This window comes from Trinickia symbiotica, assembly GCF_003028655.1.
In the GTDB taxonomy this organism is placed as follows: domain Bacteria; phylum Pseudomonadota; class Gammaproteobacteria; order Burkholderiales; family Burkholderiaceae; genus Trinickia; species Trinickia symbiotica_A.
Map to the genome: position 1 here is coordinate 1 of NZ_PYUC01000023.1, position 55,323 is coordinate 55,323.

At 65.2% G+C, this 55,323-nt stretch carries 57 protein-coding genes (1 of these 57 only partly in view); 24 read left to right on the top strand and 33 right to left on the bottom strand.

Annotated features, from left to right (window positions below; genetic code table 11):
* Positions 1-159: 159 nt before the first annotated feature.
* The 6 genes from C9I57_RS29625 to C9I57_RS29650 all read left to right on the top strand — a co-directional run bounded on the left by C9I57_RS29625 (position 160) and on the right by C9I57_RS29650 (position 10,574).
* Entirely contained in the window at positions 160-1,656 is a 1,497-nt protein-coding gene (locus C9I57_RS29625) for an efflux transporter outer membrane subunit (protein WP_181322000.1), read from the top strand.
* Positions 1,657-1,964: 308 nt separating this feature from the next.
* Positions 1,965-3,965 carry an FHA domain-containing protein gene (locus C9I57_RS29630; RefSeq protein WP_107154102.1) on the top strand — a complete coding sequence of 667 codons (2,001 nt, stop codon included), beginning with the start codon at positions 1,965-1,967 and terminating at the stop codon, positions 3,963-3,965.
* Complete coding sequence (locus tag C9I57_RS29635) at positions 3,962-5,347, top strand: HlyD family efflux transporter periplasmic adaptor subunit (RefSeq protein WP_107154103.1); 1,386 nt, start codon at positions 3,962-3,964, stop codon at positions 5,345-5,347. The genes C9I57_RS29630 and C9I57_RS29635 overlap by 4 nt, the downstream gene beginning before the upstream one ends.
* Before the next feature lie 28 nt (positions 5,348-5,375).
* Complete coding sequence (locus C9I57_RS29640; protein WP_107154104.1) at positions 5,376-6,128, top strand: peptidylprolyl isomerase; 753 nt, start codon at positions 5,376-5,378, stop codon at positions 6,126-6,128.
* A gap of 19 nt (positions 6,129-6,147) precedes the next feature.
* Positions 6,148-9,240 carry a peptidase domain-containing ABC transporter gene (locus C9I57_RS29645; RefSeq protein ID WP_107154105.1) on the top strand — a complete coding sequence of 1,031 codons (3,093 nt, stop codon included), beginning with the start codon at positions 6,148-6,150 and terminating at the stop codon, positions 9,238-9,240.
* Entirely contained in the window at positions 9,237-10,574 is a 1,338-nt protein-coding gene (locus C9I57_RS29650; RefSeq protein ID WP_107154106.1) for a sigma-54 interaction domain-containing protein, read from the top strand. Before C9I57_RS29645 ends, C9I57_RS29650 begins: the two co-directional genes overlap by 4 nt.
* A 42-nt stretch (positions 10,575-10,616) precedes the next feature.
* Here the strand turns inward: C9I57_RS29650 and C9I57_RS29655 are convergent, their stop codons facing one another.
* Positions 10,617-11,387 carry a PP2C family protein-serine/threonine phosphatase gene (locus tag C9I57_RS29655; protein ID WP_107154107.1) on the bottom strand — a complete coding sequence of 257 codons (771 nt, stop codon included), beginning with the start codon at positions 11,385-11,387 and terminating at the stop codon, positions 10,617-10,619.
* Between the two features lie 18 nt (positions 11,388-11,405).
* Positions 11,406-11,690, bottom strand: coding sequence for a hypothetical protein (locus C9I57_RS29660; RefSeq protein WP_107154108.1), 285 nt, complete (start codon positions 11,688-11,690; stop codon positions 11,406-11,408).
* 548 nt (positions 11,691-12,238) lie between these two features.
* On the opposite strand from C9I57_RS29660, the gene C9I57_RS29670 reads away from it, so the two are divergent.
* Entirely contained in the window at positions 12,239-12,493 is a 255-nt protein-coding gene (locus C9I57_RS29670; RefSeq protein WP_107154110.1) for a hypothetical protein, read from the top strand.
* A gap of 4 nt (positions 12,494-12,497) precedes the next feature.
* Here C9I57_RS29670 and C9I57_RS29675 read toward each other — a convergent pair whose 3' ends face one another.
* From C9I57_RS29675 to C9I57_RS29685, 3 genes are all read right to left on the bottom strand, one after another.
* Complete coding sequence (locus tag C9I57_RS29675; protein ID WP_107154111.1) at positions 12,498-12,722, bottom strand: hypothetical protein; 225 nt, start codon at positions 12,720-12,722, stop codon at positions 12,498-12,500.
* A 196-nt stretch (positions 12,723-12,918) separates the two neighbouring features.
* Entirely contained in the window at positions 12,919-13,185 is a 267-nt protein-coding gene (locus C9I57_RS29680) for a hypothetical protein (RefSeq protein WP_107154112.1), read from the bottom strand.
* An 86-nt stretch (positions 13,186-13,271) separates the two neighbouring features.
* Entirely contained in the window at positions 13,272-13,544 is a 273-nt protein-coding gene (locus C9I57_RS29685; protein WP_107154113.1) for a hypothetical protein, read from the bottom strand.
* Here C9I57_RS29685 and C9I57_RS33070 point away from each other — a divergent pair.
* Positions 13,531-13,965, top strand: coding sequence for a hypothetical protein (locus C9I57_RS33070; RefSeq protein WP_146166293.1), 435 nt, complete (start codon positions 13,531-13,533; stop codon positions 13,963-13,965). The two genes, C9I57_RS29685 and C9I57_RS33070, sit on opposite strands and share 14 nt — an antisense overlap.
* A gap of 34 nt (positions 13,966-13,999) precedes the next feature.
* Entirely contained in the window at positions 14,000-16,168 is a 2,169-nt protein-coding gene (locus tag C9I57_RS29690; protein ID WP_107154114.1) for a serine/threonine protein kinase, read from the top strand.
* A 119-nt stretch (positions 16,169-16,287) separates the two neighbouring features.
* On the opposite strand, the gene C9I57_RS29695 is transcribed toward C9I57_RS29690, so the two are convergent.
* The 3 genes from C9I57_RS29695 to dalD all read right to left on the bottom strand — a co-directional run bounded on the left by C9I57_RS29695 (position 16,288) and on the right by dalD (position 20,352).
* Positions 16,288-17,235, bottom strand: coding sequence for a sugar-binding transcriptional regulator (locus tag C9I57_RS29695; RefSeq protein ID WP_107154115.1), 948 nt, complete (start codon positions 17,233-17,235; stop codon positions 16,288-16,290).
* A 62-nt stretch (positions 17,236-17,297) separates the two neighbouring features.
* A complete protein-coding gene (xylB, locus tag C9I57_RS29700) occupies positions 17,298-18,779 on the bottom strand; it encodes a xylulokinase (protein ID WP_107154116.1) in 1,482 nt (493 codons plus the stop codon).
* A 169-nt stretch (positions 18,780-18,948) separates the two neighbouring features.
* Positions 18,949-20,352: a D-arabinitol 4-dehydrogenase gene (dalD, locus tag C9I57_RS29705; protein WP_107154159.1), complete on the bottom strand. Its 1,404-nt coding sequence runs from the start codon at positions 20,350-20,352 to the stop codon at positions 18,949-18,951.
* 295 nt (positions 20,353-20,647) lie between these two features.
* On the opposite strand from dalD, the gene C9I57_RS29710 reads away from it, so the two are divergent.
* Positions 20,648-21,466: an SAM-dependent methyltransferase gene (locus C9I57_RS29710; protein ID WP_181322001.1), complete on the top strand. Its 819-nt coding sequence runs from the start codon at positions 20,648-20,650 to the stop codon at positions 21,464-21,466.
* A gap of 19 nt (positions 21,467-21,485) precedes the next feature.
* On the opposite strand, the gene C9I57_RS29715 is transcribed toward C9I57_RS29710, so the two are convergent.
* From C9I57_RS29715 to kynB, 8 genes are all read right to left on the bottom strand, one after another.
* Entirely contained in the window at positions 21,486-21,902 is a 417-nt protein-coding gene (locus C9I57_RS29715; RefSeq protein ID WP_107154117.1) for a DUF1801 domain-containing protein, read from the bottom strand.
* A 104-nt stretch (positions 21,903-22,006) separates the two neighbouring features.
* Positions 22,007-22,789, bottom strand: a complete 783-nt coding sequence (locus tag C9I57_RS29720) for a metal ABC transporter permease (protein WP_107154161.1) — start codon at positions 22,787-22,789, stop codon at positions 22,007-22,009.
* A complete protein-coding gene (locus C9I57_RS29725) occupies positions 22,782-23,669 on the bottom strand; it encodes an ATP-binding cassette domain-containing protein (RefSeq protein WP_107154118.1) in 888 nt (295 codons plus the stop codon). Before C9I57_RS29725 ends, C9I57_RS29720 begins: the two co-directional genes overlap by 8 nt.
* Positions 23,670-23,688: 19 nt before the next feature.
* A complete protein-coding gene (locus C9I57_RS29730) occupies positions 23,689-24,597 on the bottom strand; it encodes a metal ABC transporter solute-binding protein (RefSeq protein ID WP_107154162.1) in 909 nt (302 codons plus the stop codon).
* Positions 24,598-24,605: 8 nt separating this feature from the next.
* Positions 24,606-25,085 carry a Fur family transcriptional regulator gene (locus C9I57_RS29735; RefSeq protein WP_107154119.1) on the bottom strand — a complete coding sequence of 160 codons (480 nt, stop codon included), beginning with the start codon at positions 25,083-25,085 and terminating at the stop codon, positions 24,606-24,608.
* Between the two features lie 87 nt (positions 25,086-25,172).
* Positions 25,173-26,051: a tryptophan 2,3-dioxygenase gene (gene kynA, locus C9I57_RS29740; protein WP_107154120.1), complete on the bottom strand. Its 879-nt coding sequence runs from the start codon at positions 26,049-26,051 to the stop codon at positions 25,173-25,175.
* A gap of 80 nt (positions 26,052-26,131) precedes the next feature.
* Positions 26,132-27,382, bottom strand: coding sequence for a kynureninase (gene kynU, locus C9I57_RS29745; protein ID WP_107154121.1), 1,251 nt, complete (start codon positions 27,380-27,382; stop codon positions 26,132-26,134).
* Between the two features lie 85 nt (positions 27,383-27,467).
* Positions 27,468-28,112, bottom strand: a complete 645-nt coding sequence (kynB, locus tag C9I57_RS29750) for an arylformamidase (RefSeq protein WP_107154122.1) — start codon at positions 28,110-28,112, stop codon at positions 27,468-27,470.
* 125 nt (positions 28,113-28,237) lie between these two features.
* On the opposite strand from kynB, the gene C9I57_RS29755 reads away from it, so the two are divergent.
* Positions 28,238-28,726, top strand: coding sequence for an Lrp/AsnC family transcriptional regulator (locus C9I57_RS29755; protein ID WP_107154123.1), 489 nt, complete (start codon positions 28,238-28,240; stop codon positions 28,724-28,726).
* Positions 28,727-28,832: 106 nt separating this feature from the next.
* Here the strand turns inward: C9I57_RS29755 and C9I57_RS29760 are convergent, their stop codons facing one another.
* Positions 28,833-29,342 carry a flavin reductase family protein gene (locus C9I57_RS29760; protein ID WP_107154124.1) on the bottom strand — a complete coding sequence of 170 codons (510 nt, stop codon included), beginning with the start codon at positions 29,340-29,342 and terminating at the stop codon, positions 28,833-28,835.
* A 333-nt stretch (positions 29,343-29,675) separates the two neighbouring features.
* Between C9I57_RS29760 and msrA the strand changes: the two genes are divergently transcribed.
* Positions 29,676-30,227 carry a peptide-methionine (S)-S-oxide reductase MsrA gene (gene msrA / locus C9I57_RS29765; protein WP_107154125.1) on the top strand — a complete coding sequence of 184 codons (552 nt, stop codon included), beginning with the start codon at positions 29,676-29,678 and terminating at the stop codon, positions 30,225-30,227.
* 3 nt (positions 30,228-30,230) lie between these two features.
* Here msrA and C9I57_RS29770 read toward each other — a convergent pair whose 3' ends face one another.
* From C9I57_RS29770 to pdxH, 3 genes are all read right to left on the bottom strand, one after another.
* Positions 30,231-31,325, bottom strand: coding sequence for a DUF72 domain-containing protein (locus C9I57_RS29770; RefSeq protein ID WP_107154126.1), 1,095 nt, complete (start codon positions 31,323-31,325; stop codon positions 30,231-30,233).
* A gap of 33 nt (positions 31,326-31,358) precedes the next feature.
* On the bottom strand, positions 31,359-32,573 hold the full coding sequence (locus C9I57_RS29775) for an SAM-dependent methyltransferase (protein WP_107154127.1): 1,215 nt from the start codon (positions 32,571-32,573) through the stop codon (positions 31,359-31,361).
* A 200-nt stretch (positions 32,574-32,773) separates the two neighbouring features.
* Entirely contained in the window at positions 32,774-33,412 is a 639-nt protein-coding gene (pdxH, locus tag C9I57_RS29780) for a pyridoxamine 5'-phosphate oxidase (protein WP_107154128.1), read from the bottom strand.
* Between the two features lie 125 nt (positions 33,413-33,537).
* Between pdxH and tcdA the strand changes: the two genes are divergently transcribed.
* Entirely contained in the window at positions 33,538-34,422 is an 885-nt protein-coding gene (gene tcdA, locus C9I57_RS29785) for a tRNA cyclic N6-threonylcarbamoyladenosine(37) synthase TcdA (protein WP_107154163.1), read from the top strand.
* 13 nt (positions 34,423-34,435) lie between these two features.
* On the opposite strand, the gene trxA is transcribed toward tcdA, so the two are convergent.
* The 4 genes from trxA to tsaE all read right to left on the bottom strand — a co-directional run bounded on the left by trxA (position 34,436) and on the right by tsaE (position 38,515).
* Positions 34,436-35,284: a thioredoxin gene (trxA, locus tag C9I57_RS29790; protein WP_107154129.1), complete on the bottom strand. Its 849-nt coding sequence runs from the start codon at positions 35,282-35,284 to the stop codon at positions 34,436-34,438.
* 76 nt (positions 35,285-35,360) lie between these two features.
* Entirely contained in the window at positions 35,361-36,242 is an 882-nt protein-coding gene (locus C9I57_RS29795) for a pirin family protein (protein WP_107154130.1), read from the bottom strand.
* Positions 36,243-36,326: 84 nt separating this feature from the next.
* Positions 36,327-37,973 carry an N-acetylmuramoyl-L-alanine amidase gene (locus C9I57_RS29800; protein ID WP_258187896.1) on the bottom strand — a complete coding sequence of 549 codons (1,647 nt, stop codon included), beginning with the start codon at positions 37,971-37,973 and terminating at the stop codon, positions 36,327-36,329.
* Positions 37,955-38,515 carry a tRNA (adenosine(37)-N6)-threonylcarbamoyltransferase complex ATPase subunit type 1 TsaE gene (tsaE, locus tag C9I57_RS29805; protein WP_107154132.1) on the bottom strand — a complete coding sequence of 187 codons (561 nt, stop codon included), beginning with the start codon at positions 38,513-38,515 and terminating at the stop codon, positions 37,955-37,957. Before tsaE ends, C9I57_RS29800 begins: the two co-directional genes overlap by 19 nt.
* Before the next feature lie 50 nt (positions 38,516-38,565).
* Between tsaE and queG the strand changes: the two genes are divergently transcribed.
* The 5 genes from queG (at position 38,566) to plsY (ending at position 42,806) form a co-directional block, all read left to right on the top strand.
* Positions 38,566-39,876 (top strand): tRNA epoxyqueuosine(34) reductase QueG, encoded by a 1,311-nt coding sequence (gene queG / locus C9I57_RS29810; protein ID WP_107154133.1) that lies wholly within the window; start codon positions 38,566-38,568, stop codon positions 39,874-39,876.
* A gap of 31 nt (positions 39,877-39,907) precedes the next feature.
* Positions 39,908-40,393, top strand: a complete 486-nt coding sequence (locus tag C9I57_RS29815; protein ID WP_107154134.1) for a methylated-DNA--[protein]-cysteine S-methyltransferase — start codon at positions 39,908-39,910, stop codon at positions 40,391-40,393.
* Complete coding sequence (gene xerD / locus C9I57_RS29820; RefSeq protein ID WP_107154135.1) at positions 40,390-41,373, top strand: site-specific tyrosine recombinase XerD; 984 nt, start codon at positions 40,390-40,392, stop codon at positions 41,371-41,373. The genes C9I57_RS29815 and xerD overlap by 4 nt, the downstream gene beginning before the upstream one ends.
* 77 nt (positions 41,374-41,450) lie before the next feature.
* A complete protein-coding gene (gene ybaK / locus C9I57_RS29825) occupies positions 41,451-41,942 on the top strand; it encodes a Cys-tRNA(Pro) deacylase (protein ID WP_107154136.1) in 492 nt (163 codons plus the stop codon).
* A gap of 198 nt (positions 41,943-42,140) precedes the next feature.
* A complete protein-coding gene (gene plsY, locus C9I57_RS29830) occupies positions 42,141-42,806 on the top strand; it encodes a glycerol-3-phosphate 1-O-acyltransferase PlsY (RefSeq protein ID WP_107154137.1) in 666 nt (221 codons plus the stop codon).
* A 68-nt stretch (positions 42,807-42,874) separates the two neighbouring features.
* Here the strand turns inward: plsY and C9I57_RS29835 are convergent, their stop codons facing one another.
* Entirely contained in the window at positions 42,875-43,360 is a 486-nt protein-coding gene (locus C9I57_RS29835) for a YajQ family cyclic di-GMP-binding protein (RefSeq protein WP_107154138.1), read from the bottom strand.
* A gap of 153 nt (positions 43,361-43,513) precedes the next feature.
* Between C9I57_RS29835 and murB the strand changes: the two genes are divergently transcribed.
* A complete protein-coding gene (gene murB, locus C9I57_RS29840; RefSeq protein WP_181322002.1) occupies positions 43,514-44,545 on the top strand; it encodes a UDP-N-acetylmuramate dehydrogenase in 1,032 nt (343 codons plus the stop codon).
* A gap of 158 nt (positions 44,546-44,703) precedes the next feature.
* Here murB and C9I57_RS29845 read toward each other — a convergent pair whose 3' ends face one another.
* Together C9I57_RS29845 and argF are read right to left on the bottom strand one after the other, a co-directional pair.
* Positions 44,704-45,930 (bottom strand): argininosuccinate synthase, encoded by a 1,227-nt coding sequence (locus tag C9I57_RS29845; RefSeq protein ID WP_107154140.1) that lies wholly within the window; start codon positions 45,928-45,930, stop codon positions 44,704-44,706.
* Positions 45,931-46,057: 127 nt separating this feature from the next.
* Complete coding sequence (gene argF, locus C9I57_RS29850; protein ID WP_107154141.1) at positions 46,058-46,987, bottom strand: ornithine carbamoyltransferase; 930 nt, start codon at positions 46,985-46,987, stop codon at positions 46,058-46,060.
* 233 nt (positions 46,988-47,220) lie between these two features.
* On the opposite strand from argF, the gene C9I57_RS29855 reads away from it, so the two are divergent.
* Positions 47,221-47,556 carry a DUF3579 domain-containing protein gene (locus C9I57_RS29855; protein ID WP_107154142.1) on the top strand — a complete coding sequence of 112 codons (336 nt, stop codon included), beginning with the start codon at positions 47,221-47,223 and terminating at the stop codon, positions 47,554-47,556.
* Positions 47,557-47,741: 185 nt separating this feature from the next.
* Here C9I57_RS29855 and rpsT read toward each other — a convergent pair whose 3' ends face one another.
* A complete protein-coding gene (gene rpsT / locus C9I57_RS29860; RefSeq protein WP_018440771.1) occupies positions 47,742-48,023 on the bottom strand; it encodes a 30S ribosomal protein S20 in 282 nt (93 codons plus the stop codon).
* Positions 48,024-48,285: 262 nt separating this feature from the next.
* Here rpsT and murJ point away from each other — a divergent pair, with 262 nt between their 5' ends.
* The gene (gene murJ, locus C9I57_RS29865) at positions 48,286-49,836 is read left to right on the top strand and encodes a murein biosynthesis integral membrane protein MurJ (RefSeq protein WP_107154143.1); all 1,551 of its coding nucleotides are present in this window, start codon (positions 48,286-48,288) and stop codon (positions 49,834-49,836) included.
* Positions 49,837-49,858: 22 nt separating this feature from the next.
* A complete protein-coding gene (locus C9I57_RS29870; RefSeq protein WP_107154144.1) occupies positions 49,859-50,701 on the top strand; it encodes a SirB1 family protein in 843 nt (280 codons plus the stop codon).
* 18 nt (positions 50,702-50,719) lie between these two features.
* Here the strand turns inward: C9I57_RS29870 and C9I57_RS29875 are convergent, their stop codons facing one another.
* The 5 genes from C9I57_RS29875 to lpxK form a co-directional block, all read right to left on the bottom strand.
* Entirely contained in the window at positions 50,720-51,478 is a 759-nt protein-coding gene (locus C9I57_RS29875) for a 3-hydroxyacyl-CoA dehydrogenase (protein ID WP_107154145.1), read from the bottom strand.
* Positions 51,479-51,524: 46 nt separating this feature from the next.
* Positions 51,525-52,187 carry an adenylate kinase gene (gene adk / locus C9I57_RS29880; RefSeq protein ID WP_107154146.1) on the bottom strand — a complete coding sequence of 221 codons (663 nt, stop codon included), beginning with the start codon at positions 52,185-52,187 and terminating at the stop codon, positions 51,525-51,527.
* A 400-nt stretch (positions 52,188-52,587) separates the two neighbouring features.
* Entirely contained in the window at positions 52,588-53,403 is an 816-nt protein-coding gene (kdsB, locus tag C9I57_RS29885; protein ID WP_107154147.1) for a 3-deoxy-manno-octulosonate cytidylyltransferase, read from the bottom strand.
* Between the two features lie 95 nt (positions 53,404-53,498).
* Positions 53,499-53,705, bottom strand: a complete 207-nt coding sequence (locus tag C9I57_RS29890) for a Trm112 family protein (protein ID WP_018440765.1) — start codon at positions 53,703-53,705, stop codon at positions 53,499-53,501.
* Positions 53,686-54,735, bottom strand: coding sequence for a tetraacyldisaccharide 4'-kinase (lpxK, locus tag C9I57_RS29895; protein WP_018440764.1), 1,050 nt, complete (start codon positions 54,733-54,735; stop codon positions 53,686-53,688). Before lpxK ends, C9I57_RS29890 begins: the two co-directional genes overlap by 20 nt.
* A 133-nt stretch (positions 54,736-54,868) precedes the next feature.
* On the opposite strand from lpxK, the gene C9I57_RS32580 reads away from it, so the two are divergent.
* Positions 54,869-55,195 carry a hypothetical protein gene (locus C9I57_RS32580; protein ID WP_146166294.1) on the top strand — a complete coding sequence of 109 codons (327 nt, stop codon included), beginning with the start codon at positions 54,869-54,871 and terminating at the stop codon, positions 55,193-55,195.
* Positions 55,125-55,323 carry the beginning of an exodeoxyribonuclease VII large subunit gene (gene xseA, locus C9I57_RS29900; RefSeq protein WP_107154148.1) on the top strand. The gene runs 1,205 nt beyond the window's last position, so the window shows 199 of its 1,404 coding nt (coding positions 1-199); the start codon lies at positions 55,125-55,127; its stop codon lies beyond the right edge, outside the window. Before C9I57_RS32580 ends, xseA begins: the two co-directional genes overlap by 71 nt.

Consider the following 55,323-nt stretch of genomic DNA (forward strand, 5'->3'; position numbering starts at 1 on the left):
CGTGTCCGGTTTCACGCGTGCCGGTAGTCAACTGTCTCACCCAACGACGGGGCAAAGATGGAAGACGGCCGGCACGACGGCGTCAGCGATCGAACTCGGTTGCACCGACCGATTCGTTAACGGGACCACCTCTAGCCGACATTCCGAAAGGAGCCCGTCGTGAACACGTCGACCTGTTCCGTTGGCACCGTCCTCAGCCGCATCGTTGCACGTTCGTTCTTTTCTCGCGTCGTGACAGCAGGAATCTGCGCGGCGGCGTTCTCGGGCTGCATGGATCTGAAGATCCCGGCCTACCAGCGCCCGGATACGCCCGCGAAGACGAACTGGGCGCACGCCGATCATCGCGTGTCGGCCGCCGATACCGTCGATCCACAGTGGTGGAAGGCATTCGACGATCCGTATCTCGACACGCTGATCGACAAGGCGATCAGCGGGAACGTCGACATCAAGGTGCTCGCCGCCCGCATCGGCATCGCGGGCGCGCAAATCGGAGAGGCGCGTGCCGGCGCGCTGCCGAGCGCCGATCTCGGCGCGGGTGTCGACATCGAAAAGAACACGCACCAGCCGGTCACGAAGTCCTATAACCTCGGCGCACAGGTGAATTGGGACATCGACATCTGGGGCAAGGTCGCGAAAGGCGTCTCAGCGCAAAAGGCGGAGTTCCATGCGACCGAGGCGGACTGGCGCGCAGGGTATCTGACGCTCGTCGCGGGTGTCTCGAGCACCTACTTTCAGATTCTTCAATTCGACGACCAGATCGACGAGGAGCAGAAGACGCTCGACAAGAATCGGCAGATTCTGACGATCTATCGCTCGATGTATGCGAACGGCGTCGTGCCGCAAACCGAAGTGCTGCGGCAGGAGGCGGAAATCAACGGGCTCGCGAACGAGCTCATCGAACTGCACCGCTCGCGCGATCTCGCCGAGAATGCGCTGGCCACGCTCGTCGGCGTGCCGGCGGGCGAGTTCAAGGTTCCAGTCGGTCACTTGCGCGAGCGGATCAAGCTGCCCGAAGTGCCGATGGGGCTGCCGGCCCAGCTGCTCGCGCGCCGGCCCGACGTCGTCGCCGCGCAATTCCGTGTGCTCGAATCGTACGACGAGATCGGCGCCGCCAAGCTCGCGCAATTGCCGAGCATCAGCCTGACGGGCCGCGGCGGCACGGCGGCGTTCGCGCTGACCGACTTGATGAAGGCGTTCACGTTCAGCTTTTTGCCGAGCATCAATCTGCCGATGTTCGATCCGAGCGTGAAGGCGCACATCAAAACGACGGAGGCGCAAAGCGAGCTCGCGCGGCAGCAGTATCGTCAGACCGTGTTCGCAGCGTTCCAGGAGGTCGAGAATGCGCTCGTCGATCTCACCGCGCACAAGAAGCAGCGCGCCGAGCTCGAAGCGCAGAACGCGCGCTTGCAGGTCGTGGCCGCGCAGGTCGAGGCGCAACTGAAAGAAGGCATCGTGTCGCAACTCGAAGTACTCGAGTCGGAGCGCTCGCTTGCCGCGGCGGAGCTCGCGCTCGTCGCCAATCATCAGCAGATCCTCGCTGACACCGTAACGCTCTACAAGGCGATCGGCGGCGGCTGGCCCGCGGTGGTCGTCGCCGACGAGAAGGGCGGCGACACGCACTCGCCCAGCGCGCATGAACTGGCCTCCAGTCACTGATCGGGACCCGATGCCATGCACACGATCGAAGAGACGGCGAGCGGGGCCGCGATGAGGCACGGCGCACACCGATTGACTGCCGCATCGCGTCGCCTACACTTTGGACACACTCGCTTCATCGCATGCACCCCTGCGAGCCCTGCCGCGCCGCGGTCTTCCGGGCTTCGCGCCGCCAACGAGGTGGCCGATAAATGCTGAGTGTCGGAACGAGCCCCCGGTCCCTTGCGTCGCGACGGTCGCTCGTGGCGGAACCTACAGCAGCAGGCGCCCTGGGCGGCGACCCGGCGTTTTCTCGCAGGTGTCGAACGATGGCTTCCGACGATGCTCCGATTGCCGAAACGAAGCGACCCGCGCGCTCGCCAAGCTCGCTTGGGGAGGAACCGTCGCATAGCGCCGAGGCGGACGCGCCGACGCGACGCTACGACGTCGTGCTCGAGCCGCTCTCGCATCGCGAGCTCGGCGAGATTCGCATCACGCGCGAGCTCTTTGCGGTAGGGCGTGCGGAACCGCCGTTCGCGTCGGCGCGAGCCGAGGTCGTCGCCGAGCTGTCGCGCCGTCACGCGAAGATCTTTTTCGAGCGCGGCGATGCTTATGTCGCCGACTTGAACAGCAAGAACGGCACGACGGTCGGCGGCGTCGAGGTCCGCGAAAGGCCGCATCAGCTTCGCGACGGCGATACGCTATCGTTCGCAGGGGCCTTCACCTATCGCGTCGCATTCGTCCCGCGCGACGCGCGTGCCGACGCCGGATCCCAGCGCTCCGTGCTTCTCACCCTGACGCCCGAGCGCGGCGATCTCGGGCTCGAACCAATCGTCGTGACCACCTTTCCGTTTCTGGTCAGCAAGAGCGACGAGACGTTCTCACGCTATCGCAGCACCTACGCGCACCAGGTCAACTACCTGTCGCGCCGCCATGCGCTTTTATTCGTCGCCGACGGGAAACTCTTCATCGAAGACCTCGGCAGCACCAACGGGACGTTCGTCGACGGCCAACGCCTCGACGAAGGCGCGCGGCCGCTCGAAGAGGGTGCGCGGCTCGCATTCGGCGGCAATCATTTCGTCTACCGCGTCAGCGTGCAGCGCGGCACGCCGGCGGACCCGACGGTGACGCAGGTCGATGCGGCGGCGCGTGAGCAAGCGGCAAACGCGTCGGCGCAGGAAACGGCGTCGGCGCCAGCGGCGGCGATCGATGCGCGCATCGGGGCCGCCGTCGCCGATGCCGATCGCACGACGTTCATCGCGGCGCCGCACTCGTTCCTCGACATCTTTTGCGTCGATCCCGCGCGCGCCGAGGACGACGAAATCAATCCCGAAGCCGTCGCGCCGGCTCCCGATTCGAAGCGCGCGGTTTCGCGTTGGCGCTGGAGCGCGAGACTTTCCACGCTTCTCGGCGAATTGAGCGCCGCATTGGGCGGTGGCGCCGATGTCGACATTCGGAAGATCGGCCGCTGGGCCGGCGCCGCGTTGGCGCTGCTCGCGGCGCTGGCGGTATTCTCGTATTGGCGCGGCGCGCCGCAACGCGACATGAAGACGCTGCTTGCGGCAGCGCGCTTCGAGACCGCGTCTCGCTTCGCGGACCAGTATCTCGCGCGGCATCCCGACGACGCGGCGTTCCAGGCCGAAGGCGGGGAGGCGCTCGTCAAATCGAAGGTGCCCGATTGGATCGGCGCCGAGAAGGCGCATGCGTTCGATCGCGCACGCTCGATCGCCGCGCAAATGAGGCAGCTTGCGCGCCACAACGCGCAGGCGGCCGCGCTCGTCGACGAAATTGAATGGGTCGGCGATCTCGAGGCCTTCTGGGCGAGCCGCGGTGGGGCTCAAGCGCCGGTCGCGATCTACCGCGACGAGCCGGTCATCGAGGGATTGGTCGCACGCTGGAACCGCGACACGAACGCGCATCAGCACGCCCTCGATCAAATTGCGTCGTACGTCCCTTCATTCGGCGAGTTTTATGCCGATGCGCTCAGTCATCTGCGCGCGCTCGAGAGCGACGATTCGGTCTACGTGGCAGCACTGGAGCGTCTTCAGACGGCCATCTCCAAAGCGCTGGACGACGGTCGTGACGATCAGCTCGACGCATTGTCGAACATGCTCGCCGATTATGGCGATCGCTATCCGCGGCTCGCGGGCCTCGATCGTGTACGTGACGATTTGCAACGCTATCGAGAGATCGAGCGCGACGTTCGCGCTGGCCGCGCGGACGAGGCAGCCGCGGCGCTGAAGGCGGCTCGCTTTGCGACACCGCCCTTCCAGGCCCGCGTACCTGCGCTTGCGAAGCGGGTCGGCGAGTCGCGAAGGAGCGCGCCATGACGTCCGGCGCCCATCAATCGCTAGGCATGAAGCCGCTCACCGAAGCGCTGACGGACCATGAGGCGGAAGGCATCGCGATCCTCAGCGAGCAACCCAAGCGGCTCATCGAGGCGGCCATTGCAATCGTGGCTGCGCTTGTATTCAGCGGCTTTCTCTGGTCTTTTTTCGGGCACGCGGACGTCATCGTGACGGCCGGCGGCACGCTTGCGCCGGAGTCCGAGGTGCGGCGCATCTATGCGCCGGTCGACGGCGAGCTGGCCGATATTTATATCGCCGAAGGTCAGCCCGTGAAGAAGGACGACGTGATCGGACGCATCAACGCGCGCGGCGCGATCGAGGCCGCGACGAACGCGCTCGATGCACGTCTGAAGCTGGAGGATGCGGAGCGCGAATGGCAACAGTTCCCGCAGAAAAAGGCGCTGATGGAGCGCAAGGCCGAAGCGCTGAAGGCGCAGATCGAAGTCGAAGAGCACCTGCATGAGAACCGCATCGCCGAAGGCACGAGCAAGCTCGTCCAGGCGCAAAGGGCGCAGCTCGACGAGGCGCGGAGCAATGTCGACAGCGCGCAGCACGCGCGCGACCTCGCTCGCGACGAGGCCGACAAGTTCGCGCGCCTCTTGGCGCTGCCCGGAGGCGGGGGCGTTTCGCAGACACAGGTCGCGGAAAAGAAGAGCGCGTACCTGCAGGCGGAAAACAACGTGCGGATCGCCGAGGCGCGCCTCGCGCAGCTCCAAGCGCAACTGTCGCATGACTTCGCGCAGGCGAAGGCGCAGCTCGAAGGCAGTGCCGAGACGCTCACGAACCTGCGCATCGAATATGACGCAACGTTGCGCGAGATCGCCAACACGGAAGACAAGCTGCGCCTTCAAGTCCAAACGGCCCGGCTCGCCGCCGACGCGGCCGCGCGCATTCGCTTCGAGAACATCGACAAGGACAACTTCCTGCTCGTGCTGGCGCCCGTTTCGGGCGTCGTCACCGATGTCACGACGACGCAGCCCGGCGACAAGATTCAGGCGAACACACCGCTCGGCGGCATTGCGCCCGCGAACGCGCGAGCTGTCGTGCGCGTCGAGATCGCCGAGGAAGACCGCGCATTCCTGCGTGAGGGGCTGCCCGTCAAGCTCAAGTTCAATGCGTTTCCTTATCAGCGCTATGGCGTGATCGACGGCACGCTCGAATACATTGCGCCGGCCGCGAAGCCGTCGGCGCATACGAAGCAACCCGTCTACGAAGGCCGTGTCACGCTCGCGCGTGACTACTACTCGGTCGGCGATGCGCGGTATCCGCTGCGCTACGGCATGACCGCGTCGGCCGAGATCGTCGTGCGCGAGCGGCGGCTGATCGACTTCGCGCTCGATCCGATGAGACGCGTGGCCGGCTGAGGATGGCGGCCGAAACGAGGAGGATGACATGGCGGCAATCGTGCGAATCGACGACGAGGTCATCGGCACCGACGACTTCATACGGGCGCTCAAGCTGACGGGCCAGTTCGAAGCGCTCGTTGAGCAGCAGGTGCGCGACCGGTTGACGGTCATCGCCGCGAAGAACCATGGCGTGGGCGTCTCGACGGAGGAGATCCAGGCTCGCGCCGATCAGTTCCGCCGCGTGCGGGGGCTCCATCGCGCGGCGAATATGAATCGGTTTCTCGATACATTTGGCATCAGCCTCGACGAGTTCGAGGCGTTCGTGACCGACACCCTCTATCAAGAGAAGATGTTGGCGGAAGTGTGCAGCGACGAGGCCGTCGAGGCTTACTTCAAGCTGAATTCGCCGAAGTTCGACAGTGTGGAAGTGAGCCACATCGTGCTCGAAAGCGAGGGGCAGGCGAAGGAAGTCATGTCGATCCTCGACGACGACCCATCGGGTTTCGCCGAGATCGCGCGCGAGCATTCGATTGCCGATACGCGCGAGCGCGGCGGCGTGATCGGCAAAGTATTGCGGGGCTCGCTGAAGACTGAGATCGAAGCGAAGGTTTTCAATGCGCATGCGGGCGAGCTGCTCGGCCCGTTCGCCGCCCCCGATGGTTCGTTCTACGAAATTTTCTCGGTGACGGCGAAGTATCCGGCCGTGCTCGATCACGACGTCGCCTCCGAGGTCCGGCGCGTGCTGCGCGAAGAGTGGCTCGCCGCGCGGGCGCAGGAACATGTCATCGAAGCGCGATAGGTCGGAACGGGGATAACTCATGGACACGCAGGCATCGGCATCGCCGCCTCTCGACGCGCAATCGCTGGCGCAATTCCTTTCGTCGGTGGAGCCGCTGTCGGTGTTTCCGCCCGATGCGCTCGACGAGCTCGCCGCGCATGCGGTGTCACGCAGCTACGCGTTCGGCGAGACGATCGCGTGCCGAGGCGAGGCCGCCGACGGTCTTTTCATCGTCCGCTCCGGAACGGTGCGGCTTTTCACCGAGGAAAGCGGCAAGGAGACCAGTCTCGGCGTGCGCAAGGAGCGCGAAGTGTTCGCAGAAATCGCGATGCTGCGCGAGTATTGGCACGAAGCTTCGGTGCGCGCATCCTCGAAGGTCGAGCTGCTCTTTATCCCACGCACCGCGATCGCACCGATCGTCGCCGCGAACGCGTCCGTTCAGTCGTTCGTGACGAGCTACGTCGCCATCAGCTCGGCGGGCGGCTTCGTTGCGCGCCTCTTCGATTTGCGCGGCAAGCTGACGCGGGCCGAGCTCGAGGAGTATGTATCGAGTGTCGGCGTCAAGCGCGTCGCGGCCGGCAAGGACGTTCTGGTGCAAGGCTCGCGCGACGACATGCGACTCTATGTCGTGCGCCAGGGCGAAGTACGCCTTGCCCATCGTGCGAACGGCACCGACTACACGCTCGCCACGCTCGGCGCGGGCGCGATATTCGGCGAGCGCGCCTGCTTGCTGAGACAGGAGCAGCAGGCTACGGTGACGGCGACGGCCGATACGAGACTCATCGTCATTCCGGAGAAGACCGTCCACTTCATGCTCGGGCGCAATGCGAAGTTACGCGAAGTGCTCGAGGAGCGGATCCGCTTCGTCGATCGCGAGCTCGAGCGGCAAAAGAAGGTTGCCGAGCGGACGAGGCGGGCGGATCGGCTCGACCTCGAATCGCGCGACGAGATCGGCGCGAAGCTCGTGAAGCGATTCGCGCTCGTCGAGCAAGCCGAGGAGATGGATTGCGGGGCCGCTTGTCTCGCGATGATCTGCCGCCATTACGGCATTCCGATGACGCTCGGCAAGCTGCGCGAGCTCGCCAACGTGACGACGCAGGGCGCGACGCTCGAGAGCCTGGCGCGCACGGCCGAATCGCTCGGCTTGACCGCGCGCGGGATGCAGTGCACCTATGAGGCGATGCTCGGATTCGAGCTCCCGTTCATCGTGCATTGGGAAGGCTATCACTACATCGTCGTCTATGGCATGAGCAAGCGCGGGGTGCGCGTGGCGGATCCGGCGCTCGGGTTCAGAAAGCTCACCGTGGAGGAGTTCGAGCGAGGGTGGAGCGGCACTTGCCTCGTCTTCTCGGCTTCGGAAACGCTCGGCCAGCGCACGGTCGGCAGCTCGCCATGGGTGCGGTTCGTCGGTTATCTGGCGCCCTACAAGCGCATTCTCGCGCACCTTTTTCTCGCGACGTTCGTCATTCAGATGCTCGGCATCGTGCCGCCGCTCATCATCCAGAACATTCTCGATAGCGTCGTCGTTCATCAGAACGTGAGCCTGCTGAATCTGCTCATCGTCGGTCTCGTCATATCGAACCTCTTCACGCAGCTCATGACGACGATTCGCGCCTACCTGTCGAACTTCATGGTGCGAAGCCTCGATTTTTCGATGATGTCGCACTTTTTCAGGCACACGATGTCGCTGCCGCTCGGATTCTTCGCCAAGCGCAAGACGGGGGACGTGTTCGCGCGCTTCCAGGAAAACCAGACGATCCGGGCGTTTCTGACGGAATCGACTGTCACGACAGTGCTGAACCTGCTGATGATCGTCATCTATTTCACGGTCATGTTTCTCTACAACGTGAAGCTGACGTTGCTGCTGATTGGCTTCGTGATACCGATCATGGCGCTGACCGCCTTCGCGACGCCGAGAACGAAGCGCTTCGCGCGCGAGGTGTTTTCGGCTTCAACGGAAGCGCGGTCGCTGCTGATGGAGACCTTGAGCGGTGTGGAGACCGTGAAGGGGATGGGAATCGAGCGTCCCGTCAGGCTCAAATGGGAGCGCAAGTACGCGAAAGCGCTCGATGTGCAATATCGCGCGCAGGCATTCCATGTCCTCATCGCCCTCGGCAGCCAACTGCTCAATGCCGCGACGACGATCGTCATTTTATGGGTCGGTGCCCGGCTCGTGCTCGCCCAGGAGCTCAGCATCGGGCAATTGATCGCGTTCAACGCATTCATGGGGAGTGTGCTCGCGCCGCTGATGGGGCTCGTCGGACTCTGGAGTCTCATGAACGATGCGGCTGTCGCGATGGAGCGCCTCGGGGACGTACTCGACATCGAGCCGGAGCAAAAGCCGGCCGAGCTTGCGACGCGCGTCGTCTTGCCCGATCTGCGCGGCGAGATCAAGCTCGATGGCGTCTACTTCCGCTACGGGGGCAACGAGACCCCGTACGTGCTCGAGAACGTGACGTTCGACGTGAAGCCCGGCGAAATGATCGCGATCGTCGGCCGGAGCGGCTCCGGCAAGACGACGCTCGCCAAGCTGCTCGTCGGCTTTTACGCGCCGACGGAGGGCAGGATCGCCGTGGACGGCTACGACATGAGCGTCGTCGATCAGGGCAGCTACCGCGCGCAGATCGGCTATGTCATGCAGACGAATCTCGTCTTCTCGGGCTCGATCGCCGAGAACATCGCCTGCGGCGATCCGAGCCCCGATCGTCGCCGCATCGAGGAAGTCGCGAAGATGGCCGACGCCCATGCCTTCATCGCCAAGATGCCTCTCGGCTACGAGCAGGTCGTCGGCGAGCGCGGCGTCGGACTCTCGGGCGGCCAGATTCAGCGGCTTTGTATTGCGCGCGCGCTCTATCACGATCCGCGTCTCATCGTCTTCGACGAGGCGACGTCCTCGCTCGACACGCAGTCGGAGAGCAACATCCTTGCGAACATGCACGAGATTCTCAAAGGACGCACGGCCATCATCATCGCGCACCGGTTGAGCACGATCATGCGCGCCGACAAGATACTCGTGCTCTACGACGGCGCCATCGTAGAGGAAGGGTCGCACGATGCGCTGATCGAGCGAAAAGGCATGTATTACCAACTGGTTCAGAAGCAGCTGAGCCATGCCGCCGTCGAACCGTCATGAAACTCTTCGATCCGCTCGGTACCGGAAGCTCGACCGTCTCCTACGCGGGACTCATCGAGAAGATCGAGATATTGCGCTCGACGCTGCGCTGGGCGCCGAAGCTCGAGCGCGCCGACATCGAAAAGCTGCTCGGTCAGGCCAATACGTTGCGCGACGAAGTGATGCAGCTTTCGCGCAAGGAGCGTTTCGTCGCGGCGGCGGAGGTCGAGCCTCACATGCCGGCCGACGCGGCCGCTGCGGCTCTTCCGACGGCGCGTATGCGCAGACAGGCGCTCATCGATCGCAGCTTTGTTTTCGAAGGGACATTCGGCGACAATCCGAAGCTGCTCGCCGCGCTCGAGATCGCCGAAAAAGCCGCGCCGACGGATTTACCCGTGCTGATCGACGGCGAGAGCGGCACCGGCAAGGAACTGATGGCGAAGGTTATTCATGCGAACGGCTCGCGTGCCGACAAGCCGTTCGTATCGGTCAATTGCGGCGCGATCCCCGAGAATTTGCTCGAGTCTGAGCTGTTTGGCCACAAGCGCGGTGCGTTCACGGGAGCGTCGTCGGATCGCAAGGGCAAATTCGAAAGCGCGCACCTGGGCACGATCTTTCTCGACGAGATCGGCGAACTGCCGCTCATCGGCCAAGTGAAGCTCTTGCGCGTGCTCGAAGCGCACGAGATCCAGCGCGTGGGCTCCGACGAGCGCATCGCCGTCGACACGCGCATCGTCGCGGCGACGAATCGCAATCTACGACGAATGAGCGAAGAGGGGCAGTTTCGCGAGGACCTCTTTTACCGGTTGAGCGTCATTCATTTGACGCTTCCGGCCCTGCGCGAGCGTCGCGACGAAATCCCGCTGCTCTTTGCGTATTTCGGCGACGAAGCGGCCGAGGCGCTCAAGCGCAGGCCGATCAAGATGACACCGAAGCTGCGGGAGTTCCTGCTCAACTACGCGTACCCGGGGAACATCCGCGAGTTGCGCAATTTTATCTATCGAGTGTCGTGTCTCGCCGGCGACGTGGCCGACATCGAGCATTTGCCCGAGGACATTCGGCCGCAGCCGGCAACGGCAACGGCCGGCCGCCTCGGCGCCGAGCTCGCCAACGGCGTCGACGGTGCCGCGGCGATGCCGATTTCGCTGGCCGAGGCGAAGCGCGCGGCGAGCGACGAGGCCGAGCGCACGTTTCTCGAGCGGGGGCTGCAGGAGACGGGCGGCACCGTGGCCGAGCTCGCGCGTCGCTGCGAGATGAACCGCTCGCACCTGCAGATGCTGCTGAAAAAGCACGGTATCCGCTCGAAGGACTTCCGGCATCGCGATGAGGCCGGGCGAGGGAAGGACGGCAAATAGCCGGGCCCTCCTGCTTGCGCAGGCAAGCTCGCATGCTCGCGCTTATCGCGCAATGGACGGATTGACGAGCGTCTTGTCCGTCGTGACCGGGTCTTCGGCGCGAACGACGATAGCCGAGACATTGTCGCGCGCCCCCGCGCGCAACGCCAGCTCGATCAGCGAGTGCGTCGCTTGTCCGCAATCGCCGCACGCAAGCACGTCGGCGATTTCGGCGTCGCTCGCTTCGTTCGTCAACCCGTCGCTGCACAGCAGAAACAGATCGCCGTCCCGAACGTCGACGACGGTTTCGTCGAGCTCGAGCTCGTCGGCCGCGCCGACCGCGCGCGTGATCAGGTGCTGGGCCGGATGATGGAGTGCTTCTTCGGCGCTGAGATAGCCCTGGCTCCTCAGCTCTTCGACCGCGCTATGGTCGCGCGTGAGCTGAGCCAGTCGCGCATCCCGGTAGAGATAGACGCGGCTGTCGCCGGCCCACAGCACGGCGCAGCGCCGCCCGCACGCGAGACAGACGGCGACCGTCGTGCCGATCGTGCGAACATGGCGCGACGCCGCTTCATGGCGAAGCCGGCGGTTAGCCACGTCGAGCGCATCGCGCGCCGCGTCGAGATAGTCTTCGAGAGTATCGGGCGCGGACAACCCCGCGAGCGCTTCCACGACCATCCGGCTTGCGACGTCGCCGGCGGCGTGCCCGCCCATGCCGTCGGCGACGGCCCATAGCCCGCGCTCAGGCCTGTCGAGACAGGCGTCCTCGTTGATCGCGCGCACGAGTCCGACGTCGGTTCGCGCGGCGGACGTCCAGATGAGTTCGGTATCCATGGCTCGTGCCACGCTCTTCTAACCGAGGCCGTTCTTCCCGTTTTGTCCGGCGACAACAGTGAGATTCGAGTTACCACCCGTATTGTTCACGTTGAGAAGCTGGAACTGGTTGACGACCTGATCGGCATAGAACGTGTTGTTCGTCTGATAGAGATTGACGACGGGCCCCACGCTCGGAACGGGCGGCGCGAACGGCTGGATCCACCCGAATATCCACGGTGCGCCGGCGCCGCGGATGAGCGACATCGATCGACGCGAGAGATCGCGCGTCAGCGGAAGGTCGGTGATCGTAATCGCGGCCATGATAGGACTCCTCAGTATTCGATCTCGTCGATCGCGATGCATGACCGATCGGCGATCGGCCCAGGCCGCCGTTTCAACGCAAGCGCTATGCCATCGCCCGCTCCGCGTGCGTACGCGCCGGGTCGCTGAGGCACCGCTTCCCAGCGATGCCTTTTCCCGCGGGGCTTCACGCAGCCGGCGTGTCCCGCCTCTCGATCGGCGCCCTCGGGCAAACGGCTCGCGCTGATCGCCACAATCGTCGTTGCGGGGCCGACATTCGAAGCCCGAAGTCGGCGAGAAGCCGACAGTGCGCGTTCGCGTCCTCGTTGGCGTGCGCGTGCGCAAAGTGACGCTTCAAAACCAACACAACCGCCGCCGATCAGTCGGGCATGGGCCGACGTTTCGGACTCCATAACAATCTTCGTTAGTCGCGAAGCCTTTCCTGGCGGGGATGCACGCCATTGGCACAGCCCATGCAGAAGGTTTGGCAACGGCAAACCATTTCTCACCGAAGCGGTTTTGCCCCAGACCAACCCCTTCTGGCAAGCCGAGTCGTCGAGGAGTCCGAAATGAATACGCAGCATGCAACGCTTCGCGAGCTCGTCGACAAATGGCTCGCGCCGAGCCTGGCCTCGCCGGGGCGTGTGACGCATTTCTCCCGCACGCCCGATCGCCTGCACAGGTACGTTCGTATCGAGGCCGCGCATGCCACCGGCACGCTCGCGATCTTCTTCTTTCGTCATGACGACGGCTCGTGGTGTGTGTTCCCGCCCGCCGTCACACGGCCGGCGATGTCGACGCGGCTCGAACGCCTTGCGGCTTGACCCGTCAACGCAGTAGCGAGGTACTCGCGGTAAAGAGAAGCGTAGTCCGGACAGCGGAGGCCGGCATCGCCGTCACAGTCGAGCCGTGGCTTTCGAGCCCGGTCAGCGTTTGCTGCCGCGTGAATCGCCCAGCCTGTCCTCGAATCATCGCGCCGCCCGTGATGGCGGCCATCGCCTGCCGGTCCAGCTCGACGCTTTCGGGGAGATCGTTGATGACGAGTGTGGCCATGATTGCGCTCCGCATGGGCGAAGGCGCTGACGACCGTTGACGACGAGCTTGTGAAACGAAGCCCGCGCGACGCGTTTCGTAGCGCTTCGTTACGTCGTCTCAGTATAGGCGGTGCCGCGAGCGAATCGCAGGGGGCATCGAAAATCGAGTCGGGCAAGTGAGGCCGCGAAGCCTGACTTGCCCGATCGCGTGGAGTTCAGAGTCCGAACCCGGTGCTCGCGAACTGCGAAGGGCTGACGTCGAGCTTCAGCGGACCGAAGCCGGCGCCGATGAAGCCGATGTTGTTGAGCGCATTGACGACGACGGCCTGGTTCTGATTGATGTGCTGGTCGACGCCGACGGCCACGTTGATGTTGGGGCTGCCCGGCACGAGCGGCGAGCCGGTGCCGCCGCTCACGCGCGACATGGCCTTGCGGTCGAGCGCGGCGCCGGGCGCCAGCTCATGAATGACGATGGACGACATGGCAATTCTCCTGGGGATGGTTTCGAACGGATGCGGCCGACGAGACCCGCAGGCAAGAGAGCCTCGGCGGCGGGCGGCAAACGCGCTTAGAAATTGATCGTGTTCTTGGCGGTCTGCGACGGGTTGACCGTCGAATGGATGCCCGACACGAACGCGGCGTCGTTGCCCGTGTTGTTGACGATGTTGTTCGATTGGCCGATCAGCTGTTGCGCGCTGAAGTTCGTCGTATCCGTGACATGAACGGGCGAGTAGTACGGCAGCGGCAGGTAGTAGCCGAGCGTGCCGCCGCGCACGGCGGACATGGCACGGCCGTCGAGTTCTTTGGCGACACCGAGGTCTTCGATCATGAGCGATTTCATGGCAGTTCTCCTGAAGGCAAGTAAAGAAAAGGCTGGGTTTGGAATCGAGCTGCAATCTGTTGCGGGCTCGCCCCTACTACTGCAGGAGGTGTGCCAACGAGCGGCGCTCGAGGTGCGCGGTGCGCGCAAACGCCCGCGCGGCAAGGCGTTCCACACGTTCGCGGTGAATCGTATGGCGACGCGCGGAAACCGGGCCCCGTCCGCATCGTCGCCGGTGTGCCAACAGGTTCGGGTGACACTGTTGGGCGAGCTGCAACAGCGAGACCATGGACCCCGTCACGACGTGGGCGGCCCTGGAACCGAACGACGATCGGTGCGCGAGGGTGAGCTTGCGCACGGATTGCGCAAGGTACGAGCGCAGACTAGTATCGATCGAGGGCGTTCTTTCGTGCGGTATGGCCTTTTCGGTACCGCACCGTGACCCCATCCGATTCGAAGCCTGAAGAGGCGTACGAATGACGAGCCTTGCGGAGCTGATCCAAATCTTTCAGAGCGGGGCGCTTTCGCACGACGCATTCTTCGCGCAGATCGACCGCGCGCTCGCGACCGATCCGACCAATTGCACACGGCTGCGCGAAGTGCTCGACGAGACGCAGACAAAGGATCCGCTGCCCGACGACGTCTATGCCGAAGTCGTCAAGCACATCGAACGATTCGCGGCCACCGAAGTCCAGTTCGGTGACGAGACGCGCGTGCAAGTCGCGCCGCCGCCCGTCGCGCGCGCCGCCGTTCCGGCCAGCGCGGGCGAGACGAACGGCTCGAGCGACACGCTTGGCGCGCGAGGCGAGGGGCTCGCCGCCTCGGGCGAGCGCGTGAAGGGTATCGGCGATACGTTGAACGGACGCTTCGTACTCGAAGAGTGTCTCGGCGTGGGCGGCATGGGGACGGTCTACAAAGCGCTCGATCTACGCAAGCTCGAAGCGGCCGACCGCAAGCCCTACATCGCCATCAAAGTGCTGAACGTCCAGTTCCGTGGGCAGCCGACGTCGCTGATCGCGTTGCAGCGCGAGGCGCGCAAGGCGCAAACGCTCGCGCACCGGAACATCGTGACCGTCCATGACTTCGATCGCGACGGTCCGGTCGTCTACATCACGATGGAGTATCTGTCGGGCAGTCCGCTCAGCCGAATGCTGCGCGAGCCGGGTTTCGCGGGTGTGCCGTACGACAAGGCGCTGCCGATCATCGCGGGCATGGGGAACGCGCTCGCCTATGCGCACGAGCGCGGCTTCGTTCACTGCGACTTCAAGCCGGCCAACGTATTCCTGACCGACAGCGGTGAGGTGAAGGTCATCGATTTCGGGATCGCGCGCGCGTTGCGTCGTCCCGATGACGAGAGCGAGGCCACGATCTTCGACCCGGCGACGCTTGGCGGGATCACGCCGGCCTACGCGAGCCCGGAGATGTTCGAGCATCGCGAGCCCGATCCACGCGACGATGTCTATGCCCTCGGTTGCGTCACCTACGAGCTGCTGACGGGACGCCATCCGTTCAATCGCGTGTCGGCGTTGCAGGCCCGCGGCGAAAAGAGACAGCCCGAGCGACCGAAAGACTTGACGAGCCGCCAATGGCGAACACTGAAGGCGGCGCTGTCGTTCGACAGGCAGACGCGCACGGCGAGCGTCGAGCACTTTCTCGATGGGATGGGCGCTAACGCGCCGGCTCGCCGAATGCCCGCGGCGCAGGCGGTGAACACGGCGCACGCGGGTAGCGGCGCGGTGCTCGCCAGGAAGCGCTCGCGCACCGCACTCGCGGCCGGAGCCGGAACATGTGTCGTCGTGATCGCTGTGGGCACTGCCGTCTGGTATGGCTATCGTGGCGGGCAGACTGGCGCGGACACTGCCCGTGATCGGCAGCCGGTTTCCGATGTTGCCGCAGCCGGCGCATCCTCGTCGGCATCGACCTCCTCCACAGGCATCGTTGTACCGCGCGCGGCGCCGTCGCCCGCGGACCTGCCGCGTGTCCTCGCCTCGTTGCCGTGTTCCGCGTTGAGCGCGTCGGTGCAGGGAAGCTCGGTCTCCGTTCGCGGCTATGTCGGTGAGCACGACGGTCTCGCGCATCTGCGCAATGCGCTGGCGGGCATGACGGGAGCAGGCGTCGCCGATGCGAACCTCGACGTGCGTTCCGTCGGCGAGAACGAATGCGATGTCGTGAAGGCGTTCGCCCCATTCTGGGTATCGACGCATCAGGCAGCGAGCATCGCATGGGGCACATCAATACGAACGAAGGCAAGGAACGGGCAGTTGACCGAGGGCAGCCCCCTCGTCCTCGACTTGACGACGCCTGGCTACGACACCTACGTCAGCGTCGATTATTACGTGCTGGACGGCAGCGTGGTTCATCTCGTGCCGAGCCGCCGCGAAAAGGACAACCAGGCGCCGCCGAATTACTCGGCGACGATCGGGGGCATGGGCGAGTGGGTGATTGCAAAACCGCTCGGCAGCGAGATGATCGTGCTCGTCGCGACACCGGCGCCGCTGTTCGACACGTTACGCCCCGAGACCGAGCCGCGCGCCGCTTATCTGGCGGCCGTCGACGCGCGCTTGAAGGCGATCGCCGCGAAGTACGGAGAAGGACGGATCGCCGTGGACTTCGCGCCGATCACGACGCGGCCCGCGGCGCACTGACCGCATTGCCAGCATTGCCTGAAGTGACAGCGTCGATCGCATTGACCGCATCGACCGCATCGACAAAACGAAGCCGCGCCAAGACGCTTTCACCAAACGCATGCGCGCGTTGCGCCCGCTCAATTGCCTAACGCGGCGCGCGCACAAGCCTCGTCGGTTACGAGCCCCGAGAGCCAGCCGCCCTTTAGCGCCGCAAGGACCGCGCGGTGCTTCCTCGCGCCGCCGGCAAAGCCGATCGTCGGCCGCTTCGGCGGAGCGTCGAGCTGCAGGCTCGTGACGCGCCGTCCCGTCGGGGATTCGACGCGCTTGCCTTCGTCGTCGATTGGCAGTCCTAACATTTCGGCTACGGCGCCGCGGCTCATCAGCTCGTCGACTTCCGCCGCGGTGATGAATCCGTCGACGTGAAGCGGACACTTCGGACCGATATCGCCGATGCCGATGAACGCCACGTCGGCCTGCCCGGACAGCGTCTCGACGATCCGGTACAGCCGGTGATTGCACCACTGCGCCCGCTCGGCTTCGTTATCGGCGATGAGCGGCGCCGGCAGCAGGAAGTGCTTGCCGCCCGTCTTTTCGGAAATATGCAGCGCCACGTCGTAACGATTCGACGAGCCGTCCTGTGCGATCGCACCGACCATCGAAACGAGCCGGTGCTGCGGCCGGTCGATCAGACCGAGCTGATCGACGGCCGCTTTCAGCGTGCGCCCGCTGCTGACCGCGACGACGATCGGATTTTCTTCGCTCAAGTACCGCTCCATCACCTGGGCGCCGGCGACAGCGAGCTTGCGGTCGATCGCTTCGGGCAAGTCGTCGTCGACCGGCACGACCTCGCACATCGACAGCCCGAAGCGCGTGCACAGACGGTCGGCGAGCGTGAGGCAATCGGCCAGTCGATGCTCGATCCGCACGCGGATCAGATTCTTCTCGACGGCGAAGGCCACGAGCCGTTGCGCGACGGGGCGCGAGACCTGCAGCTTCTCGGCGATTTCGTTTTGCGTGTTGCCGGCGACGTAATAGAGCCATGCTGCACGCGTTGCCAAGTCGAGTTTTTCGTTGGATCTGGACACGGATGCGATGCCTGCGTCGTAAGGTAAGGAGTCCGAAACGGTTGCCGATGGCCGGAGCGAATTCAGGCGAGCCGCTTGCGCGACGGGTCGAAAAGCGGCCGCACGTGCCGATAGAGCTCGCGGTAGGCGAGGAGCCGGGCGCGCAACTCGTCATGACGCCGCGGGTTCGGCGCGAACTCGGCCACGATGGGCGGTTTTGCGAGCACGACCCCGGGATCGCCGCCGGCCGCGAGCCAGCCGAGACGAGCGGCACCGAGCGCCGCGCCCGTTTCGCCGCCGCCGTGCTGACGCGTCGGCGTCGCGAGGGCATCGGCGAGCAGTTGCGCCCAGTACGCGCTGCGCGCGCCGCCGCCGAGCAGCGATAGCGCATTCGGCGTCGTGCCGGCCGTCGCAAGCGCGTCGAGGCCGTCCGCAAGCGCCAGCGTCACGCCTTCGAGCACGGCATAGCCGAGGAGCGCGCGGTTCGTCGCGTGCGTCATGCCGAAGAAAACCCCTTCGGCGTACGGATCGTTATGCGGCGTCCGCTCTCCGGAGAGGTACGGCAGAAAGAGCGGGGCGTCGGCGAGCGACGCGGGCTCGAGCGCCGCCGCCTCCGCGACGAGCGTCGGCTCGTCGGTGCCGGTCAACGTGCAGACCCAGCGCAGACAGCTCGCCGCCGATAGCACGACGCTCATCTGATGCCACCGGTCGGGAATCGCATGGCAGAACGCGTGCACGGCCGAAGCGGGATTCGGCAGGAAGCGATCGCCGACGACGCAAAGCACGCCCGAGGTGCCGAGCGAGACGAATCCGTCGCCAGGCTCGGTCGCGCCGATGCCGATCGCGCTCGTCGCATTGTCGCCGCCGCCGGCCGCCACGACGATCTCGCCGGACAACCCCCATTCGCGCGCGAGCTCGGGCCGCAAAACTCCCGAAGGCGCACTGCCTTCGGCAAGGCTCGGCATCTGCGAGCGGCGCATGCCGCAGGCATCGAGCAGCTCGTCGGACCAGTCGCGCCGCGCGACGTCGAGCCATAGCGTCCCGGCGGCGTCCGACGGATCCGAGACTTTGCCGCCCGTCATCCGCAGTCGCAGATAGTCCTTCGGCAACAGCACGCAGGCCGTGCGTCGAAATAGGTCGGGCTCATGACGCGCCACCCAAAGCAGCTTCGGCGCTGTGAAGCCCGGCATCGCCAGATTGCCGGCGATCTCGTGAAGACGCGATGCGCGCCGGGTCAGCTCGTCGCACTCGTCGGCGCTGCGCATGTCGTTCCAGAGAATCGCCGGGCGCAGGACGCGATCGGCGGCGTCGAGGAGGACCGCGCCATGCATCTGCCCCGAGAGGCCGATCGCGCGTACTTGCGCGAACGCTTCGCCGTGCGCCTCCCGCAGCTTCGCGAGCGCGACGCACGTTCCCTCCCACCAGTCGGCCGGATTCTGTTCCGCCCAGCGCGGATGCGGACGCGAAACGGTGAACGGCGAGCCGGCCGTGCCGAGCACTCGGCCGTCGGGCGCGAGCAACAAGACTTTCACTTCGGATGTGCCGAGGTCGATGCCGAGGTACATGGGAGGGAGTCCTTGAAGGTTTCGGTTCGCGTCAGCGCGGAAGCGCTACTTTATCCGCGGCCCGCCGTGCGCAGCAATGCGGGCGAGCCCGGGAGGCGAGCGATGACAAAGCCGGCGCCGCTGAGCGGCCCAGGCGCGGGCCGGCCGATGGGAGTGAGCGTCGCTCAGATCAAGCCCGTGAGACGAGCCATGCATCGACGCGTGCGAGCGCCGAGCGCAGCGTCTCGACGAGCCGAGGGCTGCCCGCCATGCCGCCCCAGAGCAGCCGCGATCCGCAGAAGGCCGCGAGCGGATCCGCCGCCGAGAAGAAGGCGCGCGCCGACGCCTCATCCATCACGCCGTCCTGATACGTGTAGGGCAGGGCGCCTTGGCGCCAGCGATCGAGAAAGCGGAAGAAGAGCGCGGGCAGCACCGCCGTCGCATTCGGCTCGGCATTGCGCGCGAACGATTCGGCGAGCGTCGGGGCGATGAAGCCGGGGATCTTCGAAAAGCCGTCGGCGGCGACGCGCTGATTCGTGTCCTGGATATAAGGGTTGCTGAATCGGTCGAGCACGACATCGCGGTAACGAGCGAGGTCAAGCGGGCTCGGCGTGAGACACGGAATGACATCCTGCGTGACGTATTCGTGCGCGAAGCGGCGGATGTCGGCGTCAGCCGTGCCTTCGTGGATATACGACAGGCCCACGAGCGTGCCGGCCCACGCGATGCAGCTATGGCTCGCGTTGAGAATGCGGATTTTCGCTTCCTCGTAGGGCAGCACCGAAGCGACGAGCTCAGCCCCCGCGCGCTCCCAGGCCGGGCGGCCTGCGCGGAAGCGATCCTCGATGACCCACTGGATGAATGCCTCGCCCATGACAGGGCAGGCATCGTCGATGCCCGTCGCCGCTTTCACGCGCTCGCGCACATCCGGTGTCGGGCGCGGCGTGATGCGGTCGACCATCGAGTTCGGGCAAGTCGTGTTTTCCTCGAACCAGGTGGCGAGCTCGGCTTGCCCGCGCGCCGCGAGGAAAGCGCGCATGCCCGCTTCGAACCGCTCGCCGTTGCTGCGCAGGTTGTCGCAGCTTTGCAGCGTGAGCGCGCCGCCATTGCGCGCGCGACGCGCGTCGAGGATGGCGGCGAGCGCGCCGTAGATCGTCGTGCGTCCGCCGGCCAGGTCGGCCGCGAGGTCAGGATTGGAGGTATCGAGCCGATCGTGCTCGTCGAGGTAATAGCCGCCCTCGGTCACGGTGAACGAGACGATCTTGCAGGCCGGGTCGGCGCCGGCTTCGATCAGCCCCTCGAGCGTCGGGGACCACGGCACGACACGCGTGATCGAGCGGATCGTCTCGTAGGCGCGCTCGCCTTGCGGCGTGACGGTCTCGAGCGTATAGACGCCGTTTTGCGCAGCGAGGGCGTCGAGCACGGCGTTCATGTCGCCGCGGATGTTGCCGACCGTCAGCGACCAGGCGGCATCGCCGGACGCAGCCGACGACGCATTGAGACGGTGGAGATACCACGCTTGATGGGCGCGGTGAAACGATCCCGCCCCGATGTGCAGAATCACGTTCGAAGCGCTGACCTGCGCATTGTCCATCGCTTGTCTCCCGATTGAGATCGGCTGGCGCGTCGGGGCCGCAACGGACGGGCGGGGTACGACGCTCGAACCGATCTTTTGTTCTGTCGATGAGCGAATGATCGGTTCGCAGTCGGCGAAAGTCAAGGCGCGATGCGGGAAGATCGGGATGCCGTGAAAGGCAGAATGACCTTTCGCGAGGCAGAGCGGTTCTTCATTATGTAGTTTTGCTTCACGGTGCATGCGGATTGAGCCGGTTTATCGAATGGCGCCGGACGTGTAGCGTATGGGTCACTCAACCGTCAGGAGCACAGTCATGGATACGCCCACGCAACGCGCGCAAACCCATTACGGCGGAGCGGGCTTGATCGCGAAGGTGCAAGCCGCGCTTGCCGCCTTCGGTCCCGAGGAAACCGTGCTGACGGTTCCGCAACTGGCCATGCTCGACCAGTTCCATACGCGCGGCATGCTTGCCACGGGCGAACTCGCCGAGGCGGTGGGGCTCGAAGCCGGCATGGCGGTACTCGACCTCGGTTGCGGGATCGGCGGGCCGGCGCGCTATTTGGCCGCGAACTATGGCGTCCACGTCACGGGCGTCGACCTCAGCTCATCTTTCGTCGATACCGCTCGCTATCTGAGCCAGCGCTGCGCGCTTGGCGATAGCACGACGTTCTTTGCCGGCGATGCGACGGAGCCGCCCGTCGCGGATGGCAGCATCGACCGCGTGTTCCTGCAGCATGTCGCCATGAACATCGCCGACCGGGCAGCGCTCTATCGCGCGATCCGTCGTGTACTGAAGCCGGCAGGACGGTTCGCGACTTACGATATCGTCGCCAGGGGCGGCGCCCCGTATTTTCCGGTGCCGTGGGCGACCACGCCCGAAAACAGCCACTTGCGGACCGAGGCCGAAACGCGCGATGCGTTGACCGCGGCGGGATTCACGATTGATCTCTGGCGCGACGATACGGAAGTGGCGACGCAATGGTTCGCGAAGAGGGTGGCAGGCGGACCGCCCGCCGGGCCCAGCCTCGCGGTGGTGCTTGGGGCGGACTTCGCGGCGATGATGGCCAACCTCGCTCGCAGTCTAAGCGAGGGGCGGATCGGTGTCTTGACGGCGATCGCGAGCTGCCGATAGCGGCACGCGGGTTCCTCGGCTATTCAGATACCGAAGATTTGCCCTTGATTTTGGACGTGTTCAGTGCCACGGCGGCGCGAATGAGGCTTTTGAACGCCTCTTCGTCGATTTCCTCGCCCTCGCGGAAGTCGATGGCGCGCCGCGTGTTCCCTTCGAGGCTGGAGTTGAAGAGCCCGGAAGGATCTTCCAACGCCGCCCCTTTGGCGAAAGTCGTCTTCACGACGCTCTTGTACGTCTCGCCGGTGCAGATCAAACCGGCGTGCGACCACACCGGCACGCCTCTCCACTTCCACTCCTCGACGACTTCGGGATCGGCTTCCTTGATGAGCGCGCGCAGGCGGCTGAGCGTCTCGCCCCGCCAGTCGCCGAGTTCTTCGATTCTCGCGTCGATGAGCTGCGACGCGGACATCTCTTCTTGCGATCCAATCTTCTTCATGGTTTTTATCCTCGAGCGGAGAGCAGGAAAGTGTCTGCCGAGTGTACTCTACGGTACATCCAATAATCGTCTTACTCAGGTTGGCAATCGCTTGCAACTATCCACTATCGGCGCGCGAGCAGACTCGCGCAGTAGACGAGCGCCGCGAGCGCGGTGATCCAGAAGCTCGTCGGCCAATCGGTGTAAAAGGCGAGCGTCACGCCGAGCCACGCTTGCCCGAGCGCGAAGAGCGCCGCAAGCGGGATGCCGCGTGAGAGCCGCATGGTGACGTTCTGCGCCGCGGCCGCTGGACCGACCATCAGCGTGAACACGAGCAGCACGCCGACGATTTGCGTGCAGGCCGCGACGGCGAGCGCCGCGATCGCGAGAAACAGCATCGACACGAAGCGCAGCGAGACGCCCTTCGCTTCTGCGAGCTCCGGCTGCAGCGTCGCGAAGAGCAGCGGGCGCATGATGGCGCCCAGTGCGATCAGGCTTGCGGCGCCGATGCAAGCAAGAATGACGAGTGTCTCCACGGTGACCCCGAGCACGTTGCCGAAGAGCAGCGACGTCACTTGTGTCGCATAAGCCGTGAAAAAATGCAGGAACAACAGGCCGCAGCCGAGCGAGAGCGACAGGACGACGCCGATCGCCACGTCGCGGCCCGCGAGCCGCTCGCCGAGCGCGCCCATCGACAACCCGGCCGCAAGCGTGAAGCCGATCATGCCCCAGAGCGGCGAGATGCCGACGAGCACGGCACCCGTCGCGCCCGTGAAGCCGACGTGCGAGAGCGCATGTCCCGCGAACGTCTGCCCACGCATGACGAGAAAGTAGCCGACGATCCCCGCGAGGACGGCGACGATGCCCGACGCCGCGAACGCGTTGACCATGAAGTCGTATTCAAACATCGTGGGTATGTCCGTGCTGATGGCCGTGCGGATGGTCGTGACCATGCTCGTGCGGCCCGTCATCTTCGTGCTCGTGATCGTGCTTTTCGATTTCGACGTCGCCCGACATGACGAAGATGCGTCCGTTCACCCGCATGACGTCGATCGTCGATCCATATAGACGCGAAAGGACGGGCCGCGTGATGACTTCGTCGACGGTACCGAGCGCGGCCGCGCCGTTGCCGAGATAGAGCACGCGATCGAGCGCGTTGAGCAGCGGGTTGAGCTCGTGAGCGGAGAACAGGACCGCGATCCCGAGCTCGCGCTGCACGCGGCGCACGAGCTCGACGACGCCGCGCTGATGATGCGGATCGAGGCTGATGAGTGGCTCGTCGAGCAGCAAGAGGCGCGGCTTGCCGAGCAGACACTGCGCGATCAGCAGCCGTTGCCGCTCGCCGCCCGAGAGTTCGGAGAGCGGGCGTGCCGCAAGCGCCTGCCCATCGACGAGGTCGAGCACACGCTCGACGTCGGCGCGCGTCGCGGCGTCCGCGCGCGGCAGGCCCCAGCGATGGCCATCCGCCGCCATCGCGACGAATTCGCGCCCGCGCAGGCGTCGGCCCGCAAGCGCGCTGCGCGTTTGCGGCATGTAGCCGATCGCGACGTTGCCGCGCGCAACCGCTTGCCCCGCGACGAGGATCGCTCCGCTCGCGATCGGGACGAGGCCCAGCACGGCACGCATCAGCGTTGTCTTGCCCGCGCCGTTCGGCCCGAGCACGCCGATGAACTCGCCCTCGTCGACCGCGAAGCTCGCTTCGTTCAGGATCGTGCGCCCGCCCAGCATGAGCGTCGCCCGGTCGAACTCGAGCGCGTGGCGTCGCGATGGGTTGGCGTGGGTCGTCATGATGCGGTGCCTACTGTGCCTACTGCTGTGCCGCCAGCGCGGCCGAGAGCTCGTCGAGCTGCGAGAGCATCCATTGCTGGAAAGTCGTGCGCGCCGGCTGCGTCTCGGTCACGCTCACGGTCGGCACATGTGATTGATGCGCAAGCTTCAACATTCGCTTGGTAATCGCTTCGATCGCCTGGCTGTTATAAATGAGCGCGTGCACCTGCTTAGTCTTCAGGTCATTCTCGAACGCGGCGACGTCGGATGCGCTCGGCTCAGTGTCGTTCATGATTGCAAGCTGAAATCGGTCATTGCGCATCGCGAGGCCGATGGCGTCGGACATGTAGCCGAATACAGGCTCGGTCGCGGTAACGGGCGTGCCGTGGTATCGAGACTTGAGCTCGGCCACCTTCTCGTCGATCGGCTTCAACGACTCGAGAAACTTCGTCAGATTCGCGTCATAGTCGGCCTTGTTCGCCGGATCCTCATCGTCGAGCGCTTTGACCACCGCGCGCGCGACCGCGGGCATTGTTCGTGGGTCGTACCAGAGATGCGGGTTGTCGCCGCTCTTCTTGCCGACGAGAGCGGCGGCGACGATCGTCGTGCGTTTGGCGCTGTTCGATGCGGCGAGGAGTTTATCCATCCAGGGATCGTAGGCGGCGCCGTTATAGACGACCAGATCCGCATGCTGCAATGCGCGCGCCGTCTTCGGGCTCGCTTCGAACAGGTGCGGATCCTGTTCGGGGTTGCTGAGAATGCTCGTGACCTCGACGTGCTTGCCGCCAAGCTGGCTGACGACGTCGCCATAAAAGTTTTCGGCTGCGACGACGTTGATGGTCTTCGCAGCTTGCGCGAGCGCCGGTCCGCTCAACGATAACGCCGCAAGGACCGCCACCGCGAGTACGGGCAGCCGGCGCACGCGCTCTGCGGCCCCTTGGAAAATCAAAGCAGCGTTCACGAGTTTTCCTTAGTATCGATCTTCTTTGTCTTGCATTCGCCGCAGAGCCCTGAGAGTTCTACGACTTGCTTATGCACTTCGAAACCGTGCGCGGGTGCGCTCGCCGAAAGCCGCTCCGCGAGCTCGTCGCCGGGAATCTCCACTGTGTCGCCGCAGCGCTCACAGATGAGGAACTGGCTCTGGTGCGGCTTGCCGACCTCGCAGCAGGCGACGAACGCGTTGCGCGATTCGATCTTGTGCACGAAGCCGTGCTCGACGAGAAAGTCGAGCGCACGGTAGACGGTGGTTGGCGGCACGCGACCGCGCTCGGGCTCGAGCGCCGCGAGAAGGTCGTAAGCGCCGATTGGCCGGGCCGCGACGACGACGAGCGCGTAGACCTGCCGGCGCAGCGGCGTCAGCGCCAGGCCGTGCGCGGCCGCGAACGCGTCAGCGCGGGCGAGCTGTTCGGAGACGGAATGGACGGCGGCGGCTGACATGGGATCGTTCTCGGTCTGGCAACAACCGAGATGATATAACATATCATCGCAAGCTGCGACCCGGGCGAGCGGCTATACCGCCAGGCTCTACAGCACCGTGCGCACATGCCAAAGCTCGGGGAACAGCACGACGTCGAGCATCTTGCGCAGATAGGGTGCGCCGCTCGTGCCTCCCGTGCCTTGCTTGAAACCGATGATCCGCTCGACGGTCGTCACATGCCGAAAGCGCCACTGGCGGAACGCGTCTTCGAGATCGACGAGTTCCTCGGCCATTTCGTAGAGCTCCCAATGTTGCGACGGGTTGCGATAAACCTCGAGCCATGCCGCCTCGACCGTCTCGTCGTGTACGGTGGGCTGCGTCCAATCGCGCTCGATCCGCGCGGGATCGATCGTGAATCCGCGCCGCGCCAGCAGGCGCACGACTTCGTCGTAGAACGACGGCGCCTCGAGCGCGGCGCGCACGAGCGCCAACACATCGGGACGATGCTCATGCGGCTTGAGCATCTGGACGTTCTTGTTGCCGAGCAGGAATTCGATTTGGCGGTACTGGTACGACTGAAACCCCGACGAGGCTCCCAGATAGGGCCGCATGGCCGTATATTCCGACGGCGTGAGCGTGGCGAGCACGTTCCACGCCTGGACGAGCTGCTCGAGAATGCGTGAGATGCGGGCCAGCATCTTGAAGGCCGGCGGCAATGCATCGCGCTTCACGCAATCGAGCGCGGCATGCAGCTCGTAAAGCGCGAGCTTCATCCAGAGCTCGCTCGTCTGATGCTGGACGATGAACAGCATCTCGTTGTGATCGGGCGAGAGCGGGTGCTGCGCCGATAGAATCCGATCGAGCGAGAGATAGTCGCCGTAGCTCATCGACTTCGAGAAGTCGAGTTGTGCGCCGTGCCAGCCGCTCGTCGATTGTGATGGATTCGAGGCGTCGGGCAGATCGGGCAACGCCATGTGATCGTTCATTTCGGAGTCCTCAACATGTTCCGGTCAGAGCCGCTCATGGAGCGGCCTTGCCCTTCACGTCATCCCTTTGGCGATCGCTTTCAGGTGACCGAATGACGCGCGGCGAATTCGGGCGCGCGCCAGCTTTCGTTCGCGAGAATGTCGCGCAGCGTTTCCACCGCGTCCCAGACATCAACGAACCGCGTATAGAGCGGCGTGAAGCCGAAGCGCAGCACGTGCGGCTCGCGATAGTCGCCGATCACGCCGCGCGCGATCAGTGCTTGCATGATTTCGTAGCCGTGCGGATGCGCGAAGCTCACGTGCGAGCCGCGTTGGGCGTGGGCGCGCGGCGTGACGAGCGTTAGCGCATGGCCTGCGCAGCGCGATTCAACGAGCTCGATGAAGCGATCGGTCAGTGCGAGCGACTTGTGCCGCACGGTCTCGATGTTCGTCTCGAGAAACACGTCGAGCCCGGCTTCGACAAGTGCCATCGAGACGATCGGCTGCGTACCGCAAAGAAACCGCCCGATGCCTTCATCGGGCGTATAGACGGGGTCCATCGCAAACGGCGCGCGATGCCCCCACCAACCCGAGAGCGGCTGAGCAATCGCGTCCTGGTGGTGCTTGGCGACCCATGCGAAGGCGGGGGCGCCCGGGCCGCCGTTCAAGTACTTGTAGGTACAGCCGACGGCGAAGTCGGCGCCCGCGCCGCGCAGATCGACAGGGACGGCGCCCGCCGAGTGCGCGAGGTCCCAAAGCGCAAGCGCGCCGGCCCGATGGGCGATCTTCGTCAGCGCCGTCATGTCGTGCATGTAGCCCGTGCGGTAGTTGACGTGCGTGAGCATCACGACGGCCGTTTGATCGTCGATCGCTTCGGGTAGATCGGCGGGGTCGTCGACGAGGCGTAGCACGTGCCCTCGATCGAGCTGATCGATGAGCCCTTGCGCGATATAGAGATCGGTCGGAAAGTTGGCGCGCTCTGACACGATGATCCGGCGCTTGCCGTCGCGCACCGCGGCGAGCCTCAGCGCGGCCGAGAGCAGCTTGAAGAGGTTGATCGAAATCGTGTCGGTCACGACGATCTCGCCCGCACCGGCGCCGACGAGCGGTGCGAGCTTGTCGCCGAGACGCCGCGGCAGCGCATACCATCCGGCCGCGTTCCAGCTGCGAATGAGCCCGTCGGCCCACTCCTCGCCGATGACGGCCTGGGCGCGCGCGGCGGCGGCGAGCGGCGGCACGCCGAGTGAATTGCCGTCGAGATAGATGGCCTGCGGGTTCAGTGCAAATCGGCTGCGCAGGTGGGCAAGCGGATCGTCGCGGTCGAGCGCGAGTGCTTCTTCACGGGTTTTCATGGCTAGGACGACAGCGTAATGAGTTGGCGTTGTTCGATTCGAACGAGGACGATCGGCTTGAAAATCGATAGGACGGACCTTCGTCTCACCGGCGCCCGGCCGACAGCGAACGCAGCACGGCACGCACGGGGCTCGCGTCGAGCGTTGCAAACTTGAGCGGCAGGGCGATCAGTTCATAATCGCCGGCCTCGACAGCATCGAGCACGAGTCCTTCGAGTATCGCCATGCCATGAGCGCGCACACGGCGGTGCGCGTCCATCGTTTTGGACTCCTGAGGATCGAGCGACGGCGTGTCGATGCCGATGAGTGTCACGCCGCGCTCGGCCAGCAGGTCGATCGTTTCCGGCGCGACCGCGCAAAAGGCGCTGTTCCAGCAAGTGAGCGGCGCGTGCACATAGGTGCGCAGCAAGACGCGCGGCGGCAGCGGGCCGTCGAGATGCGCCGCAAGATGCTCGGGGCGGACTCGCGGCGCGGCGCCGATGCAATGAACCACGCGGCAGGCGCCGAGATACCGATCGAGCGACACGGCACCGATCGCGGCGCCCTCAGCATCGTAGTGCAGTGGCGCGTCCGCATGGGCCCCTGTGTGCGGCGATAGGGTGAGCCGCGCCACGTTGACGGGCGATCCGGCTTCCATTTTCCACACGCGTTCGACCTGCACGGCCGTATCGCCCGGCCAGACTGGCGTCGAGCAATCGATGGCCGGCGAGATGTCCCAGAGCGTCTCCATGTCCTATCCACGTAGTCGATCTAGCGATGATAGGCGCCTCTTCGCGCAATGTGCTTGCGATATCGGCGAGCAAAGCGATGCGTCTTAGAACATAATTCGAGGTACGACAGAAAAAGGGGCCAAAAATGACTGCGATCTCGCTCGACGCCACCGATTGCCGGATCCTGAGCGTGCTGCAGAACGAAGGGCGCATCAGCAACCTGGACCTGGCCGAGCGCATTTCCCTTTCGCCGTCCGCGTGCCTGCGCCGGCTGCGGCTGCTCGAGGAGCAGGGCGTGATCGAGCGCTATCGCGCGTGTCTGAACCGCGAGGCGCTCGGCTTCGAGCTGGAGGCGTTCGTGCAGGTATCGATGCGCAACGACCAGTCGAACTGGCACGAGCGCTTTGCGGAGGCGGTACGCGAGTGGCCGGAGGTTGTCGGCGCGTTCGTCGTGACAGGTGAAACACATTACCTGCTGCACGTGCTCGCGCAAAGCCTCAAGCACTACTCCGATTTCGTGCTGACGAAGCTCTACAAGGCGCCCGGCGTCATGGATATTCGTTCGAACATCGTCTTGCAGACGCTCAAGGAGGATTCCGGCGTACCCGTGATCGCTCCGCAGGCGCAGCGGTAGGGCGCCAACGCCGGGCGGCGCTGGACCGCATCCGCGCCGATTCGTCCCGCAAACAGCGCGCGAAACGAGCCTCAGCCCGTTGTGTCTTGTCTTGGCGGCGCCGCCCTCAGAGGGGCTTCAATCCGTGAAAGCCGCCGCCGTGAAAAACGAGCGGCGCCATCTCGGCGGCGTCGGGGTGCAAGCCGCAACGCTCGACTTCTCCCACGAAGATGACGTGGTCGCCTTCTTCGTAGCGGCTGCGGTTGTGGCATTCGAACCAGGCGAGCGCGCCGTCGAGAACGGGCATGCCGGTATCGCCGGCTGCGTGCGAGACGCCCGCGAAACGATCGCCCTTCACGGTCGCGAAGCGTTGGCAGAGCTCGAATTGCGAATCCGACAGCACATTGACGACGTAATGACTATTGGTCCGGAAGACCGGCATCGAAGCCGATTTCGTCGCGAGGCTCCAAAGCACGAGCGGCGGATCGAGCGAGACCGAGTTGAACGAGCTCGCGGTAATGCCGATCAGTTGCCCGGACGACGAGCGCGTCGTGATGACGGTCACACCGGTCGCGAATTGAGCGAGCGCGCGGCGGAACGAAGTGGAATCGAAGTTCGGGGGGCTGGCGCGTTTCATCAGGCGCACGCTCCGTGTTTTCTTTGCCGGCTCGGGAGGGTCGGCGGTCGCGGCGTCTTGGGCGGCAGCAAATGAGAAACCATGGCATGAATGGGTAGATATCCGAGATTTTAATGGAATCCGGACGTTCCACCCTCGACCCCCGTCGGCGAGATGGCATCGAGAACGGTTGCGGCGCGGCGCCGGCTCGAGCGGCCGTCCGCAACAACAGGCCCCTTGGCGTCCTGAACTGCACGGTTTCGGCCGCGGGCACGAAAAACGCACTAAGCTGTGTGGGCGGCGAGATTCGCCGCCGCATCGACCGTTCCCACGAAAATCGAAGGAGCAGCAGCCATGTCTGAGGCAAGCGAAACCGCCACGCTGGGCGGCGGATGTTTCTGGTGTCTCGAGGCAGTCTATCTCGATGTCGACGGCGTGAAGTCCGTCGAGTCGGGCTATGCGGGCGGCACTGTCGAGCGGCCCACTTACGAGCAGGTTTGCGATGGCGATACGGGCCATGCCGAAGTCGTCAAAGTCGAGTTCGATCCGGTCAAGATCAGCTATCGCGAAATCCTGCAGATCTTTTTCTCCATTCACGATCCGACCCAGCTCAACCGGCAGGGCAACGATGTCGGCACGCAGTATCGCTCGATCATCTTCACGCACTCGGACGCGCAGCGCGAAACGGCCGCGGAATTGATTCGCGAGCTCACGCGTGAAGCCCTCTTCGATCGGCCGATCGTCACGCAAATCGAGCCGCTCGACGGCAATTACTGGCCGGCCGAAGCCTATCATCAGAACTATTTCGCTCAGCATCCGGACCAGGGATATTGCACGTTCGTCGTTGCGCCGAAGGTCGCGAAGTTCCGCGCCAAATTCGCCGCCTGGATGCGCCCCGGCGCCTAGAGGCTAGTTATGCGCGCACGCCGCCGCGATTTCGCGTGCAAGCGCCACGCAGGTGAGCGGCGCCGAGCCTTCGGCCTTGTTGTTCGCGACGATGAGGACGGGTTGCCCTGCCAGCGCGTAGCGGGCGGCCAACTCGGCCAGCGCCGCTCGGGTACCCGGATCCTCGTCGACGAGCCGGTTGAACGGCTCGTATTTCGCTTTCGCCTGCTCGTACTTGAACCCGCCGTGCAGGCTCCAGCGGACGATGAGCGGCCCGGCGGGCTCGTCCCCGTCGAGCAGCGCGAGCGCGGCCGCCTGACGCAACGGATCGGGCATGCGCGCATGCAATCCGACGCAGTACCGCACACCGCGCTCGCGCAGCATCCGAACGAACCGCGGCGTGAGAAGGCACGCGTCGCGAATCTCGACCGCATAGCACGAGGCCGGCGCGCCGCCGGCGGCTTGGGGCAGCGCCGGCAAGGCGGCGAGAAAATCCGCTAGCCGGGCGACGAACGCGGCGGGATCGGCCAGCACGCGCTCGGGCAGCGGCGAAAACTGGAATACGAGCGCGCCGGCTTTTGCGCCGAGACCCGCGAGGCACGGCTCGACGAATTCGCTCGTCGCGAGCCGCGCATCGAGAAAGCAAGGATTGTCGGCGACAGGCTCGCCGCGCTCGGCGCGCAGCGTCGCGTCGGTGACGGAAGCAGGCGCTTTGACGATGAAGCGGAAGTCGTCGGGCACCTGTTGGGCATAGCGAAGATAGTCCGCGATGCTGAGCGGCGCGTAGAACGAGCGGTCGATGCTGACGGTGCGCAGCAGCGGATGCGCACCGTAGGCGGCAAGCCCGTCGCGCGCAAGCTTCGAATCGCTGTAGGCATCGCCGTAGACGATGCCTTCCCAGCCCGGAAACGACCATGACGAGGTGCCGAGGTGCACTTGCGGCGGCAATCCGGCAGCCGCCGCGAGTGCATCGGCCGAGGCGGGCGCGGGCAGAACCTCACGTGCGCGGCGCTTCGGCTTGGCGGGCTCCTTGCGCGGCGCCGCCGTTTCCAGCGTCGGCGGCGCCCCGAACAGGTCCAGTTGCGGCTTCAGTGGCGGATCGTCTTCTCTTTCGTCCATCAAGACACTTGGCCGCGCGACGCGGTCGAACGCTCAAAGCGGCTGATCGTACATGTAGCGGCGCGACCAAGGCAACGTCTGCGCGCTGCGGCCGGCCTTACGGCAGACCACTTGATAGAGCGACACGTCGTCGTGCTCGAACGCGTAGGCGCAGCCGGCGAGATAGACGCGCCAGATGCGGAATTTTTCGTCATCGACGAGCTTTTTCGCCTCTTGGGCATGTGCCTCGAAGTTCTCGGACCAGAGATCCAGCGTGTGCTTGTAATGACGACGCAGGCTTTCCACATCGACAGCCTCGAGCCCACCGCGCTGCATCGATTCGAGCGCAAGGCTGATATGCGGCAGCTCGCCGTCCGGGAACACGTAGCGGTCGATGAACTCGCCGCCGCCCAGCGCCGTCTCGCCGCTTTCGTAATCGGTCGACGTGATGCCGTGATTCATCGCGATCCCGTCGTCGACGAGCAGATCGCGGATCTTGGCGAAATAAGTCGGCAGGTTCTTGCGGCCGACGTGCTCGAACATGCCGACGCTCGTGATGCGGTCGAACTGTCCATCGACGTCTCGGTAGTCCTGCAGGCGAATCTCGATCCGATCGGCAAGGCCGGCGGCCTTGACGCGCTCGGTCGCGAGATCGAACTGGTTCTGCGACAGCGTCACGCCGACGCAGCGCGCGCCGAACTTGCTCGCCGCGCGCAAGACGAGGGCGCCCCAGCCGCAGCCGATGTCGAGCAGGCGCTGGCCCGGCTGCACCTGGATCTTGCGCAGGATGTGGTCGATCTTCTTGAGTTGAGCCGTGCCGAGGTCTTCGTTGCCGTTTTCGAAGTAGGCGCACGAGTAGACCATGTTCTCGTCGAGCCAGAGCTTATAGAACTCGTTCGAGACGTCGTAGTGATATTGGATCGCCTTCTTGTCCGACGATTTCGTGTGATTGAAGTAGCGGCGCACCCGGGCGAGCTTGCTTGCGCTCGTCACCGTGCTGCGGGCTAGCGAGTAGCCGATATTGATGATGTCCGAAAGCTTGCCTTCGATATCGATCTTGCCCTTGACGTAGGCTTCGCCGAGGTTGTCAAGACTGGGCTCCAGCAAGAGCGGCAACGCCGAAGCGCTGTTGACCTTCAGTGTGACCTGCGGCGCAGCGAAGCTGCCGAAATCGAGCTGCTGACCGTTCCATAAGACGAGACGCGCCGGCAAGTTCGTCTTCGTCTTTACGTCTTCCACCCACTGCGCCAGCTTCTTTTCCCAGAACATGCTTGTTCTCCGTGTCTTATCCGTTGACCTCAACATCAAAAGCACAGCCTAAAAAGCACAGCAAAGGCGTCGTGCGGCCCCGACGAGCGGGCGGCGCGGCGCGGCCTGCGAAAGCGGTCGGACGTGGCGGACGACGCGTCGAGCGGGCAACATCGTCGTGCCGCCATCGACATCCGGTCAGGGCGCTTTGGTGGCTCCCTTCAAGGCGAAAGTCGGGCGATGCGCCAGTGGCCGTCGGCTTCGCGAGTGTAAAGAATGCGATCGTGCAGCCGCGACGGGCGGCCCTGCCAGAACTCGATCCGCTCAGGCACGAGCCGGTAGCCGCCCCAGTGAGGCGGACGCGGCGGGCTTTCGCCGAACCGATCGACGTACGCTTTCTCGCGTGCCTCGAGCTCCGCGCGGCTCGCGATTTCGCGGCTTTGCTCGGAGGCCCATGCGCCGATGCGCGAGCCGAGCGGGCGCGACGCGAAGTAAGCGTCGCTTTCCTGCGCGCTCGTTTTCTCGACGGCGCCTTCGATTCGAACCTGGCGTTCGAGCTCGGTCCAGAAAAAGAGGAGGCTCGCATGCGGGTTCGCGGCAAGCTCGCGGCCCTTGCGGCTCTCGTAGTTCGTGAAGAAGACGAAGCCACGATCGTCGACGCCCTTGATCAGCAAAATGCGCGCCGACGGGCGGCCATCGGCATCGACGGTGGCGACCGTCATGGCGTTCGGTTCGGGCAATTCAGCATCGAGCGCCTGCTGGAACCAGAGCTGAAATTGCCGGATCGGGTCGCGCTCGACGCTGCTTTCGTCGAGCGAGCCGCGCGCGTAGTCTTTGCGAAGTTCGGCAAGGGTGAGCATTTTCTTTTATGCGACCGCTTCAGTCGGGCACAGTATAGCCAAGGCCGGAAAATCTTGCCGGGAGGCGATCCGCGCCGGGGCGTGCAAAAATACGCGTTTCGACTGCAGTCAACGCCCGACGCATGATGTCCAGGACCTTGGTCACGAGCACCGATCTTACTCCCGCGCCAGCGCTCGATCAGGAGAGCGACGACGCCGAGCGCGCGCGCCGCTTCGGCGGTGTCGCGCGACTGTACGGCGCACCGGCGCTCGCCGCGTTCGAGGGCGCGCACGTGGCCGTGATCGGGATCGGGGGCGTCGGCTCGTGGGCCGCCGAGGCGCTCGCGCGCAGCGCGATCGGCAAGCTCACGCTCGTCGATCTCGACAACGTCGCCATCAGCAACACGAACCGGCAGATCCACGCGCTCGACGGCAACTACGGCAAACCGAAAGTGGAGGCGATGGCCGAGCGCATCGCGCTGATCGATCGCGCCTGCGAGGTCCGCCTCGTCGAGGATTTCGCGGAACCGGACAACTTCGAGGCGCTGCTGGGCGCGGGCTTCGACTACGTGATCGACGCGATCGACAGTGTCCGGACGAAAACGGCCTTGATCGCCTGGTGCGTGGCGCGCGGCCAGCCGCTCGTCACCGTCGGCGGTGCCGGGGGCCAGCTCGATCCCACGCGCATCCGCATCGACGATCTCGCGTTGACGATCCAGGACCCTCTGCTCTCGAAGGTGCGCGCGCAATTGCGCAAGCACCATGGGTTCCCGCGCGGGCCGAAGTCGAAGTTCAAGGTGAGCGCCGTTTTTTCGGACGAGCCGCTGATCTACCCCGAGGCGGCGGTCTGCGACATCGACGAGGCCGCCGAGCACGTCCCCACATCGCCGGGCCACCAGGGCCCGGTCGGCCTCAATTGCGCGGGATTCGGCTCGAGCGTCTGCGTGACGGCGAGCTTCGGTTTCGCGGCCGCGGCCCACGTCCTGTCGACGCTGGCCAAGAAGGCGGCCGCGAGCACGCCGGCCCGTTGACCGGGGGGATCGCTCAGTGCAGCGTCGCGCTGAGCTTGCGGCGCCACTCGGAAACGAGCTCGGGCCGGTGCGCAGCCAGATCGAAGACCGACAGCATCGTCTTGCGGCCGACATCGTCGCGGAACGCCCGATCGCGTTTCACGATTTCGAGCAGATGCTCGAGCGCCCCTTCGTAGGCCCGCCGCGCGATCAGCAGGTTCGCCAGATCGAAGCGCGCGTCGAGATCGCCGGGATTCGCCGCAATGCGCGCTTCAAGCGCGTCCGTCGGCGGGAGCTCGGTCACGGCATCGAGCGCGTCGAGCCGCGTCTTGAGCGAGTTGTAGCGCACGTCGATGCCCTGCGTCACCTTCGGCGAAAGTCGCTCGGCCTCGTTGCGCGCCTCGTCGACCCGCTCCTCGTCGATCAGCAGCTCGAGCAGATCGAGCCGCGCTTCGTCGAAGCCCGGATCGAGCGCGAGCGCCGCCTTCAGGTGATCGAGCGCAACGCCGCGTCGCCCCTCTTCGAGCGCGGCGAGCGCCGCGCGGCGCTCCGCCTCGGCGGCGTTCGGGACGAGCCCGTCGACGAACGCGCGCAGTTGCCCTTCCGGCAGCACGCCGATGAACTGATCGATTGGCTGCCCGTCGGCGAATGCGACGACGTGCGGGATGCTGCGCACCTGGAAATGGGCTGCAAGCTGCGGGTTCTCGTCGACATTGACCTTCACGAGCCGCCATTTGCCGGCGTACTCGTGCTCGAGCTTTTCGAGCAGCGGGCCTAGCGCCTTGCAGGGCCCGCACCAGGGCGCCCAGAAATCGACGAGCACGGGGACGAGCTTCGACGCCTCGAGCACGTCCGTTTCGAAAGTGGCGAGAGTAGTGTTCATCGGGACCTCGTTGACCTCTTCAACACTGGACCGCTCCGAGAGTGGGGGCGGCCAGGGGAATTTCAACCGCGCGGTGCTAACGTGGATGGCGCTCCGGCAGCGGAATCCACTCGGTCTCGCCGGGAATCTTGCCCATCGCCTGCTCGGTCCACGCCGCCTTGGCGCGCTCGATCCGCTCGCGCGTGCTGGCCACGAAATTCCATTCGATGAAGCGCTCGCCCTCGAGCTTCGCGCCGCCCAGCACCATGACGGTCGCGCCCGTCGCGCTCGCGAGCGTCGGCGTCTCGCCCTCGACCAGCACCGCCATCCGGCCTGCCGGAAGCGGCTCGCCGTCGAGCGAGAGGTCGCCGTCGACGAGATAGACACCGCGTTCCTCGTGCTCGGGTTCGAGCGCCAATGCGCTGCCGGCGGAGAAACGCGCCGCGACGTAAAGCGTGGGGGAGAATGTCGTCACGGGGGAGCGGGCCCCGAAGGCCGTCCCAGCGATGACGTCGAGCCGCACGCCGTTGCGCTCGAGGTGCGGCAGCGCCGCGGCGGCATGGTGCTCGAACGACGGCTCGGCTTCTTCGTGTTCGAGCGGCAGGGCGACCCAGGTCTGAATACCGTGCAGTACGTGACTGTGGCTGCGCTCGTCTTCGGGCGTGCGCTCCGAATGGACGATGCCGCGCCCGGCCGTCATCCAGTTGACGTCGCCCGGCACGATTTTCTGGACCGAGCCGATGCTGTCGCGATGCATCATCGCGCCCTCGAAGAGGTACGTGACCGTCGCGAGTCCGATATGCGGGTGCGGCCGCACGTCGAGGCTCGCACCCGGCGCGAACGAGGCGGGCCCCATGTGATCGAAAAAGATGAACGGGCCGACGAGACGCGCGGCCAGTGCCGGCAGCACGCGGCGCACGGTGACGCCGCCCACGTCGCGCTCCGAGGGCTTGAGAATGGTCCTGATCGACGACGACATGGGCCGCTCCGGTTGGGTGACCGCGTCATTCTACCGCCCAGTCCCCCAGGCTCGCGGCTCGCCCGTCGGCGGTAAGCGCCCCCGTTACGTCATACGATTCTTGGCGAGCGGCGGATTGGCGGCGAAGTAGCGCTTGATGCCTTTCATGATGGCGTTCGCCATCTGGTTGCGGTAGCTGTCGTCGTTCAGACGCGTCTCTTCCTCGGGATTGCTGATGAAAGCCGTCTCGACGAGGATCGACGGAATATCGGGCGCCTTCAACACGGCGAAACCGGCCTGCTCGACCGATCCCTTGTGCAGCTTGTTGATATCGCCGATCTCGCGCAGCACGAAGTTGCCATAGCGCAGCGAGTCGCGGATCTGGGCCGTCGTCGACATGTCGAAAAGCGCGCGGTTGACGGTATCGTCCTGCGTCTTGACGTTGATTCCGCCGATGAGATCCGACGCGTTCTCCTTGTTCGCCATCCAGCGTGCCGCGGCGCTCGACGCGCCATGCTCGGACAGCGCGAACACCGACGAGCCGCGCGCCATCGGCGTCGTGAACGCGTCCGCGTGGATCGACACGAAGAGGTCGGCGTTGACGCGCCGCGCCTTTTGCACGCGCACGTTGAGCGGAACGAAGAAGTCCGCGTCGCGCGTCATCATCGCGCGCATGTTCGGCTGCGCATCGATCATCGCGCGCAATTTCTTGGCGATGTCGAGCGCGACGTGCTTCTCGTAGGTCCCGGCGCTGCCGATCGCGCCCGGATCCTCGCCGCCGTGGCCCGGATCGATCGCCACCGTCAGCAGGCGTACGGTGCGGCCCGTTTTCGGCGTCGCGAACGGGTAGGTTTCGCCGCCGAGACCGTCCTCGCCATTGCCGAGGCCGTTTTGCGCGAGGGCGCTGCCCGTGCTGTCAGCACCGCCGCCCGGCGGGACGGATTTGTCGCGAGCGAGGTCCGACTTGCGCCGCGCTCGCCCCCCCGCGCCTTCGCCGGCGCCCGCGCCCGCGCCGCCCGGTGCCGGGGATCCTTCGGGTGCGGAATTCTGCGCGTAGCGCTGGAAGAATGCATCGCTGTTGTCGGCGGGCGCGCCGGGCGGCGTGGCCGGCCCGGCGAGCGGTGGCGTCGGCCCTGGCGGCGGCGTGGTCGCCCCGGCGAGCGGCGCCGGTGTGAGCGCGTCGGCGTCGGGCCGGCTTTCGCTCAGTTCTTTTTCCTTGCGCTCCGTTTGCGCGAGCAAATCCATGAGCGGATCGGGCGCGACGGTCGGATAAAGATCGAGCACGAGCCGGTAGCGATAGCTGCCAATCGGCTCGAGCGAGAAGACCTGCGGCTTCACCGAGCCCTTCAGGTCGAAGACGAGCCGCACCACGTGCGGCTGAAATTGTCCGACGCGCACGGAGCGGATCTGAGGATCGTTCGGCGCGATCTTCGAGACGAGGTCGCGCAGCGCCTGATCGAGATCGAGGCCGTTCAAGTCGACCACGAGCCGGTCGGGCCCTTGCAGCAGTTGCTGCGTCGTTTGCAGCGCCTGATCGGATTCGATCGTGACACGCGTGTAATCGCGCGCGGGCCAGACCCGCACGCCGAGCACCGAACTCGCGAAGGCCGAGCGAGCGAGGAACGGCGCGGCGAGGCCGACGATGAGCGTCGAGGCCCCGGCGCGCAGCACCTGGCGGCGGCGCCAGCTATGGGTCGCGGTGGCAGCCGATTCGATCGAGTGGAACGGTTTGATCAACATCTTTCGAGGCATGCTTTTCCTGGTTCGCTGTATGCACGTACATCGAGCAGACGGTGCTCGTCGCTACCGAGAGCGCTCCCGCGCGCGTCGACGCTGAGCGTCAAGACGAGATCGGGCGTGCCGAGCAGGCTGCCGGCCTTTTCGGGCCATTCGACGAGACAGATCGCGCCCGAGTCGAAATACTCGCGAAAGCCGGCGTCGGCCCATTCGGCCGGGTCGGCGAAACGATAGAGATCGAAGTGATAGAGCTCGAGCTCGCCGCCGGGCCGGCCGAGCGCGTAAGGCTCGACGAGCGTGTAGGTGGGGCTGCGCACGCGCCCTTTGTGGCCGAGGCCCGCGAGCGTCGCGCGCACGAGCGTGGTCTTGCCTGCGCCGAGATCGCCCCGAAGCTGCGCATGCAGCCCGTTGAATGCCGGCAGCGTGCGCACATGCTCGAGCGCTTGCGCGAAACGGGCGCCGAACGCCTCCGTGGCGGCCAGGTCCTCGAGCACGAAGCGGCGTTCGAGTAGGACGCTCGCGGACGGAGCAAACGGAGAATCGGGCGCCACGGGCAATCTCGTAAAATAGCTGGGATGAAACGATGTCCGGAAAGGCCGCTCTTCGTATGACAGCGCTCCATGCGGCTGCCTCCTCAGCCGAAACTTCTCGCTTCGACGACGCGGCGCTGGCGGCACTTGCGCGGCGGATCAAGGCTTGGGGCCGTGAGCTCGGCTTTGGTGCGATCGGTGTCAGCGACACGGATCTGTCCCAGGCCGAAGCGGCGCTTAGCGCCTGGCTCGCGGCGGGCTGCCACGGCGAGATGGATTATATGGCCAAACATGGGATGAAACGCGCGCGTCCGGCCGAGCTTGTGGCCGGCACGCTACGCATCATCACCGCGCGCATGGCCTATTTGCCGGCGGCCACGCTTGCGGCTGCCGACGATGAAAGCGCATCGTCAGACTCGAAGGCTCCCGGCGCGGCAGAGGACGCACCGGCATCGGCGGAGCGTGAGCGAAATGAGCGCGATGAGCGCGCGGGCGCCGTCGATTGGCGCGCGCGCGAGCGGGCGCGCCTCGACGATCCCACCGCCGCCGTCGTTTCGCTCTATGCGCGCGGGCGCGACTATCACAAGGTGATGCGCCAGCGCCTGCAGCAGCTCGCCGAGCGAATCGAGCGCGAGATCGGCCCATACGGTCATCGCGTCTTTACCGATTCGGCGCCGGTGCTCGAGGTCGAGCTTGCGCAAAAGGCGAGCATCGGCTGGCGAGGCAAGCATACTTTGCTCATCGAGCGCGATGCGGGATCGCTGTTTTTCCTCGGCGAAATTTATGTCGATATTCCGTTGCCGGTCGATGTCGATGTCGCGGCCGAGGCGAGGGCCGAAGAGCCGGCCGTCACGAAAGCGCCGCGCACGGCAGGTGAGTCTTGCGGGCGCTGCACGCGCTGTATCGACGTGTGCCCGACCGGTGCGATCGTCGGACCTTATCGCGTCGACGCGCGCCGCTGCATTTCCTATCTGACGATCGAATTGAAGGGCAGCATTCCGGAGGCGCTGCGTCCGCTCATCGGCAATCGTGTGTACGGGTGCGATGACTGTCAGCTCGTCTGCCCGTGGAATAAGTTCGCGCAAGCGGCGCCCGTCGACGATTTCGATACCCGCCACGGCCTTGATCGCGCATCGCTCGTCGATCTTTTCTCGTGGAGCGTCGAGGAGTTCGACACACGAATGCAAGGCAGCGCGATTCGCCGCATCGGCTACGAATGCTGGCTGCGCAACCTGGCCGTCGGGCTCGGCAACGCGTTGCGCGCCGGAGGCGGGGCCGCGCTCGGGCAGGCAGACAGAAGCCGGATCGTCGATGCGTTGCGAAAGCGGGCCGACCATGCATCACCCCTCGTGCGCGAGCACGTGGAGTGGGCGCTCGAAGCCGCATAGAGACAGAGACACAGTGATGATGGAGCGAGCCATGCATGACGCCGTGATCGACGCGCCGTTCGGCAAAGTCGGCATTCGTGTCGACGAGGCGGCCGGCGTGTTGAGCCTCATCGAATATCTGCCGGGAGACGTTGCGTCCGTTGCGCCCGATTGCGCGTTGGCCGACGAGGCCGCGCGGCAGATCGCGCATTACTTTGCGTCGCCGCGCGCGACGTTCGATTTGCCGCTCGCGGCGGTCGGCACGCCGTTTCAGCGGCGTGTGTGGGAAGCGATGTGCGCAATCCCGCCTGGGGAGACGCGCACCTACGGCGAGCTGGCGCGGCAAGTCGGCGCAATGCCGCGCGCGGTGGGTCAGGCGTGCGGCGACAACCCGTTCCCGATCGTCATACCCTGTCACCGCGTCGTCGCCGCCAACGGGCTCGGTGGCTTTGCCCACCACGCCGGCGACGGCTTCTATCCACGCGTGAAGCGCTGGCTGCTCGATCATGAGAGCGCGCAACAGGCCCTCCCGCTATGAGCGATACGCTGAAAGTCGACGAGTTGACCGCGCGGCGCAAGGGGCGTGAAGGCGACGCGGCTTCGACCGAACCAGTCTCGACGGCGTATGACGCCGCGAACACTCAGTCCATCGATGCGTTTTGCGACGCCCTCTGGCTCGAGCACGGTCTTGCGCGCAATTCGCTCGACGCCTACCGGCGCGACTTGCGGCTCTTCGCCGTTTGGCTCGCGCGCGAGCATGGCGTGCCGCTCGATGCGGCGGGCGAGGCGCACGTGAACGGCTACCTGGCGGCCCGCAGCGACGGCAAGGCGACTTCGGCGAACCGGCGTCTCTCGGTCTTTCGCCGCTACTTCGCGTGGGCCATCCGCGAGCACCGCACGGCGGCCGATCCGACGCTCAAGATCCGCTCCGCCAAGCAGCCGCTGCGCTTCCCGTCGACATTGTCGGAGCAGCAAGTCGAGGCGCTGCTCGCCGCGCCCGACGTCGACACCGCGCTCGGCCTGCGCGACCGGACGATGCTCGAGCTCATGTACGCGAGCGGGCTGCGCGTTTCCGAGCTCGTCGGCCTGAAGACGGTAGAGGTGGGGCTCAACGAAGGTGTCGTGCGTGTGATGGGCAAGGGCTCCAAGGAGCGGCTCGTGCCGTTCGGCGAAGAAGCGCACGGCTGGCTCGCGCGCTACTTGCGCGAGGCGCGTCCCGCGCTGCTCGGCGCGCGCGCCGCCGACGCGCTGTTCGTCACGGGGCGCGGCGAAGGCATGACGCGGCAGCAATTCTGGAACATCATCAAGCGCCACGCCCGTGCGGCCGAGATTCACGCGCCCCTTTCGCCGCACACGCTGCGCCACGCGTTCGCGACGCATCTCTTGAACCACGGGGCCGACTTGCGCGTCGTGCAACTGCTGCTCGGTCACGCCGACATTTCCACGACGCAGATCTACACGCACGTCGCGCGCGAAAGGCTCAAGACGCTGCATGCGCAGCATCATCCGCGCGGGTGAGTTTGCCGCGGCGCGACCGGCGCCGAATTGAGCGCGTGAGTAGCGGTGAACTGGCCGCTGCCCTTAAAATGCCGCGAATGAGCAAAGCCAAACACATTTCGGAGACGCCTGCCACGCAGTTCTTGCGCCGCCACGGAGTAAGCTTTGGCGAGCATCCTTACGATTATGTCGAACACGGCGGCACCGCAGAATCGGCTCGGCAGCTCGGCGTCGACGAGCATCATGTCGTCAAGACGCTCGTCATGGAGGACGAGCACGCGAAGCCGCTCGTCGTTCTCATGCACGGCGATCGCACCGTCTCCACGAAGAATCTCGCGCGGCAGATCGGGGCGAAGCGTGTCGAGCCCTGCAAGCCCGAAGTTGCCAACCGGCATTCCGGATACTTGATCGGCGGCACGTCGCCTTTCGGCACGAAGAAGCCGATGCCCGTCTATGTCGAGCAAAGCATCCTCGAGCTCGATTCGATCTATCTGAACGGCGGGCGCCGCGGTTATTTGATCAGCATCGCGCCTTCGGTGCTGACGACGCTCGTGGACGCGCGGCCCGTCAACTGCGCGAGCGTCGATTGAGCGCACCAGGCCGGCGGGGCAGTGCAGGCCATTGCACCGTTGACGCCTGACCGCCTCAGTCGATCCACCAATAGACTCTCCCGCGCCCGCCTTCGGTAGAATGAGCGCCGCGCCCGGGTGCCGCGTTCCGTCTCATGCGGGCGGACGCGCGTGAATCGAATCGACCGCTCGCCCTACTACACGCCAAAACAACCGCTTATGGAACTCGTGATCGTTGCTGTCGCCGCCTATCTGATCGGATCGGTCTCGTTCGCCGTGATAGTGAGCGCGGTGATGGGGCTGGCCGATCCGCGCTCCTACGGCTCGGGCAATCCCGGCGCGACCAACGTGCTGCGAACCGGCAACAAGAAGGCAGCCGTCCTGACCTTGATCGGAGACGCCTTCAAAGGCTGGCTCGCGGTCTGGCTCGCCGCGCATCTCGGCCCGCGCTATGGGCTCGACGAGAGCGCGGTGGCCGTTGCCGCGCTGGCCGTCTTCCTCGGCCACCTCTACCCCGTGTTCTTCAAGTTCAAGGGAGGCAAGGGTGTCGCGACGGCGGCCGGCGTGCTGCTCGCGATCAACCCGGTGCTCGGCCTCGCGACCGTCGCGACCTGGCTCATCATCGCGTTCTTCTTCCGCTATTCGTCGCTCGCGGCCCTCGTGTCGGCCGTCTTCGCGCCGCTTTTCGATATCTTCATGTTCGGCCCGAACACGGTTGCGTGGGCCATCTTCGCGATGAGCGCGCTGCTCGTCTGGCGCCACCGCGGAAACATCTCGAAGCTGATCGCGGGCAAGGAAGGCCGGATCGGCGAGAAAAAGACGGACGCGGCGGCACACGCGAAGCACGAAGCGGGCGCCCATCACCATCACGCGCGCAAGCATTGATCTGATCTGCCCCGCTCGCTGGTGCCTGGCCGGCCAACGGTGGAAGTCGCGCGACTCGGCGGGGCGCTTCAGTCGCGGAAGTTGTTGAAATCGAGCGGCGTATCGGTGACATCCTTGCGCAGCATCGCGATCACGCTTTGCAAGTCGTCGCGCTTCGCGCCCGTGACGCGCACGGCATCGCCCTGAATGCTTGCCTGAACCTTCAGCTTGCTGTCCTTCACCAGTTTGACGATCTTCTTGGCGAGGTCGCCGGACACGCCCTTCTTGATCGTGACGACTTGCTTCACCTTGTCGCCGCCGATCTTCTCGATCTTGCCGTAATCGAGGAAGCGCACGTCGACGCCGCGCTTCGCCATTTTGCCGACGAGCACATCCTTCACCTGGCCGAGCTTGAAATCGTCGTCGGCGAACATCGTCAGCTCGCGCTCCTTTTGCTCGACGCGCGCGTCGGACCCTTTGAAGTCGAAGCGCGTCGAGATTTCCTTGTTGGATTGTTCGATCGCGTTTTTCACTTCGACCATATTGGCTTCGCAAACGACATCGAACGACGGCATGCTATCTCTCCCAGGTTTGAGGCTGCGGCGGCGCCCGCGCGGCAGCGCAGGCGGCACTCGCTATAATCACGGACCGAACGTCATTCTACCGATCCCGTCCTCAATGCCCAAGCCGCGCCGCCGGCCGCGGCGCCGCAGAGAAGCGCTTTGCCGATGTCTTCGCCCGATTCGATCGCCGTGATTTCCGATTTTTCGCTGCGCGCGCACAACACGTTCGGCTTCGATGTTTGCGCCCGCCTCGCGTGCCGCGTCGAAACGGCCGGGCAGTTCGCCGCCGCCGCGCGCGATGCGCGTGTCGCGGGGCTGCCAAGGCTCGTGCTCGGCGGCGGCAGCAATATCGTCTTCACGAAAGATTTCGATGGCCTGGTACTGCTCGCCGCATTGACCGGCAAGCGCGTGGTGCGCGAAGACGGCGAGGCGTGGTACGTCGAGGCGGCCGCCGGCGAGAATTGGCACGAATTCGTCGCCTGGACGTTGGCGACGGGCTTGCCGGGCCTCGAGAACCTGGCGCTGATTCCAGGCACCGTCGGGGCCGCGCCGATCCAGAACATCGGCGCTTACGGGCTCGAGATGGGCGAGCGCTTCGCGTCGCTGCGCGCGGTTGAGCTCGCGACGGGCGAAGTACGCGATTTCGACTTCGACGCTTGCCGTTTTGGCTATCGCGACAGCTTTTTCAAGCGCGACGGGCGCGATCGGTTCGCGATTACGTCCGTGACGTTTCGTCTGCCGAAGGCATGGACGCCGCGCGCCGACTATGCCGATGTCGCGCGCGAGCTCGACGCGCGCGGCGCGGCGGCGACGCCGCAGGCGATTTTCGACGCGGTCGTCGCCATACGCCGGGCCAAGCTGCCCGATCCGCTCGCGCTCGGCAATGCGGGAAGCTTCTTCAAGAACCCTGTCGTCGATGCGGCGACCTACGAGGCGCTGCGGGCGCAGCAGCCGCGGCTCGTCGGCTATGCGCAGCCCGACGGGCGGTTCAAGCTCGCGGCCGGTTGGCTCATCGATCGGTGCGGATGGAAGGGGAGAGCGATGGGGGCGGCCGCGGTTCACGACAGGCAGGCGCTCGTACTCGTCAACCGCGGCGGCGCCACGGGCGCGGAGATCCTCGCGCTCGCGCGGGCGATCCAGCTCGACGTCAAAGAACGGTTCGGCGTCGAGCTCGAACCGGAGCCGTTAGTGGTTTAGGGCCTGCTCAGATCAATCGCAGGCTTGCGCTGGCCAACAAAAGGGCCAGCGTCGGCCCGACACGCGCGGATCCTCACCGTCGGTTGAACGACCCCCGCGCCGCTGTGCCGCGACACGGCCGGCGCGGAGGGTCGAGGTCGAGCACGCTGACGAAGCGATCAGCCGCGTTGCCGGCGAGCGTTCTCGGCGATGCGCATGCGCAGCGCGTTGAGCTTGATGAAGCCGCCGGCGTCGGCCTGGTTGTACGCGCCGCCGTCATCGTCGAACGTGGCGATCGTCTTGTCGAACAGCGTGTTCTTCGAATCGCGCGCGACGACCGACACGGAGCCCTTGTAGAGCTTCACGCGCACCCAGCCGTTGACGTTTTCCTGCGTGTGATCGATGAGCACTTGCAGCGCGCGGCGCTCGGGCGCCCACCAGTAGCCGTTGTAGATCAGCGAGGCATAGCGTGCGAGCAGATCGTCCTTCAGGTGGGCGACTTCGCGATCGAGCGTGATGGATTCGATGCCGCGATGCGCCTTGAGCATGATGGTGCCGCCCGGCGTTTCATAGCAGCCGCGCGATTTCATGCCGACGTAGCGATTCTCGACGAGGTCGAGCCGGCCGATGCCGTGCTTGCCGCCGAGGCGGTTGAGCTCTGTCAGCATCTCGGCCGGCGAAAGCCGCTTGCCGTTGATCGCAACCGGATCGCCGCGCTCGTATTCGATATCGAGATACTCGGGCGAATCGGGCGCATCCTCGGGCGCGACGGTCCAACGCCACATGTCGGACTCGGCCTCGGCGCGCGGATCTTCGAGGTGGCGGCCCTCATAGGAGATGTGCAGCAGGTTCGCGTCCATCGAGTACGGCGCGCCGCCTTGGCGGTGCTTCATATCGATCGGAATGCCGGCCTTCTCCGCGTATGCGAGCAGCTTTTCGCGCGAAAGCAGATCCCATTCGCGCCACGGCGCGATGACCTTGATGCCGGGCTCGAGCCCGTAGTAGCCGAGCTCGAAGCGAACCTGATCGTTGCCCTTGCCCGTCGCGCCATGCGAGACGGCTTGGGCGCCCACCTGGCGGGCAATCTCGATCTGGCGCTTCGCGATCAGCGGCCGTGCGATCGAGGTGCCGAGCAGATATTCGCCCTCATAGATCGCGTTCGCGCGGAACATCGGGAAGACGAAGTCGCGCACGAACTCCTCGCGCAGATCGTCGATGAAAATGTTTTCCTGCTTGATGCCGAGCTGCAGCGCCTTCTTGCGGGCGGGCTCGAGCTCCTCGCCCTGGCCGATGTCGGCCGTGAACGTGACGACTTCGGCCGAGTAGTTGTCCTGCAACCATTTCAGGATGACGGAGGTGTCGAGGCCGCCCGAATAGGCGAGCACGACCTTTTTGATATCGCTCATGGTGAACTCGTGGCTGGTGCGTAACTGAAGACGATAACGACTAAAAACAGCGTTGCGCCGGCGTGCGGCCGATGCTGAAAACGCGTCGCGGGGCGGCCCACGCCGGGCGTGGTAGCGCCGCGGCGAATCAATGGTTCAACTTGCCGAGCAGCAGAAACTCCATCAGCGCCTTTTGGATATGCAGGCGGTTTTCGGCTTCATCCCAGACGACGCTTTGCGGGCCGTCGATGACGTCGGCGGTCACTTCCTCGCCGCGGTGCGCGGGCAGGCAGTGCATGAAAAGCGCATCGGGGTTCGCGCGGCCCATCATCTCGGCATCGACACACCAATCGGCGAAAGCGGCCTTGCGGACTTCGTTCTCCGCCTCGAAGCCCATGCTCGTCCAGACATCGGTGGTCACCAGATCGGCCCCGCGGCATGCTTCGTGCGGATCCTCGAAAACTTCGAACGCGGGGGCGCTTTCTGGCGCGACGAGCGCCTGGTCGAGCGGGTAGCCGGGCGGCGTGGAAATCCGCAGCTTGAAGCCCAGAATCTGTGCCGCCTCGATCCACGTATAGAGCATGTTGTTGGCGTCGCCGACCCACGTCACCGTCTTGCCGGCGATCGGACCGCGGTGCTCGTAGAACGTGAAGATGTCGGCCAGTACCTGGCACGGGTGGTACTCGTTCGTCAGGCCGTTGATGACGGGCACGCGCGAGTTTTCGGCGAAGCGCCGCAAAATGTCCTGCCCGAACGTACGGATCATGATGATGTCGACCATCCGCGAGATCACTTGCGCGGCGTCCTCGATCGGTTCGCCGCGGCCGAGCTGGGTATCGCGCGTGCTCAGATAGACGGCGTGGCCGCCGAGCTGGAACATGCCGGCCTCGAACGACAGGCGCGTGCGCGTGGAATGCTTCTCGAAGATCATCGCGAGCGTACGGTCGTGCAGCGGATGATAAGTCTCGTAGTTCTTGAACTTGCGCTTCAGGATGCGCGCGCGCTCGAGCACGTACTCGTAGTCTTCCAACGAGAAGTCATTGAATTGCAGATAGTGGCGGATTTTTTTGTCGGACATGAAACAAATACGGCGGACTGACCCGGCCGTGAGACCGGACGGCGCCGCCGTCGAATGGGATAACTCCCCGCAGCATAAAGGATTTTTGCCGGTTTGACGAGCCGGCGCCGAGCTTCGCCCCACGTGCGCACCGTTTGTGTGCGGTGCGGAAAAGACAGTCGGGGGTGGTATAATCCCCGAGTTTTCTCCAGCCCGGCGGGTAAAGCTTCGGGCGCACCATATGGGTTTCATACATGGCCGAAGCACCGTTCACCGAATACTTCATTCAGGGCATCACCAAGGACGGAAGGAAGTTTCGGCCGAGCGACTGGGCAGAGCGTTTGGCGGGAGTCATGTCGAGCTACGGTCCCGGCGTGAAAGGGCCCAACGCACGCCTTCAATACTCGGTGTATGTGCGCCCCGTGCTGCTCGGTGACGTCAAGGTCGTGATCGTCGATTCGCGGCTGCGAGACATCGAACCGATGGCGTTCGATTTCTGCATGAACTTCGCGAAAGACAACAACCTCGTCGTGACCGAGGCTTGCGAGTTGCCTCAGCATCACGGCGCCGTGCAAAAGGCCAAGGGTTGACGCGGCGGGGGCGGACGCAATGTCCGCCGCAGGTCGATGGCGCGGCGGCGTCGCGCGCGAACGTCGACGGTTAGTGCCCGTCCTTCTTTACTGACACATTCCCGACACACCAGATTCGCGGCAGCAAAACAAAATGCCGCTCAGCAGCCAGCTGAACGGCATTTGCGGGGACGCTCCAGACGAGCTTACTGCGCGGCGGCAGGTTGCTGCATACCTTTGAGGGCGGCCACGAGGCGGCTCTTGTGGCGAGCGGCCTTGTTCTTATGGACGATTTTCTTGTCGGCGATGATGTCGAGCGTCTTGGCCGAGAGGCGGAAGACTTCGGCGGCCTTGGCTTGATCGCCGGCTTCGATCGCCTTGCGGACAGCCTTGATCGCCGTACGGTACTTCGAGCGCAGCGCCGAGTTGTGCGAGTTCGCCTTCGCGGCTTGGCGGGCGCGCTTGCGTGCTTGCTTGGAGTTAGCCATGAGAGTTCCTAGTCCTGTATTGTTCGCGGTGCCCGGAGTCGCGCACTAGACGACCGTTCGAGCGCCCTTTCGATCGAAACCTTCGGGAACGATTGCCCGAAGGCGCAAAACGTCGGCATCGCTGCATCTGATCGCGTCTTCGCGACACAACGCAGAAGGCGAGCTTCGAAACGCGCGAGTATATCAGCAAAATCAGAGAGATGGCAAATATCGCGACGAGACGGCCGGAAGCCGCGGCGGCTGCCCGTATAATAGCCGCCCCATGAATCTATTCCGAGCCCTGCTGACGGTCAGCGGTTTCACGCTGCTCTCGCGCGTAACCGGCCTCATCCGTGAAACGCTGATCGCGCGCGCCTTCGGCGCGAGTCAATTCACCGATGCCTTTTACGTCGCCTTTCGCATTCCGAATCTGCTGCGGCGGCTTTCGGCCGAGGGCGCGTTTTCGCAGGCGTTCGTGCCGATCCTCGCCGAATTCAAGAACAGTCAGGGGCACGGGCCGACGAAAGCGCTCGTCGATGCGATGTCGACGGTGCTCACGTGGGCGCTTGCGCTGCTCTCGCTGGTCGGCATCGTCGCGGCTTCGGCGGTGGTGTTCGCCGTGGCCTCGGGCTTGAAGGGCGACGGCCAGGCGTTCGGCCTCGCGGTGACGATGACGCAGATCATGTTCCCGTACATCGTCTTCGTCTCGCTCACCACGCTCGCCGCCGGCGTCGCGAACACCTACGGCAGCTTTTCGCTGCCCGCCTTCGCGCCGGTGCTGCTCAACGTCTCGTTCATCGCGGCGGCGGTGTTCGTCGCTCCGCACCTCAAGGTGCCGGTCTTCGCGCTTGCCTGGGCCGTCATCGTCGGCGGCGTGCTGCAGTTCGCGGTGCAATGGCCGGGCCTCGCGAAGATCGACATGACGCCGCGCATCGGCCTCAATCCGTTCGTCGCGCTCGCCCACCGAGGCGTCAAGCGCGTGCTCATGAAGATGGTGCCGGCCACGTTCGCGGTCTCGGTCGCGCAGCTCTCGCTCATCATCAATACCAATATCGCCTCGCGGCTCGGCCCTGGGGCCGTGTCCTGGATCAATTACGCGGACCGCCTGATGGAGTTCCCGACGGCGCTGCTCGGCGTCGCGCTCGGGACCATTTTGTTGCCGAGCTTGTCGAAAGCGCACGTGGACGAGGACCCGCACGAGTACTCGGCGCTGCTCGACTGGGGGCTGCGCGTGACGTTCCTGCTGGCGGCGCCGAGCGCGCTCGCGCTGTTCCTCTTTGCCGAGCCGCTGACCGCGACGCTTTTCAACTACGGACGTTTCGACGGGTACTCGGTCGTCATGGTGGGCCGCGCGCTGACGGCCTATGGCGTCGGGCTCATCGGCCTCATCGTCATCAAGATTCTCGCGCCGGGCTTTTACGCCAAGCAGGACATCAAGACGCCCGTGAAAATCGGCATCGGCGTGCTGATCGCCACGCAGATCGGCAATGTGGTGTTCGTGCCCGTGTTCGCGCACGCGGGGCTCACGTTGAGCGTCGGGCTCGGCGCTTGCGTCAATGCCATATTGTTGTATACGGGTTTGCGCCGGCGCGGCATCTACACCCCGTCGGGCGGCTGGGCCCTTTTTCTCGTGCAGCTCCTCGGTGCTTCGCTCGTGCTGGCCGGCGCGATGCATTGGTGCGCGGGGAATTTCGACTGGATCGGGCTACATGCGCGGCCGCTTGCGCGCATCGCGCTGCTCGCGGCCTGCATGGTCCTGTTCGCCGCACTATATTTCAGTATGCTTTGGCTGATGGGCTTCAAATATACCTACTTTAGAAGACGCGCCAAGTGAGGACTCCAGACCTGAGACAGCCATGACATCGGTTCTCGACTACTTCACTTCACTCGTCGCCGACGACGACAGCCTGCCGGTCACCGAAACGGCGCTTTCGCTCGCGCAGGATGCCTATCCCGACCTCGATCTGCAGGGTGCGCTGGCCGAGCTCGACGAGCTGGCCGTGCGGCTCAAGCGCCGTTTGCCCGAGAACGCGGACCTGACGGACAAGATCGGCGCATTGAACCGCTTCTTCTTCCGCGAGCTCGGCTTCGCCGGCAACCTCAACGATTACTACGACCCCGATAACAGCCACCTCAATATCGTTCTAAAGCGCCGGCGCGGCATCCCAATCTCGCTTGCGATCCTCTATATGGAAATCGGCGAGCAGATCGGCGTTCCGGTGAAAGGCGTGTCGTTTCCGGGCCACTTTCTGCTGCGCGTGACGCTGCCGGAGGGCGACGTGATGCTCGATCCGACGACGGGCAAGTCGCTGACCGAAGCGGAGATGGTGGACAGGCTCGAGCCGTATTTGTCGCACACGAGCGGCGACTCGATCGGCGGCACGCTGCGGATGCTGCTGCAGCCGGCCACGGGGCGCGAGATCATCGCGCGCATGCTGCGCAACTTGAAGGCGATCTATCTCCAGACCGAGCGCTGGCAGCGTTTGTTGGCGGTGCAACAGCGGCTCGTGATTCTGCTGCCGGAAAACATCGAGGAGGTGCGCGATCGCGGGTTCGCCTATGCGCGGCTCGATTATCTGCGGCCGGCGCTCGAGGATCTGGAGCGCTACCTCGACGACCGCCCCGACGCCGAGGACGCGACCGCCGTCGAATCGCAATTGCAGGAGCTGCGCCAGCGCACCGACAGCGGCGACGACTGAGCGCGCCGCCCGCGGGCGCTACTTCGGCTGCATCCGGATCGCGCCGTCGAGCCGGATCACCTCGCCATTCAGCATCGTATTGTCGAAGATCTGCTTGACGAGCATCGCATATTCGATCGGCTTGCCGAGGCGCGAAGGGAAAGGCACCATCGCGCCAAGCGAGTCCTGCACTTCCTGCGGCATGCCGAGCAGCATCGGCGTTTCGAAAATGCCCGGCGCGATCGTCATTACGCGAATGCCATTGCGCGAGAGGTCGCGCGCGATCGGCAGCGTCATCCCGGCGACACCGCTTTTCGAGGCCGCATAGGCTGCCTGGCCGATCTGCCCGTCGAATGCCGCAACCGAGGCTGTGTTGACGATCACGCCGCGCTCGCCGTTCGCGTTCGGCGCATTCTTGGCCATTTCCGCGGCGGCGAGGCGCAGCACATTGAACGTGCCGATGAGGTTGATTTCGATCGTGCGGCGGAACGCATCGAGCGGATGCGGCCCGTCCTTGCCGACCGTCTTCACCGCCGGCGCGACGCCCGCGCAGTTCACGAGACCGACGAGCGTGCCGAGCCGTGTGGCGGCCGCGACGGCTTGGACCGCATCGTCTTCGCGCGTCACGTCGCATTTCACGAACACACCGCCGAGCTCGCCCGCGAGCGCGTTGCCCGCCGCTTCGTTGAGATCGGCGATGGCGACCTTGCCGCCATGCTCGGCAATGAGACGTGCCGTGGCCGCGCCGAGGCCCGACGCGCCGCCGGTGATCAGGAATCCGTTACCGCGAATCTCCATGCTCAAAGCTCCTTTCGTTTTTCGAGGGGCGACGAAGCGGCGTCCCTTACTTCAAAGCATCGAACACGCGCTGGCGGATTTCTTCGACCGACCCCAGGCCGGAGATGCGGCGATATTGCGGCGGATTGAGGCCGTTTTCGACGCCGCGCTGGGCCCATTGCTGGTAATAGTCGACGAGCGGCTTCGTCTGCGCGCAGTAGACGTCGAGGCGCTTCTTGACCGTCTCTTCCTTGTCGTCGTCGCGCTGGATCAGCGGCTCGCCCGTCACGTCGTCCTTGCCCTCGACCTTCGGCGGATTGAATTTCAGGTGATAGGTGCGGCCTGACGCCGGGTGCGTGCGGCGGCCGCTCATGCGAACGATGATCTCGTCGAACGGCACGTCGATCTCGAGCACGTAATCGATCGCGACGCTGGCCTGCTTCATCGCTTCGGCTTGCGGCAACGTGCGCGGGAATCCGTCGAACAGATAGCCTTTCTCGCAATCGCAGTCGGTGAGGCGCTCCTTGACGAGATTGATAATGACCGCGTCGGGCACGAGCTCGCCCGCATCCATATAGCGCTTCGCCTCAACGCCGAGCGGCGTGCCGGCCTTCACGGCGGCGCGCAGCATGTCGCCGGTCGAAATCTGCGGAATCCCGAATTTTTCCTTGATGAAGTTCGCTTGGGTGCCCTTTCCGGCGCCAGGTGCACCCAACAGGATCAAACGCATGGTGGTATCTCCGAGTCGTATGTGGAATGCGGTGCGAAAGCCGAAACGCGCCGGCCGATGTCCGTGGCCGTGCGAATGGGAGCGGCAGCCTCGGCGGCGCACACTTTTCGCGGCGCTTCGACCAAGGCGGGCAGCAGGGCAGACGGACAGGAACCAGAGAGCCGAATGTTGCGAATGCTCGCGCAATCGGCTTCGATTATGCCATGGCTCGCAAATAGTGCCCTGTCCCGCAAGTTCCTTTGATATGAAATCGCCCAGATGGCCGCCATGCGACCGAAGGAAATCCCTGTGGGACGGCGTCGCTCGTCGTTGCCATAGCTACGGCTATGGCGCCTCCTCGCTCCTTGCCTGACGACCATCTGGACAATTTCATTTATCAAAGAACTCACGGGACAGGGCACTACTCCGACCGGAAAAGCGAGCGGACGCGCTCGAGATCGGCCGGCGTATCGACGCCCGGAGGAGGCGCCTCATGGGTGACGAGCACCGCGATACGCTCGCCATGCCACATGGCGCGCAGCTGCTCGAGCATCTCCGCGCACTCGATCGGCGCCTGCGCGAGTCGCGGATAGGTGCGCAGGAAGCGCGCGCGGTAGGCATAGAGGCCGATGTGGCGATAGACCGGCGCGGCTTCGGGCGCGGGCATCGCCGCGACGTCGATGGCGTCGGCCGCGCAATGCGGCTGATAGGCGTCGCGCATCCAGGGAATCGGCGCGCGCGAGAAGTAAAGCGCGCGCCCTTGCGCGTCGAGGACGACCTTGACGACATTGGGGCTGAACACTTCAGCGGGATCGTGGATCGTATGCGCGGCCGTCGCGATCGCACAGTCGGGATGCCGCGCGAGATGCGTAGCGACACCGCTCACGAGCGCCGGATCGAGCAGCGGCTCGTCGCCCTGCACGTTCACGACGATCGTATCGTCGCTCCAGTTCAGCCGCGCGGCCACTTCGGCGAGGCGATCCGTGCCGGACGGGTGATCGTCGCGCGTCAGCAGTGCATCGATGCCATGCGCGCGGGCCGCCTCGAGTACGCGCTCCGAATCGGAGGCGATCAGCACTTTGAGCGCGCCCGCGGCGCGCGCACGTTCGGCGACGCGCACCACCATCGGCTTGCCGGCGATGTCGGCGAGGGGTTTCTCCGGCAGGCGCGTGGAAGCGAGCCGGGCGGGGACGACGGCGACAAACGGCGCGTCGCTGATCGAAGCGTATTCGGTCATCGAAAAAGGAAAGAGGAGATTCGCTCGTTGGCTGCGTGGCGAAAGGGACGACCGGCGGCGGGAGTGGTGTCCGCGCGCTTTTTCGTGCGTGGGCTTTATGCCCCGCCCGTCGGATCGACTGGCTCGATCGGCGTGCCTTCGACCGTTTGCCGCGCCTCGTCCGCGAGCATGACGGGAATGCCGTCGCGGATCGGATAGGCCAGCTTGTCGGCTTGGCAGATGAGCTCCTCGTTCGCCCGGTCGTAACGGAGTGGGCCCTTGCAAATCGGGCACACGAGAATTTCAAGCAAGCGAGCGTCCACGGAGTTTCTCCACAACGAGAGCGATGAGGCGGCCTGGCAACGCAGCTTCGACTGGAACGACCCAGATCCGCGCGTCGCGCCGTCCGCGCAATTTTACTGCATCCTTTTCGGTGATCAGGATCACGTCGGCCTGCGCACCCTCGAACGGATCTCGACGATACGCGTAGTGATCGGGCAGCGCGCGCGTCGCGGGCGCGAGGCCCGCCGCGCGCAGCGTCGCGAAAAAGCGCTCGGGCGAGCCGATGCCGGCCGCCGCCAGCACGCGCGCGCCCGCGAACTGAGCGAGCGGACGGCGCAGGCTCGGGTCCGCGAGGTGCCAGGCGTCGCCGGGCGAGATCGTCAGCGCATACGTGTCGGGCCACGGCGGCAGCTCGCGGCTGAACGGGTTGTTGACGAGCGTGGCGTCGCGCCGGCGCGAAAGCGGCTCGCGCAACGGCCCCGCCGGCAGCAGAAATCCGTTGCCGGCAAGACGCTGATCGAATACGACGAGCTCGACGTCGCGCTGCAGGCGGTAGTGCTGGAGCCCGTCGTCGCTCACGATCACGTCGACGTCGCTATGCGCGGTCACCAATGCGCGGGCGGCGGCCACGCGGTCGGGGCAAACCCAGACGGGCGCGCCCGTGCGCCGCGCGATGATGAGCGGCTCGTCGCCGGCTTCGTCAGGATGTGAGGCTGCCGTCACGGCGCGCGGCTCGGCCACCTTTGCGCCATATCCGCGCGAGACGACGCCCGGGGTGAAGCCCGCGGCGCGCAGGGCATCGACGAGCGCGATGACGGTCGGCGTCTTGCCCGTTCCGCCGACGGTCACGTTGCCGACGACGACGACCGGCAAGCCGATTCGCACGCTCTCGCGCCAGCCGAGCGAGAAGCTCGCGCGGCGCAGCGCGGCCGCCGCGCCGAAGGCCAACGAAAGCGGGGAGAGCGCCCAGGCGAGCGGCCCGCGGCGCTGCCATTCGCGCGTGAGGCGCGCTTCGATGCGCGCTTTGATTCGATCGGCGAGACGTTCACCGAGGCGGGATGGCGCTGACATCGTCGATGTAGGTCCGGGGGCGGTTCGGGAACCCGGCACTCTAGCGCGCCCAGGCCACCGAGGGCAAGACGACTCGCCGGCAACGCGTGCGTTTCTCCCTATCGCCGGCCTCCGCTCGCCTGTGGATAACTCTGTGAAGAACGTGCCTCGCAAACGGCGAGAAGGCCGGCAGATCAAGGCTCTCGTCGGCGCCAACTCAGATCGTACGAAAGGCAAATTCTTAAAAATCAATAACTTGCCACGTAGGATCGCGGCTCCGCGCGGCGTCCCCGAAAAAGCCATCTTTTTTGTCCTCTATGTGGGAAACCTGGCGTCGGACGCCATTGCGGCACTGGACGCCGTCATGCGAGGAGACTATCGTCTGTCCGGCAGAAAAAATGAGATCCAGTATGCATTCGCGTTCTTCCTTCTCTCCTTCGGGGCCGGCCGCCTCATCGTCGGGCGGACCGTTCGACGGTGACGTCGCCATCCCGGTCTCCGTGCTCAACCGGACGATCGGCAGATTGCTCGAACGATCGTTTCCGCTCGTCTGGGTGGCCGGCGAAGTCTCGAACTTCATGCGGGCCGCGAGCGGTCATTGGTACTTTT

Bases quoted from the DNA above. Each gene is read 5' to 3' on its own strand.
- C9I57_RS29875 (WP_107154145.1), bottom strand. From the start codon at position 51,478: ATGGAGATTCGCGGTAACGGATTCCTGATCACCGGCGGCGCGTCGGGC.
- trxA (WP_107154129.1), bottom strand. From the start codon at position 35,284: ATGAACACTACTCTCGCCACTTTCGAAACGGACGTGCTCGAGGCGTCG.
- C9I57_RS29760 (WP_107154124.1), bottom strand. From the start codon at position 29,342: ATGAAACGCGCCAGCCCCCCGAACTTCGATTCCACTTCGTTCCGCCGC.
- C9I57_RS29835 (WP_107154138.1), bottom strand. From the start codon at position 43,360: ATGCCGTCGTTCGATGTCGTTTGCGAAGCCAATATGGTCGAAGTGAAA.
- C9I57_RS29770 (WP_107154126.1), bottom strand. From the start codon at position 31,325: ATGGACGAAAGAGAAGACGATCCGCCACTGAAGCCGCAACTGGACCTG.
- C9I57_RS29725 (WP_107154118.1), bottom strand. From the start codon at position 23,669: ATGACGACCCACGCCAACCCATCGCGACGCCACGCGCTCGAGTTCGAC.
- murB (WP_181322002.1), top strand. From the start codon at position 43,514: ATGTCTTCGCCCGATTCGATCGCCGTGATTTCCGATTTTTCGCTGCGC.
- C9I57_RS29645 (WP_107154105.1), top strand. From the start codon at position 6,148: ATGGACACGCAGGCATCGGCATCGCCGCCTCTCGACGCGCAATCGCTG.
- C9I57_RS29670 (WP_107154110.1), top strand. From the start codon at position 12,239: ATGAATACGCAGCATGCAACGCTTCGCGAGCTCGTCGACAAATGGCTC.
- C9I57_RS29630 (WP_107154102.1), top strand. From the start codon at position 1,965: ATGGCTTCCGACGATGCTCCGATTGCCGAAACGAAGCGACCCGCGCGC.
- C9I57_RS29720 (WP_107154161.1), bottom strand. From the start codon at position 22,789: ATGTTTGAATACGACTTCATGGTCAACGCGTTCGCGGCGTCGGGCATC.
- C9I57_RS29775 (WP_107154127.1), bottom strand. From the start codon at position 32,573: ATGTTCTGGGAAAAGAAGCTGGCGCAGTGGGTGGAAGACGTAAAGACG.
- msrA (WP_107154125.1), top strand. From the start codon at position 29,676: ATGTCTGAGGCAAGCGAAACCGCCACGCTGGGCGGCGGATGTTTCTGG.
- xerD (WP_107154135.1), top strand. From the start codon at position 40,390: ATGAGCGATACGCTGAAAGTCGACGAGTTGACCGCGCGGCGCAAGGGG.
- rpsT (WP_018440771.1), bottom strand. From the start codon at position 48,023: ATGGCTAACTCCAAGCAAGCACGCAAGCGCGCCCGCCAAGCCGCGAAG.
- C9I57_RS29870 (WP_107154144.1), top strand. From the start codon at position 49,859: ATGACATCGGTTCTCGACTACTTCACTTCACTCGTCGCCGACGACGAC.
- ybaK (WP_107154136.1), top strand. From the start codon at position 41,451: ATGAGCAAAGCCAAACACATTTCGGAGACGCCTGCCACGCAGTTCTTG.
- murJ (WP_107154143.1), top strand. From the start codon at position 48,286: ATGAATCTATTCCGAGCCCTGCTGACGGTCAGCGGTTTCACGCTGCTC.
- queG (WP_107154133.1), top strand. From the start codon at position 38,566: ATGACAGCGCTCCATGCGGCTGCCTCCTCAGCCGAAACTTCTCGCTTC.
- C9I57_RS29735 (WP_107154119.1), bottom strand. From the start codon at position 25,085: ATGTCAGCCGCCGCCGTCCATTCCGTCTCCGAACAGCTCGCCCGCGCT.
- C9I57_RS29815 (WP_107154134.1), top strand. From the start codon at position 39,908: ATGCATGACGCCGTGATCGACGCGCCGTTCGGCAAAGTCGGCATTCGT.
- C9I57_RS33070 (WP_146166293.1), top strand. From the start codon at position 13,531: ATGAGCGATTTCATGGCAGTTCTCCTGAAGGCAAGTAAAGAAAAGGCT.
- lpxK (WP_018440764.1), bottom strand. From the start codon at position 54,735: ATGTCAGCGCCATCCCGCCTCGGTGAACGTCTCGCCGATCGAATCAAA.
- kynU (WP_107154121.1), bottom strand. From the start codon at position 27,382: ATGAAAACCCGTGAAGAAGCACTCGCGCTCGACCGCGACGATCCGCTT.
- plsY (WP_107154137.1), top strand. From the start codon at position 42,141: ATGGAACTCGTGATCGTTGCTGTCGCCGCCTATCTGATCGGATCGGTC.
- kynA (WP_107154120.1), bottom strand. From the start codon at position 26,051: ATGAACGATCACATGGCGTTGCCCGATCTGCCCGACGCCTCGAATCCA.
- C9I57_RS29845 (WP_107154140.1), bottom strand. From the start codon at position 45,930: ATGAGCGATATCAAAAAGGTCGTGCTCGCCTATTCGGGCGGCCTCGAC.
- C9I57_RS29635 (WP_107154103.1), top strand. From the start codon at position 3,962: ATGACGTCCGGCGCCCATCAATCGCTAGGCATGAAGCCGCTCACCGAA.
- C9I57_RS29715 (WP_107154117.1), bottom strand. From the start codon at position 21,902: ATGAAGAAGATTGGATCGCAAGAAGAGATGTCCGCGTCGCAGCTCATC.
- C9I57_RS29800 (WP_258187896.1), bottom strand. From the start codon at position 37,973: ATGCCTCGAAAGATGTTGATCAAACCGTTCCACTCGATCGAATCGGCT.
- argF (WP_107154141.1), bottom strand. From the start codon at position 46,987: ATGTCCGACAAAAAAATCCGCCACTATCTGCAATTCAATGACTTCTCG.
- C9I57_RS29660 (WP_107154108.1), bottom strand. From the start codon at position 11,690: ATGGCCGCGATTACGATCACCGACCTTCCGCTGACGCGCGATCTCTCG.
- C9I57_RS29795 (WP_107154130.1), bottom strand. From the start codon at position 36,242: ATGTCGTCGTCGATCAGGACCATTCTCAAGCCCTCGGAGCGCGACGTG.
- C9I57_RS29655 (WP_107154107.1), bottom strand. From the start codon at position 11,387: ATGGATACCGAACTCATCTGGACGTCCGCCGCGCGAACCGACGTCGGA.
- C9I57_RS29755 (WP_107154123.1), top strand. From the start codon at position 28,238: ATGACTGCGATCTCGCTCGACGCCACCGATTGCCGGATCCTGAGCGTG.
- C9I57_RS29675 (WP_107154111.1), bottom strand. From the start codon at position 12,722: ATGGCCACACTCGTCATCAACGATCTCCCCGAAAGCGTCGAGCTGGAC.
- C9I57_RS29855 (WP_107154142.1), top strand. From the start codon at position 47,221: ATGGCCGAAGCACCGTTCACCGAATACTTCATTCAGGGCATCACCAAG.
- kynB (WP_107154122.1), bottom strand. From the start codon at position 28,112: ATGGAGACGCTCTGGGACATCTCGCCGGCCATCGATTGCTCGACGCCA.
- C9I57_RS29680 (WP_107154112.1), bottom strand. From the start codon at position 13,185: ATGTCGTCCATCGTCATTCATGAGCTGGCGCCCGGCGCCGCGCTCGAC.
- xylB (WP_107154116.1), bottom strand. From the start codon at position 18,779: ATGTACCTCGGCATCGACCTCGGCACATCCGAAGTGAAAGTCTTGTTG.
- adk (WP_107154146.1), bottom strand. From the start codon at position 52,187: ATGCGTTTGATCCTGTTGGGTGCACCTGGCGCCGGAAAGGGCACCCAA.
- C9I57_RS29710 (WP_181322001.1), top strand. From the start codon at position 20,648: ATGGATACGCCCACGCAACGCGCGCAAACCCATTACGGCGGAGCGGGC.
- C9I57_RS29685 (WP_107154113.1), bottom strand. From the start codon at position 13,544: ATGAAATCGCTCATGATCGAAGACCTCGGTGTCGCCAAAGAACTCGAC.
- C9I57_RS29690 (WP_107154114.1), top strand. From the start codon at position 14,000: ATGACGAGCCTTGCGGAGCTGATCCAAATCTTTCAGAGCGGGGCGCTT.
- pdxH (WP_107154128.1), bottom strand. From the start codon at position 33,412: ATGCTCACCCTTGCCGAACTTCGCAAAGACTACGCGCGCGGCTCGCTC.
- dalD (WP_107154159.1), bottom strand. From the start codon at position 20,352: ATGGACAATGCGCAGGTCAGCGCTTCGAACGTGATTCTGCACATCGGG.
- C9I57_RS29650 (WP_107154106.1), top strand. From the start codon at position 9,237: ATGAAACTCTTCGATCCGCTCGGTACCGGAAGCTCGACCGTCTCCTAC.
- tcdA (WP_107154163.1), top strand. From the start codon at position 33,538: ATGTCCAGGACCTTGGTCACGAGCACCGATCTTACTCCCGCGCCAGCG.
- C9I57_RS29640 (WP_107154104.1), top strand. From the start codon at position 5,376: ATGGCGGCAATCGTGCGAATCGACGACGAGGTCATCGGCACCGACGAC.
- kdsB (WP_107154147.1), bottom strand. From the start codon at position 53,403: ATGACCGAATACGCTTCGATCAGCGACGCGCCGTTTGTCGCCGTCGTC.